Source organism: Pseudomonas fluorescens, from assembly GCF_018614655.1.
GTDB classification, from domain to species: Bacteria; Pseudomonadota; Gammaproteobacteria; order Pseudomonadales; family Pseudomonadaceae; genus Aquipseudomonas; species Aquipseudomonas fluorescens_BX.
The window spans coordinates 1-53426 of the sequence record NZ_JAGGOG010000034.1; the positions used below are offsets into that span (position 1 = coordinate 1).

Below are 53426 nucleotides of genomic sequence, written 5' to 3' on the forward strand. Positions count from 1 at the left end.
CTGCCAGCACAAATGGGCTGGCTTTGCGCAGCCGTCCGTGATGACCTACCACGAGAGGGTTACCGCCCTGGATATGGATATCACTGACGTTCTTCCGTGCGCACCAGACGAAAAACTCGCGTAGCGAGGTGCCGGTCAATCCCTCGTCAAACGGATAAGGCTCAAAGCTCGTGGCCTGGGTCATGGCTGCACCTTCCGTATCACCGGCTGCCATTGGGTCTTATCAGGGATAAACCCGGCGTTTTCCTTGAGTTTGCGCACCCGGTCGCCCGTGGTGAGCTTCTGCCGATCGCCAGTGACAGTCTGCTGTTGGTCCGTGACTACCGGCGCCGTGATGAAGCCTTGGCGCAGGAGCTGCGAGTACAACAACATCCCACGGTAATCACGGGTCAAGCGGTTGAAGTTGGCTTCTAGTGTCTGATCGGCACTCAACCGCCCCTCTCCCCAACCTTGGCGGATCGCCGCCTGCCAAAGCCCCTTCTGCACACTGTTTTCAGGGGTTACCGATAACGAGGCATCAGTGGTGGACGCTCCGAGCCCGGCCATCAACCAGGTGCGCCAGGACGGCGGGTTACTGACAAACCGCTCAGGAAGGACGATTTCGTAAACATGGCTCGCTGTGCGGATTTGCCGTGGCGTGATGTGCGCCACGTCCACCGCCTCATCGATCACGGGCGGTAGCCAGCCCTGGCGACTGATAAGGGTGCGAAAGTCGTAAAGGCTATCGAGGCGCCCTATCTGTCCGTCCAGTGCCTGACGTAACTCCCAGGCACGCTCAGCCTTGCCACCGCGAAAGCCTATGGTGCGCCCTGACTCCTCCAGCAACTGGCGGCGGGACTCGGACACATCCTCTGACGCCGGGCGAGCAGGAACCAAATAGCTCTCAACAGGCGGCGGCGCATCAGGTGTCGTGGCGGGTGGTGTGTGGGCACACCCCTGTAAGCCCTGCAATAGGGCCAGCGTCAGAATGGATTTTTTCACTGACGCCCCCCTGCCTTCTTCTGAGGCTCGGCCTGTGCAAAGGCCAGGTTCAATTGCCCTGGGAGCTGGGTCAGCGTGGCACGCCATGCCGTCTGCATTTCTACCAGGCGCAATAGGTTCTGGTAGGTAATTCCGTTGACGTTGAGGTTAACGGGCAAAGGCAAGCGAACACCGGTCCAGGTGAATTTCTGGCCGCGCTGGAGAGCCAGGTGGGAAAGCAGCTCGACCGCATCCCCGTTCCAGTCAACCGCTACCAGGTCCCCTTGGGTACGGATCGCGTCAGCCGGTAAGGCTGAGCGAGTATTAATAACGCCCTCCATCCACAGCGTTTGTTGCTGGGCTGGGACTTTGGCAAGCACCGCGGGCGGTGCAGGGGGAGGCGCTACAGGTTTCTTTTCGCAAAAAGACTGACAGCCTGCCAGCAGCAAAGCCACCGCAGGCGCAGCAACAAAAGAGAGCTTCATCAAGGGTCTCCTGACACCCTGGACAGGGTGCAGTAATTAACGGATTGCGAGGTTGCCCGGCGTGGCGCCAAGCGCTTTGAGGCGGTTGTAAATCGCCCGGATGCCCTGCGCGTAGCGCAGGCGTTTGTTTTCTTGGCGAGCAGAGGGATGAAAGCCAGCGTTGTACGACCCGAGGCAACGCCAGGTGTTGCCGCACACCCGAAGGTGGCGGGCCAATACCCAGGCGCCTACCTGCACGTTGAAGCAGGCATCGGCCAGCAAGTCTTCCGGGCGCTTGATCAGCCCCAGGCGGACCAGCCGATTAGCGTTATCAGTATTGATTTGCATGACGCCGTAATCAGAACTGACAATTTTGCCGGTGCCGTCCCGGTTATGGTTCACAACCCCCGGCCGCAGGTTGCTCTCCCATATACCAATAGCCTCCAGTAGCAGGGGATCTTGCTGATAACGCTGGCCTGCCTCTTGAAAACAAAACGCCGCTGCCGGCAACGGCATCGATAACGCCAAGATGAGCCATAGCGAACGCATGGCTAACCCCCTGAGCTAGGCGCTGGCCTTATGGGAGGTTTGACGGCAGGCACCTGTACTTTTGTAGGCAGCGGTGCCGGTGCCGTGAGGGGAGCAGTGTTTCGCACAGAGCTGGTCCGGTGTAACCGGGCCTGCGCCTGACTCAGTGAGGTAGCGTTTTGCACAATCTGCTCATCCACCCACTGCCCTGCTGGCACCTGGGCGACCTTTGGTGCAGTGGTGTTGCATCCCGATAGGGATATGAGCAGAACGGTTAGAAGTAGTCGCTTTTGCATAATCGCCTCCTGAAATGACTATTTTTTCGAGTCATCAATCAGCTTTTGAACAGCCACTTCCAAGTAGTTATCGATCAGGTATCGAGCTAACCCGGACGGGGACATTTGCTTAGGGCTGTTGGTTTCGTAGCTGACCTTAGTAGCGGCCTTATTCAGTGCCTCGACCCTGATTGCACGGACGTAGACGCTGGTTGTTGTTGTAGTTGCGGACATCGCTTCATCTTCTGGTAGCTCCATGGGAACTCCTATGGGTTGGGAAAGCGCAAAAACACCGCCAGGCAAGGGCCTGGCGGTGAATAAAAATTAGGTGGGGATAAGAAATGATGAACCCCCGTCTCGCTACTGGCGACAGTCGGGGTTTGTTGCGTCAGCGGTGCTGGCCAGTTACCCGCTGCTGATTGCAGGGCTGGCCGATCGTCTTCGGTGTGGGCTTCGAGCTTCCTACTCACAGCGTCAAACAGCATCTGTTCGCCGTGGATCACAGGTCCTTACAACAATGCACGCTACAGCTCTGAATGCCCTGAGTGATTGGGGCAGGGTGCATGAGGTCCGGCGCTCCTCATAGCCGAGGCTCAGAGCACTAATTCGAATTCAGATAATCAACTACTACAAAGGGTGTACTGCTGAATACACGCGGCCACCTGGGCGACTGGTTAGTCGTTGCAGTGAATCGCCCTGTGCAAGGAGCGCAAAAAAAGCGGCTTTGCGGGCGCCCTCGGAGTGCATATCAATGATGAGGTGTAGGGACTTGGCCAGCTCAGAAGGCAAATTGCGATATTCAACACAGTTGAAGGTGCGATCCGTGCGTAACAGGATCAAATCTCTTAATGCGTCGACCACACTGTCTTGGACAACACAAGCGTCCCCACCGAATCGAACGAACCCATGGGCACCATTCAACGCTGTGATTTCTGTGGTGTGAGTCACATACGGGTCGAAATTTAGCAGCAAATAGCCGGGGAACAACGGAAGCTCACGGCGCACGGATGAAGGCCGATCCGTGCGCTTACGAAGTGTGACCCTGCAAGGCGAATATACCTCAACGTCCAGCCTCTTGATCAACTCTGTAAGTGATTGATGATTCGAGGAATTATGAATTAGAACGTACCAGTTTCGCATATGCAGAACCATCCTAGCAGGCGCCCTTCCGAAATCCCGAACCGTTTGGCGCAGGGGCTGTTGTGATCGGCTTGGGAAATCATTTTCATCCGCCGCCGAGCCACTAAGGCCGGTGGATAGCGGATTGCCAGGTGACAAATTAAATCGTTTAAGAAAAAAAGTAAATAGCTTTATACAATTATTGTATTTTTATACCTTTTTATAAAACTAACCTTATGAAATTATTAAATTTTATTGGTAACCCTGTGGACAATCTACGTCGCGTAATCGGAGTCAAAATCAAAGCTCTCCGAAAAGCCAACGGTATGAGCCAGGCCGATCTGGCTGAGCTTGTGGCTTGCGATGCCCCGGTGATCAGCCGTTACGAGCTGGGGAAAACCCTTCCGAACATTGAACACCTGATTAGAATATCCACGGCCCTCAATGTATCTCCAGCAGAGTTGCTCCCTAGCGGCCAGGACTCTTTAAGAGCGCAGCTGATCGCGCTCCGCCAAGATCTTTATGAAAAGTCTCTTCAAGTGGAATCAGTTGAATATTTAGAGAAACTTATAAAGTTCGCAGATGATTACATTGAGTCTCATACGTCCAAGAAAATATAAGTCTTGTATCTGTATATCCTTACGCAATCCCGTATTTTTCCGACAATTCGCTGATACGACTCAAGCGCTGCTGATGATGCCGGTTCGACAACTGATCAAGCGGTAAAGCGCCGCTGGCAATCACAACGGTGAACTTTTCGTCCAGTCTTACCAACTCTACGAGCTCTTTAAGCTCTTTCTGCATGTCTACGCAATTGTTCATAGTCTGTCCTTTAACGTTATTCTGCTCACTGATTCGTCTTTAGCCTTTTCCTACGGCTACCAGCTACCCAGCAAAAAATCCCTGTCAAGATCTACGATTGACATCTATATTCACACGCTGATCAATCCAATTGACCTTAAAACAACACTAACGGGGGAATTGATGGCCGTCAAAACAAATATTGACATGGTGTCATTGTTGCGCGAGAGCTTGGCTAAAGGGAAAGGCGTGAAGTACAAGCGACTGTCAGACGCCATAGGCAACGGTATTCTTAGCGGTCAATTCGAACCTGGCCGAAAACTTCCACCGCATCGCACGCTATCCGACAAGCTCAAGGTCACGATTGGCACGATTAGTCGTGCTTACGGTGAGTTAGAACGGTTGGGGCTGGTAGTCGCGCGCGTTGGTGATGGCACGTTCGTCCGCAAACGTGGGCTTGATCGTAAGCTTGATGAGGGCTTTCGCAATTTCAGTGAAGATACTCCAACGTTTTTTGATATGAGCCGGAACATGTACATCCCAGGTTCCGAGACCGACTTTCTAACGCAGAGCTTACAAGTACTCGCGGGGAACCCCAGCGCAATTAGGGATATAAGCCAGTACACCCCAGACGTTGGCCTACCACGGTATCGAGCTGCTGGAGCAGAGTGGCTTAAGCAGCCTGATTTCACTCCGACCCCTGAGCAAGTGATCTGTGTTAACGGAGGTCAACATGGCTTGATCTGCTCCATGATGGCGTTGCTGCAGGCGGGTGACACGATAGCCACCGAACAGCTGACATATCCCGGACTGATCACTGCAGCTCGGATGCTCGGGATTAAATTGGTGGGCGTTGAAACAGATGAGGAAGGGCTGTTGCCATCCTCCCTGGATTCGGTTTGTCGCAACCATCGTGTTTCGGCTCTTTTTTGTACACCAACTATTCAGACTCCTACCGCTGCAGTGATGTCGGTAAACCGACGCGAGACTGTTGCGAAGGTATGTCGCGAGCACAATTTGCTTATTCTTGAAGACGACGCCTACGCAATCTTGATGGATGATCGCCCGCCGCCCCTTTGCTGCTTCGCACCAGAAAGAACCACTCTTATCACCAGTTTAAGTAAGACGGTTCCATCCGGGTTTCGAGTAGGTTACCTGCATGCTCCACAAACCTTGATCAGCCGACTATCCGCATCTTTACGCTCAACGTGCTGGATGGCTACGCCTATGGCATTTGAGTTAGTTACTGAGTGGATAGAAAACGGTACTGCCGATCAATTACGGCGACAACAAGTCAAAGAAATTCGTCGACGTAAAATGCTGGTTGAACACCTACTTCACGGGTTGGATTACAAAACTCATGCAAGCAGTTCGCATTTTTGGATAGCCGTTCCCGAACCACGTCGCGCATCTGAAATTGAGTCAGAGCTGAAACAACAAGACTACTTGGTAGCGACAGCAGAAAACTTTGCGGTAGGACACGCAGTCGTACCGCAGTTCATTCGGGCAAGTGTCAGCAATACAACTGGAAATGATCAACTGCTGATTGAGGCATTTACAACTTTAGCTAACTCACTCAGCCAAAACCGAGAACGCTTTAGTTTGTAAAAGGCGCGCACCAAACCTGAGTACTGACCGAAGCACATTAATGCCTAGGTCAGTTTACTCATAGTCTCGGGGATTGATCTGGCCTGACCTCAACCTCATCCACCTGGTCATTGTAATCGGCATGTCGAGGCTGTCCCTGGACTGATTCATCCTCGACTCGGTACTGCCCATAACTCCTTTCAATGGTGTCATAGCGTTCCAACTGATCACGATCTGTCACCTGGAACACATGCCCGTTATCCCGATGGTTGAAGTCGCAGGCGGCTTCAAGCACTCGGTCAACAAATTGATCGTCACCCACAATCTCGACCCTCTCCCCACTTTTGGTACTGACCAGACTGGCGGCCAGTCGGTAATTGGCCGAGTCGTCATAGTCCTCAAAGCCTGGCTTGATTTCGACCCGGCCGCCATGATCAACCACGCCGGCGATACCGTCTCGCAGGTACTCAATGGTGCCGTCACGATAGAGCCTGGAGGAATGCGTGTGCGGACTATAGAACTGCGAGTCATCGGCCCTCGCGGCAAAAATGGTTCTGTCTCGTTGATCCCCACGAACCCGTTGCTTACGCGTTTCTCTATAGGCGAAACCACGCAATTGACTGACGGCCGCAAGATCACCCTTCAAAGCTTCCTGCTCCACCCAGGGACGATAGGCGAGCGGCCGGAGGAGCCCTTTATCAGACCGCACCTGACGCTCCTGGCGAAGTTCGATGCGCAGTTCGGCCATCGCTTTCATCCGCTCAAATTCAGCGACCCGGTACATCAACTTACGCAGCAAAGGATCGCCATACGAACGCTTCACGTCACCTTTCATAGCTTGGTAACGCGCGGCCACGTGCTGGTAACGCCCCTTCACATCCAGATCCGGTTTCTCCCAGGTACTGCGGTACTCCTGGTAGCGCAATTTCAGACCTTCTCGGGCTTCCGCTCGCTCCTCTCGGCGCTCTTGTCGCACGCCTTTATCTCTGGCCTGAAAGGACGGTTGATAAGAGCTGATGATTGCATAAGCCCCCTCATAAGGATCTTCCGACTCAAACGCTGGTGGGCCTTCATACGATCCATAGCCCGCCTCAATTCGATCCTTCGTGAGCGACGGATGAACCGACGAAGCTTTAAGCGCTGGTTCACCCGGGCGTAGGTAATCGTAGATCACCAGGCCCCCACCCTGTTCACGCAATCCAAGGCCGTTCGCGTGCAACAACAGGTGCAGATGTTTCCAATCGGCTTCTTTGTTCTGGATCGCCTCGTTGACCTTCACCCGCACCTTATCAACCGCATAGTGGTAAAGGCTTTCAGTGTTGGAAAATATCTCGCGTTTGGCTGCTCCCTGGGGAGCGCTATGGTAATGAATACCGGGCCTAACCAAATGGTCATCCGCGTTCATCTGCCAAGGGCCATTATCTTGTTTAAAGCCGTAACGACGCTCAAGCACCCGCATGCTTTTCTGCAAGGTATCAACATCGTTCCACATGTTGGCTGCTTTGTACGTCGCGGGGTTAACCCGATTAACCGCGACGTGAGCATGTACGTTATCGGTATCACGATGGATAGCGGTGACGTATTGATGAGCCTCTAAACCAATGGACTTGAGGGCGTATTGGGCAGACTCGAAAACCTGGGAGTCAGTGGGTTTATCACTTTCTGGCCAGGATATGATGAAGTGATAAACAGGGTCTTTAACGTGCCGGTTTTGAGCAGCCACCATGTTCATTTCAGCGGCGGCAGTTTCCCAAAAAAAGCAGTTAGTTTCACAAGCCACTTCACCTGCTTGAACGCGCTGTGTCCCGTCGCTGAACTGTTCCAGGACGCGGACTGGTGCATCATCAGCGTCGCTTCGGTCGATGTAATCCACCAGTCGATCAAACACCGCCTTGCTTGATTCTGAACGCGCCGATTTAGGCTCGTCAGACAGAACGTCCTTTCCTGAAGGTTTGTCTTCGCGTTGGCTGACATAGCTCACCAGCTTCATAAAGCTGGAGCCACCGTCTCGACGCTTAGGGGGAATAATGACGTTCAACGGACCTTAGTTCCTTACCGGGACGACGTTCAGGTCCAGGGCAATGATCGCCTTCTTGACCTCCACCAGGACTTCCGAAAACTGCTTGCTGAGTTCGGTAGTCATGTTGTCTTGCATCTGGTTGAACAGGTGCTTTTGCAGACCCCCGAGGCGTAACAGCTCATTCATCAATCGCAGATCTGTACGTGTCACGATCTTGCGGTTGAGTGCTGAACGGCGAAGCAAATCGGAGGTGCTAATGCCTGCAGCTTTAGCTTTCTCTTTCAGGATATTGGCTTCCTCTTCGGTACACCGAAGATTGATCACCCTGCCCTTCTGACGCGATTCGCTCTTTGACATAACGGCACCTGTGACGCACAACGGGGTATCGGGGCACAGCCCTGATCAGGGTTTTGGATGGATCGACTGCGTGCAGGCGGTACATACAAAACATTTCCTGTCCGGTAGTTTACTTGAAATACCTTCTTTTGTCATCGCGTTGACTGGTCGGCTATTAGAGGCCTGCGTCGGATGGTGCGGGTCTGGGCATCGCGCCCGGTCTGGGGTAGAGTCGTGGACTCACAGTTTTCAACGAGCGGAGGGTTACCGAGCATGGCCAGAACTACCACCTTCACCCAAGCCCAGCTTGAGGCGGCAAAAAGTGCTCTCGATCAGTTGCCTGATCTGAGCCGCGATAAGATCGGCAAATCTCAGTTTCTGGAATCGCTGAGAGACCAGATTGTCACCTTGGCTAGCACCAAGGGGTACAATACTGCGGAGATTAAATCGGCGCTTGAATCTGTCGGGGTTGACGTTTCAATTAAAGCAATATCTGAGCTTTTGAATGCACAGCCAAAGCGACGAACACCGAGAACCAGAACACCCAAAACTGAATAGTTTTGAGTCAGATAAAAAGCCCAGCATCGGCGGGGCTCATAGCAAAAAAGTTTCCGTTATTGTGTGTCGTCGCCATCAAGATCCGACAGGCTACTAGCAAGGTCGATAGTGACCGGTATTAGGTCAGGACCAGTTACGAGAAATACACAAGCGCTGTCAAAATTACCGGCGGCAATTTCCGCTTGAAAATTTTGCTCTGCGGCAATCTGGGCTGCTGCCAGATCGTCGCCATCCGTTTCTATGTCGATAGTCCATGAAACGCTATACGTCTTCATATCGTCTTACCTGATGAGTGGGATCAGCGAGTGTTGAGGCCGGGTGCATTACACACCCGGCCCACCAGTTACGCGACGGTCAAGTGACCGCGCATTTCTTGCGCTAGAACCCACAAGGCGCGATTCAATTTTACATCCTGATCAATCCCACCGACGGCACGGGTGGTCGCTCGACGGCCTACCTTGTTACGACCACGCAAGCCACCTTTAAGCGAATTTTCTTGAATGCGATTGAAGGTAGTCCACAGGTCGTTATCGAAGTCTTCAACGCGGCGGGCACTGAGCAACTGGCGAGCTGTTACCGGTGCTGGTCCATCTTTTGGTTCGTAGCGATATGACAGCGCCGCCGTGGCGAAAGCTTCTTGTTGCTCCGGGCGCAGTTTGATTTGCTTCATGCTCTCACGGTGGTCGTTAACTGAGTCAAACTGATTGAGTACTTCGTAGGCGCCTTCGATCACGTCGCTGATAACGTCACCTTTACCGCTGTGCCGTACTTTCTGATCAATTGAGCAATCACCAATGACCAGACCATTGGCACAGACAAACCGAAACATGCCCGCCATCATCTGATAACTGCTGGTTCCATCATGGCTGTTCAACAGGATGATTTCGTTCGCTTCCTTGTCCATGATGGTGTTGGCATGGCGCAGGCGTAGCATGTGCTTTGTGTGTTCAATCTTGTCGGTATTGCGCACACGGGTTTGGCACGCCATGAAAGGCTCGAAGCCTTCAGCACGCAACGCGTCCAGTACGTCGATGGTTGGGATATACAGGTAACGCTCTGACCGGCTGTCATGCGCTTCTGCTGCGAAGATCGAGGGCGCCACGCGAGCGATATCATCGTTAGAAAGCGGGCGGTCTGAACGCAGCATGTTCGGATTACGGAAACTGCTGGAAAGGTGCATATTATTTCCCCTACAAGGTTCACCTGGAGCGGTAGCCGCCGCTCGTTTCAGGTATCAGCTCCGGAGTGGCGCTGATGTGTTCATTGTATCAAACACAAGTAATAGTGTCACTACTTGTCATGACAATAAATGCACATTCTTCGGCTATTTTCCAAGCAGCCCCACGCGAAGCCAGCTCAAGAAAACCCCGCTCTATTGTTGAAACACGTTCGATAAGACCACCACTCCCGACGCCTGCTTTTTAAAAATGCTTCCTTCACCAGGTGCGCCGTGCTGGATGATTTTTGGATCTCCACGATTCGGAAAGGGATCAGCTCCATCTGACCCCTGCCCTATTCAGTTATGACTTACTGGTGGTCGCCTTAGAACTGCTCTTTGGCTTGGCTGTGCTTTTTTTCTTCGTAGGTTTCGTCTCTTGTGTACGAATCAGCGAAGGTACCCAACCTGTCCCACTGAGGCGGATTTCAGCTTCTGTAGCAAGTGCACCTTTCTTCATATCCAACAAAGCAATCCGATCTGCATCACCTTTTATTTTTCCCGCCTCGGTCAATGCCTCTATGATCAACTCTTTGGATACTCTGCCCAAGTAGTTGCCGACCGTGGGAATAAAATGTTCTTCCATTTTCAAGTCGAGCGATTGAACATACTTCTCTGTAAGTTCTTTCGACTCTACAGACAAACTTACAGACCGAGCGACGGCAAATGCCAACAGGGTATCTAGCTCCGCATCACTTAATGCTGCAAGGGCATCCCACAAGTCACCGTGAGCCGTTGGCAACGCCTCAACCAATTGATCACCGAGTGCAACAAACTCATTTTGTTTAACTTGCCCTGCTTCATCTGTAATCGGGCAACCTGTGCGGGCACCGTAACCGCTGCTGATACCCATGTCCGTTGGTGAACCGCTCCAATCACTGCGCGTGTCAGTTACGAACTTGCAGACAATTAGAATTTTTGCGGACTTTGGATTAGTTGCCGTTACAAACTGCGCAGCTAAATTGCGGTGCCCAAGTAAAGAGCGACGCAGTGCGTCACTGATTGTGCTGCCCTTACGCCCTGCGGGTTCAGTTTCCCGGCCACCCGAAAGGTGTTCCCCTTCTCCCAAGGCGGAAGTGACATTGGCACGATCTGCGGTACGGACCAGCCCCCGGTCAATGCGCAGCGATCCATAGTGCATGCTGATGAGCGCGCCGGCATGTTCCATGACTTCCGGGGCATATCCTTCTCTGGACGCTTGAATTTTCAGTATTTCATCCTCCAGCTCGTCGACGCGCTCATCCAGTGCTTGGGCCTGCTCATCGTCTCCAGCCTCCAAGTAGCCTTCGATGGCGGTCTGTACGTCCTCCAGCTCCTTTTCCAGCGTTTCAAGCTGGCCGGCAGACTCTGCGGACAAATCATTCAGTTTCTTTGGTGCCCGGCCTAGGCGGTCAAACTGGGTGTAATCAAATTTCGGCCACACCTCGACCCATCCCCAACCCTCTGCGCGCACTTGTTCCCCCAGATCCTGTAGCTTTGCCTCGACCAGCACGTCGAGTAGGGCACCGTCAGACAGCAAGGCGCCCTGCCCGTCTGCTGCAAACAGGTCGCGGCGCACACCACCACCTGCCTGCTCGTAGACCTCCACACCACCTATGAACGCAACACGGGCATCTTTGCTGGCATCTACTTCCGTTTCGATAACGGCGCGTCGTAGCGCGGCTGGGTCGTTGTTCCAGTGCTGGTCACGAACACGGTTCCAAACCATTGATTGGCGGTCGTGATCATCAGTCGCGCAAAGGGAAATTAGTTGTTCGGTTGTCAACGCACCAAGGCGGTAATCCTCGATCAAGGCCGGGGCTGCCGCGCGTAGCTTGAGGCGGCGCTCAACAACCAGCGTCGTGACTCCGAAGCTGTCCGCGATGCGGTCGATGGTCCAGCCCTGTTCAGTCAGTTCTTTGAACGCGTCGAACTCATCGGCCGGGTGCATAGCTTCACGACTGAAGTTCTCAGTCAGACTGGCGGCCGTGACGGCATCCGCGCCGATAACCAAGCTGGCCGTGGGGTAATCGACTGGAAACTTGCCTTGTTCGACCAATAGAGTAATCGCGTCAAACCGGCGACCGCCTGCCGCTACATCGAAGAACTCACCGTTGGCATGTACGACCAAATTCTGCAAAAGCCCTTGGCCGGTCTGTTCGTGAGTGCTAAGGATCGATGCTGCAAGGGACACAATTCCCGCCCGGTAGCTGGCGGAATTACGGCCAGTACGGCGGGCGTTTCTCTCGCTGCGGCGCAGACGGTTAAAGGGAATGACCGTGTTGTATGCGTTTGACATGAAATAACCCCTACAAGTTATGCCCGGAGCGGTAGCCGCCGCTCGTTTCGGGCTTCGGCGCCGGTGTGGCGCCGATGGGTTTATTATACATCAAGTATCATTTAATGTCACCACTTGTCACCACAATAAAAACAAATAAATCAGCTCCCCACCCTGCCCCATCACGCGCAACCACCCCTGAAACAACAGGCTCCGCACCCGCGCATTGACGCTGTGCGAGTAGCGCGTTAAGTGGGACAGGACACCACAAATCGCACTCCGACCTCCTCCGACGCGCTTTACTGCTCTTGCCCTTTGCTGTTGCCTTGCTGTGTGATTCATATCGCCTCCCCGGGTTGTGGACGCGGCTTCGCTGACTGCCTGTGCCGTGGCACTTAGGTCGACCTGGTGGATAGATGCGGCAAGGGTGCGAGCGATGCCAGCACCTTACCTGGTCAACCGTCAAGCGCAGGCAAAGGGCTCTCGGAGAGGCCTCAGAGGGCACGACACGAAGTCAGTGCGGGCAGTTCCGGCCGGAGGCCGAAAGCGTTATGTGATTGAAGCCCGAAGGGGCGAGACGGGCCGGCTTCATGGCCTGGCTCGATGCGCAGCACGAAAGCACGGTCCCAAGCGCAGCGCAGGGAAACGCCGGTACCTGGATCTGCAGAACGCCGGTGGAGCTGGAGGCTTGGAATCAGGCGGTTGGCTCAGAGTGTGATGGTAAAGGTATGTGCATCGAGCGGCTTACCTGCAGCATGAAGCTCTTTAAGCGACTCCGAGATATCCCCCAGCTGTTTAGCCACCACGCCAGGGAACCACTCATCGACCTGTACCCAACCTTTAGGTAAAGACTCCATGTGGCCACGTATACGCTTCATCAACACACTGACATTTTGTCGATTCAACCCGACCTCAGCAGCTGCCTCAGAGATTGTGGCCCCCATCACCAATACGAGCCGAGCGGCGGTAATCGATTTTTCGGAGTAAGGCCGTCGCTTATTGTTCGCAGCCAGGACCTTCATCACGCGCTCAAACTCTTCTGCGCTCATTTCCCCAGTGCTGGGCGTGGGGCTGATCAAACGCACCAGTTGGGCAATTTCACCTGGTGAATAGGCTACTTTTATTTGGGCGGCCAGGACCAACAGATCTACTTCGTTGCGGTTTGCAGACATTGTGGTGTTCCAGATCATGGCCAAGGGACAGTCAGTCCTATAGCGTGTGTTATGGCTGGTATGTGATTCACGGCCGTACAGCCGCGAACAAATCAACCATACTCGAAAACGTCACCACTTGTCACGACAAACAATTAAATTTCACCACACCATAGAGTCCTGTGTATTATGGCCTGGCGACTTTCGTTATCCCCTACAAGGGCGAAAGAAGCCCCCAACCGAAAGCCTAGCCGGGCCTACGGTTGAATGAGAGGCCCCCTACTTCGTGTCGGGGGCTTTTTTTTGGAAAAAAAAACCGCTCTGACCGAAGCCAGAGCGGTCCCACCTCTCAGCCTTTACAGGCCTTCAAAGTAGTCTCGCAGCAGTTCGTAAACGTGATGAACACGTACACATACCACCACGAAGTCCCACGCACGTCTTAACTTAGACATACCTGGCCCTCCCGTAGTTGGGCCATACCTCCAGTGTGCTTACCGGAACACGCACACCTTCAGAAACACGCTAATGCTCCCTGTGAGGCGGCTGGGCTGATGGTCCTTCTGCATATATCCGGCACGGGTCTCAAATCCGTGGCAGTCGGTCCAAAATTCGCGCGCTGGCCCGGCCAACCTCAAAGGTGACGAACGCGGAACACTCGCATTCTATGGAAAAAATCGACTTTGTGTTGCGGCGGATGGACGGTATAGAGCGACAGTACGTGGTAAATTGCCTCAAAGCCTTACGGCATAGGCCCTTCAGGGGTAGGATTCTTTTGACGAATAGCAGTTTTGCAGGGTCCGTAGATCGTTTTTATGATTTTTCCTTGTACTTGCTTGCACACCGGCGCTAAAATTCCAGTACACGCTAATGCTCCCTGTGAGAACGCAAGCCCGGCCTCTAACCGATCTTGCACGAAAAGACCGCCCTCTCTAAGGCGGTTTTTTTTCGTCTGCACTTTGTTCGTTACACGGCCCCCCGAGGATTCGTCATGTCGATCACCCTGGACCTTTCCCCGCTTGAGCTGGACGCCCTGGCCAACTTCCGCCGCCTGTACGCCGAGTTTCAGCGCACCACCTCCAGCACGCCCAGTCTGCAGCTGGGCAAGCTGTACAGCGCGCTCAGTACCTCGGCGCAGCTCTTGGCCGAGGCCTTGGACAAAGCAGCTCGCGCCCAGGGCGTGTAATCACAGCTCCAGCTCCAACTGGCGGGCCGTGGCCGCGTTGTCGACAGCCACATACAGCGCCTCGACAGTGGCAGGTGTCAGCGCCCGGGCTGACTCAACGCCTTCCACATAGCCTTCGGCGCGTTCGGTGGCCAGGCTCAGGGTCAATTGGTCTTTAGCTCGGGCCAGACGCACCAGGTGGTTTTCGATATGAGTGCGTATTCCGGCCGGCAGACTGGTGTCGGCCAGGTGATCCAGGGCACTCATCGGCGCACCGTTGGCAGGTCGCCCAGGATTGCCGCAAGTGTGCCCCAAGGGTCCAATTGCTCAGGATCTGCCAAGGTGCAGCCCTCGATATGCTCAAAGGATTTGGCCACGCTATGCCGGCGACCAATCTGGCAGCCCAGGCAATGCACATAGGCACCGCGCAGCGCCCATCGCTCCCCCCAGGCTGTCAGGCGCTCAGTGACAGCATTCACCTCTCGGCTCCGGGCCACGGTGCCCCGGAGGGTTCCAAGCGGATCTGGATCAACGTATCGATAACGAGAAGTCATAGGCCGCTGTCCAAACGCGCCTGAGCCTCGTCCCTGGCCTGATCCGCTTCCGCGTCCAGCTCGCGCTGGGTGTCTTCGTCGATCAGCTTTTCTAAGACCAGCGCCATGATGAAACCCGCCGTCAAAGTCCACTGGAAAAACACCGCCTGCTTATCCTCGGCACAGGCAATACTGCGAATCTGGAAGCGGGCCCGTTCCAGGGTTTGCGGGTTGTTCTGTTCAATCTGGATAATCGGCATGGTGGGGGTTCCTTTCCGTTCGTAAAAATCCCGGTACCGGGGGCTTACTCTTTGCCCTGGGCTGCCGCGATGAGGGCTAAATCAAGATCCGGTTGTGCGATGCGGCTTATCTCATCAGCCAGGCGTAGCGCCGCTGTCACGCGTTCTTCCTGCAGGCTATCGGTGTTCTGTTCCGCGGGGGCATACAGCCAAGCCCGATAGGCTTCCAGGCTGCGCATCAGCGCGGCCTGAGCCTTGGCATCCAAGGTAAGGGTCAACAACGGGGTTTCAGTCGTACTCATGTTGGGGGGCCTTCCAGTCTGTGTTGTGTTGTCGTTTTTTGGTCGCAGCTTCCAGGCTGCAACCTTAACCGGGAAAAACCACCGAGCCGCCATCCGAAGCGCTAGGACCGAATGCACCTTTACATCAGCCATGGCCCGGTCGGCTTCGGCGTTGAACTCCCGCCACGGGTCAGCAGGATCGCCCAGCACCAAGGGCGAACCATCCTCATGGAACACCCGGCCATAGCAGCCAGAACAATAACGGCCCAAGTCAGCCGGGGCAGCCATGCAATAGAGGCAGGTAGCCATTGATGGGTCCTTTCCAGTTAGTTCGTTATAGCGGCAGCTCGTAGTAACCCAACTCGCCGGGCTCCCATTGAATCGGACGGCCGTCGAGGCCTTCGCACTCATCGACAGGACCGGCATTGGTATAATCGGCGCCTTCCCGTTCGTCCACCGCCTCCGGCGGACACGCCCAATTCGCCCCTTCCAGCCGTTTACGCGCCTGCTCCAAGCTTTCCCCTGGCCGGGCATCAGCTCGTACCTGGGCGTCGGTTAGCTGCGGCAGTTTTCCGGGTTCAATCGTACGCATGGATGGTGTTCCTTTCGGCTATTTTGCCCTGAATTTAGGTCATCACGTAAAACCGACCGCCTACAATTGCGCTAGAGGCATTTCCCGGGCCTTGGCATGCTAAGGCCAGCCAACAAAACCTACGTTGCTCCAGGAAGCGCATGCGCGGCAAGAAATGCTGCGTCAGCGCGACACGATCAAATCGTGTCAGCTATTACGTGTCCAGGATGCCTAAAATCTGTAGATGGCACCCTTCCCTGCTTCATAGAGTCATCAGCACTGGTAGCTACTGGCAATGTGTAAGCCTGTACAACCAAAATGAATTCCAAGTGGAATTCTAATTAGAATTCCAAAAGGAACCATAGCTAAAATCATAAAAGAATTCAAATAGAATTCCATATGGATTCAAAATAGTATTCCTCTAGGATTCTTTAAAGAATTCACAAATAGTATCCTTAATGAATTCCATAAGATTCCAATATGGAATTCTTTTTTGAAATCTATAGAATTCTTTAAAGGCTTCATATATGGTCTCTTCATGGAATTCAAAAGGAATTCCAAAAAGAATTCATTTCGAATTTTAAGGGTTACTAACCTATTGAGGGCCAGTGTATGCCAGTCATTGTTTTCGTCTCTCCAAAGGGTGGGGCGGGTAAGACCACTTCCGCTTTGGCACTCGCTGAGCAAATCGCACGGCGCGTACCGGTCACCGTTATTGATGCCGACCCGAATCACCCCATTAAGTCGTGGTCAGAGGGCGGTAACACCCCCAAAAACATGACAATCACCTCGGACGTTACTGACAAGACGATCGGTGAAACGATCGCAGACGCAGCTACAAAGACGCCTTTCGTGATTGTTGACCTGGAGGGCACAGCGGCCACCATCGTTGCGTATGCGATCGCGGAGTCAGACTTTGTGGTCGTACCGACCCAAGGCTCGCAACTGGACGCTGAGCAGGCGAGTAGGGCGTTTGCGCTGATCCGGGCCCACGAACGAGGCATTCAGAAACACAAACCTGATTACAAACTGCCTTTCGCCGTTTTGTTCACACGCACATCTGCAGCGATTCAGACCCGGGATACAAGGCATATCCGCAAGAGCTTCAAAGCTGGGGGAATTCCATTCTTTGAGACTGAACTGAATGAGCGGGCAGCATTCAAGGCAATGTTTTCCTACCGTCAGCCGCTTGAATTGCTGCCCACTGATGAAGTTTCCAATGTGGGTAAGGCCATAGAGAACGCCGAAGCGTTCGCTCGGGAAGTGATATCCAGAATCACCTCAGAGGCCCAACCACAGCAAGAGAAGATCACATCATGAGTCGCGTAGATCCGCTGGATAGCCTGAAAAGTTTTGAGCCTAAACCTGCCACTGAGCAGAAAACAAAGCAAAGCAACGCAGAAGTGGAGGAAATGGCGAACCAACACGGTTTTGTCGGCCGGCAGGCAACCCCTTTAATGGTCCCAGTTGACCGGTCAAAGCGACGTCACAAAACCGGGCGCAATGTTCAGATCAACATCAAAGGCGAGCAGGAAACCAAAGATGAGTTGTACCGCGTTGCTGACGATATCGATCAACCGTTGGGGGAAACACTCAAGCAGGCCTTAGCAGCCTTACGACGTGAGCTAGAGACAGAACCACGTTAAGCGTCGACCATCAGGGAGGGGAGGGCAGTGAAATTGAACGTAGAAAAACTCAACGCTGCGGTGATCAGCCTTTTGAGTAAGCGCAAAGGAGAAATTGGGGCCCGCTGGTCTCGTCCAACTCTTCACCAGGTCTTTCACCAGGGGATGGTTGGCGGGGTTAGACTCGCGCCTTGGATGCCTTTTGGGTTGCTGCTGGTAGGTACCTTAGGTGACTACGAAAACATGCGGCAATATTTGCTGACAGCCACCACCGAACAAATGAGCCGCACGGTCTTGCTCAGCATCGCTGGTGGCTTCATTTTCGGGGCGATAGCGCAAGTGCTGGTCGATATCGCTACACCTAAGTTGCCAAGCAACAGGGACGGAATACTTCAAAGCGATCGTTTACCAGCTGCTGCCTGGTACTGGGATTTACCACACGATGGGCGCGACTTGGCAATCCGAGAGGTGACAACTGCACGTTGCACACCGAATGCGGATACACGCTGGGCGTTGGACGATCTGCTCAAGGAGTTGACACGTGGCGAGAACATGGGTGGTTCAGATCTGTTAGACCACAAGATCGGACGGCTGCTGAGGCTTCAGTCTCAACAGCTAAAACCTACCCAAAAGCTGGACGATGCGATCCAGTTATTGTCGTTACGCTACCGGGGTTTGCAATCCAGTTACGAATGGTCTGTGAAGACCGAAGTGTCCTCACATGGAGTTAAAGCCTTTGTGACCGTGCGTCCAACACCGAAAAACAGTGATATTGAGGCTGCGTCATGGAACCGTTGCTTAGTCGCAGAGGGTCCATCAGAGGCTTTGGCTGTCACCATAGCAGCCATCACCCGCGAGACTTGGGCGTTCACAACCTAATGTCGAGGGTGTGATCCAGAACCCCAGAAAATGCCGTGTTCACTCCTCCGACCAGTGGGTTGCACGCCCGCCGAGGCGCCGTGCCAGGCGCAGGATGTCGTCGATGCCCGCGGAGCGCAATGACGGCTGGCGTTTTCCAACCGCCAAGGCAGCATCGCAAGCGGCATTCCATGCCTTACCACGTGGTGACGCAACGCCCGTAGAGCTTCGATCAGCAACTTCAGCTCGTCGTCGCTTAAGCCTTCGACTGGCGTTGGCTTGGCCACGATTAGGACTCGCTCACATCGCCATCTTCGTAGGACAGGCTTTCTGGGTAGAGGGTTGTCAACTGGGACAAAGTTTCCTGCACCTGCTCCAGCGAGGTCATCAGATGATCAACCTGGTCCTGAAGGTCTACGGCGAACTCAAACAGATCGGCTACTTGGCTGCGCGATCCTTCGTTGAACACCGCCATCGCCAGTTGATGCAGCTTCAACAGATCGGTGCGCAGTTGTGGCGGCCCGCCGTCCTCGCTGTCGCTCAAGTCGCCGCGCAGCATGTCCACGGCATCGACTGCTCGCAGTAAAGCGGCCGTCTCGAAGTTTTCTGGTGACAATTCGTCCCATTCTGCATCGGTGATATTGGTTGTCATACTTGGCCTTTTGTTGTCGTGCGTAGCACCTGCCACTCACAGGCCTATACATCTTACCGAAAATTTCTAGGGTTCCGGTTTACACCCATAGCCAACGGAACGGAAACGTACGCTACGTGATCGTGACGGCGCACCCCGGCGCCAAACTGGTCAGTTGCACAAATTCACACACCTTGATCACGTTTCGAGCAAACAAACTATTCCAGTCACTAAACGACAAAACCCGCCGTATTGCTCGCACCTCTGATAAGTAGTGATAAAATACGTTATCACCACTTTTATAGGCAGAAGGGCGCATGGCACTTTTTGACCCGATTCGACGTTTTTTCCGTGGACGCCACGGAACATCTGTGAGTTCGCGTACGCCACGAATTCACCTGGTCAATCAGCTGACCGAATCGTACCCAGGGCGTTTCGTCTATCCCGGTACCGACTTTGTGGATGACATCGAACTCGATGGCCAGCGTGTCGGATATGTCGACTACGGAATCAACCCGCTGGGCGATCGTCTGTACATCAACATGCTCGACATCGAGCCTGAACATCAGCGGCAGGGCATAGGCCTGGGCGTGCTGTGGAAACTCTGGTCCACCCACCAGGTGCCGATTGTGCCCTTGCATCAATACGCCTCCTCAGACACCTTTTGGGACCTGGCCCGGGAACGCTTTGCGGCAGCCGGCGCGTTGATCGAGGATGAGCTTCGCATAAACCAGCTCGACGCAGCCAAAGAGCGCTGGCAGCACCTGGTGCCGGAGCCGGAACATGAGCGCTTGCAGCGTGAACTCATGGCCTCAGATGAATGGCCAGCGATAAAGGCGAGATGGGAAGCGGAGTACGGTCCATGCCTAAAGGACTAACCCGCATCGAGGACGATGAACGCCGCCTGACCTCGGCCGAGTTCCAGCAGCTGGCCAGCGTGCCGGCAGCGGTCGAATGGTTCGCCAATATCGACAACCCACGCACCCGACGCGCCTATCAAAACGACCTGGAAGACTTCTGCAGCTTCGTTGGGCTCACCGGGGCCGAAGAATTCCGCGCAGTCACCCGTGGCCACGTCCTGGCCTGGCGCGCCCAGCTCGAAACCCGGGGCCTGGCCGGGGCCAGCATACGACGCAAACTGGCGGCGCTGGCCAGCCTGTTTGATCACCTCCTGGAGAACAATGCCGTGGCCGGGGGCAACCCTGTGCATGGGGTCAAGCGGCCAAAGATCGAAACCAACGAGGGCAAGACACCGGCGCTCAGTGATGAGCAGGCTAAATGCCTGCTGGAAGCCCCTGATGCGCAGACACTGAAAGGTCTGCGCGATCGGGCGATTCTGGCGGTGCTGCTGTACCACGGCCTGCGCCGTGAAGAAGCCGCGCAACTGTTGATTAGCGACCTGCAGGAGCGCCGAGGCATCAAGCACCTGCAGGTGAAAGGGAAGGGCGGCAAGCTCCGCTTTTTGCCGCTGCACCCGGTGGCGGCCGAGCGCATCCATGCGTACCTGGAACGCGACAGTGAGCGCGAGCAGGGATCTGGTCCACTGTTTCGCTCAATCCGCGGCCGCACCACCGGCGCAGGCATCAGTGCGAACGGGATCTACACCGTGGTTGCGTACTGGGCCAGTGTCGCCGGCATCGAGGTCACCGGGCTGGGCGTGCACGGGCTCAGAGCGACGGCCGCGACCAATGCCCTGGAGCATAACGCGGACATCGCCAAGGTCCAGGTGTGGTTGGGCCACGCCAATATCAGCACCACCCGCTTGTATGACCGACGTGACCAGCGGCCGGAGGACTCACCGACCTACAAGGTGAAGTATTGAATGGACAAGATCTTGGATTATTTGGGTTTGCGCTTGCGCGTGGGGGTATCGGGGCTGGCTTCCAGCTTGGCCAACCAAAAACAGCCCGCAGCTAAAGGCCCCAGGACGATGATCAGTACGGCCTGGGAGGCCACTGTCGTCCAATATTTAAAGGGTTGGCTCCCCACGGTATACATGTGCCGGGGCCCCCATTTATTGGTGGTCGTCGTTACCCCTGCAAGCAAATCTGTAGCGACCTCGACGCACAGCAAGATCACCACCAACACCAGCAAACAACCCACTCCACGGGTTAACCACGCGCCGATGCGGGAACTAAGCATCAGGTACATCCTCATTGACGTGGCCAAGCCCGATATCGACCCGAAGATCCAGGTAACTGCCGGAGTACCACACCTCACTGCCCTGAACCCTCACGGACCGCTGGCGTAGCCACTCATAGCGCTCGGCATATTGGCGTAGCAAGGCAAGATCCTCACCTGGTTGCAACTCCGCGATCGGCATCGGTCGAATGTTTGGCGGCTTAGTTGTCATCCCTAATGGTTACCCATATAGGACACAAGAGAAAATCGAATTCCATGCCGTGCCGCTGCCCGTATCATCTGATCAATCGACTGGGTGCTTGGTAGGTCAAACCCAGTTCGCGCCTTAACTTGTTTAGCAATCGACTCTTTAAGCTCGCGGGCAACAACATCACCCGTCGCGCCGCTTTGACGTACTGCCATATCGTTCTTTTCCTCTAACCAAGCGCTTGCCAGAACTCGTCCAACATGACGAATGCACGCCCTGGAGTCTTGCCTTTAAAAAAACGGCCCCTCGGCAACCGATCACCACGGTTGAGTTTCTGACGCCATTCTTCAAAAGCAGCTGTCTTCCGGCGATATGCCTCATAACGTTCCATGTCGGGTTTGGTCTGCGTTACTGTCACAGTTCGAACACCATATTTACGTGCTGCTGCGTGTGCCTCAATGTTTAGCATCTGCTGTAAATCAGGATCACCTTTAAAGTCAAAGGGGAACCCGTCTGAACCGACGATTGGTAAACCACCTGGGTAATAGGCCAGCATCGTTTATCTCCTCAGATCATCCATGATCAATTCGTCCGTGGGGAAATGACCTGGAACGCTTTGCCTTTGCTCCAGGTACACGCGATTTTGATCAGCGTCAGGATTTGCGTATCCGTCATACCGGGAGCCAGCTGGATTACCCCTTGGCCTATCGAAAACCGTTCTTCAAGCAGCACATTAAGATCGATGTCAGGTCCTGGCTCAGTGGCTTTGGGGATGTCGGGTGCAATGGCCATCCGCAAACCACATGTTTCGCACAGGTACGTATCGCACCCATTGCCATCTTTTGGCCCGTCCTTCATTCCTTTGACCGTAACTTTGATCCAGCTTTTCGAATAAGGCTGATCATTTTCGGAGGTTTTTTCCTCGCCCTGGTGACCCTTAGGACAAACATAGTGTTGGGAGGTGCGCATGGTCATTATTGTTTTCCTGTCGCTACTCAGTGTTGCGTCGGACGCTAAGGCTTGCTCAGTAACGCGACGATATATGCCTGATCCGCCAGTGTCATGACCCGCACAACCGGGCCAGGCACACCTGGGTCCACAACATCACCAACTGCTACGACGCCACGACCAGAAACCTCCCAAAGCCGATCAGCCAACCAAATTTCTGGATAACCCTCATCATCAACCTTGAACACTGCTGCACCGTCTGTGGCTAGCAATTGAAGGTGAGCGGATGGCTTAAGCAAAACCTCTCCGACTGACACGGGTTCAAGTTTTAATGTACTTGCCGGTTTTGCCATCACAGATTCTCCTTTCAACGATGCAGTCATTTTTCCCTCAACGTTTCGTTGATTGATCTTCACTGCCTGACAGGCGCTTGTCGCACCACAGATCCAGTCCACCGGCACGATGCACAATAGTCCCGTCCTCGATCCGCACCCAATGCTCGCGCAGCACTCGATATCGCTCAGCGTCACGGCGCAGCGCGTCCAGTTCGTTGTCTGCGGCCTCGATCAAGACGGCAGGGCTGTTGGTGTTTGTCATCGTTTTTTCCTCAACACTTGAGCGAGTCGTCATCGCGAAACAGGTGTTCCAACTCAAGAGGCCGGAACAACAACTCTAAATCTACATGACGCTCAATCTCGTCAGCGCAGAAACTCACCCGCATATGGGGTTTTCCAAGTTGCATGTCGAACACAAGGAAATACCCGTTCTGGACCAAAACCTTGACGGCGTCTACCAATGCCGTTGAGGGCTCCTGATACCGCATATCGCCACCCAAGGGGGCATAGCCCTCTTCCCAGCCAATCCAAACGCTTTTGGCTCCCTGTGCCCGAGCTGCCGCGAATTTTGCGGAGACAGCATTGATGATTTCATCAGCGGTCTCAGGGCGTTTACCTGTGAGGGGTAAGGCGGCTTCTCTAGCTGTCAGCATCATCGTCATATTTTTCATTGGTCCAGTCTCTTAATCTTGTTCTTAACCACCCCGTGGAAAAAATGACAAATCCCCGCGATTGCTGCCATCAGCATGATGAGCGGTGCCCAGCCTTCGGCAATGGCTTTTTGGTCAACTGGTTGTTTGGCGGCCAAAGCCAACATAACGATGGCCATCATCGCGAAAACAACTAGCACACCGCAAAAGAATGCAGACCTATAGGCTTTGCGTAACTGCGCCTCGACTTTCAGGAGATGGGCTTTTTCGTTGCTCATGGCTTCATCCTTTTTGGTGTAGTTTCCGCGATCAGTTTTCAGGGTGTGAAGGGGGCAGGCTTGGAGCTTGAAGCGGCTGCACTGGCAGCACCTCATTGATGCTGTCAATCGCGATCCCCATTCCGTGATTAACTCCCGCCTGCCACACGGTGGCTAGAGCTAACCCGGCAAAAAAAACGATCGCATAAATCTGAAATTTGCTGAGTTTTATATTCACAATTTTTCCTATGCTTGGAAGTGGTAACTACCAATCCCTTTTCTTGGCGGCTCTAAGCTCATGCAACCCGACCAACGTTGCCGCTAAACCGAAGCCTCCAACCGGCACCAGAAGCGCGCAGAACTCGCTGCGCAGATCAGGCCCCTCGAATGGATAAACCCATATCGCAAGCGCGCCCGCCAAGGCGATGAGCAGGTTTGCTAGCCCACCCCAGACCCACACCAAGTTTGTGCGCCGAGCAACCCTCTGAAGTTCGGTCATGCTGTTTTCCCTTAACGTTTCTTCTGAGCGCGATGACTCCGCCACGTCGTAACCATCACGATGATCAGAGGAGCAATCAAACACCCCAACATCCCTAGACCGCTAGGTCTTATGCCGAACAGCAGATAGGCCAATAGAAGGCCACCCAAACTGATGTTGACTATGTAGATCCCGTTTCGTAGGAGTGGATTCATCGCTGCTTTTTCCTACGCCGCTGGCTTGGCGAAAGCGCTTACAGCGTTTGCAATACCCATCAGGCCGCACCCGATAAAAGCACCGGCAGCGGCGACGGTCGCGGAGTTCAGAACAGCCAGTGTAAAACCGAGACCAAACAAGGCAGCGGCGCCGTAAACGTAAAAATGTTTTGGAGCGTTCATAACTATTTTTCCTACGTCGATCAAGGTTTGGCGCGGACCACAGATAACTGGAGTCCCTGCCACTGTTCGTCAGCGCTCTGGATGACCTTCAAAAAAGCAGCGTCCTGAACGTCATTCCCATGAACCTGCCAACTGCAATCCTGGCATTCCAACCCACAGCGACCATCGCTCTGCTGGTTATCTCGGACCTCACGCTTGCTGAGCTGGCCGGTGCGGGATACGTGAAAGCTGATGTCCGCATCAATATCGATCCAGACCTTGAGCGGGCCTCTGCACTCGGGGCATTCGATTCTCTGTGCCATTTTCGATTTCCTAGATATCAGCCGCAGTGTCAGTGTTTCCTTCGGTTACCCGCACAGGTTTGCCAACTTCGCGCTCGATTGCGGTCAAATGGACCTTTTGACGATCAACAATGTGAAGCTCAACCAACCGGATCAGCTCGCGCAGCTCGTAAAGGCGATCAAATGGAAAGGAGATTCCGTACTGCAGATGAAGCACAAGCTCCTCTGGAGATTCCGCCTCATGAACTGACACCGTCTCAAACTCGTTTTCGCTATTGTGCGCCACGTAGTTATGGCGCAAATCCATGATGATGCTGTGTTTCTTAAGATAGGCATCCTCAGATTTGAATACCGAAGAAGCTTCAAGCCGAATGCGACCATCCCCAGCTCTCACGAAACATTTCGCATACGAATTGAGCGCGCTTTTGAAGTGTCCTAAAAACTCTAGGATCTGAGGGTAAGAATGCCAGAGGTGAGGATGGCCAAGCTCTTCTGCTCTCCCGATGTAATAGCTGGCTTCGTGAATCTGCCGCATCAAATGAATGTGGCCCTTGTAGCTGCTCAGTGCACTCATAGCGCCCCCTTTTTCCGTGAAGTTGGTGGGTTACTCGGCGACAGCCCAGTCGCTGGGCTCGCCCAGTTCAAGACTGATCATGGATTCGAGCAGGCGGCCCAAGCGCGCCTCCGCCTCATCATGGGCCTTGCTCAGCGTCTCCCAGCCGGGCCCACCCGGCGCGTGGGCGAACATCGCATGCTTGGCCTGGCGCAACTCGTTCAACGCCTCCAAGTAGGTGCCCTGCAGCGTCACGGTCAGCGGATCGGTGAGCAACGCCGGGGGCTCGGCGCGGATGTACTTACGCGGGGCTGTGGCGGTCATGGGTGGGGCTCCTTGCGAATCTTGAAGGGGGTGGGTTCTACTGCATAAATTTACATCTAAGAAATGGTCATGCTGACTGCCTCGGCCCAGCGCATGGCTGGGCTTGAGCTTTAATGTACCTGGTCGAATTCCTAGCTGCGGGCAGGGTAAGCGTATAGATCGGCGGCGGAACCACCCGGCAGAGGAACCACCAGATCGACGGGTGTTTTTTCAACATCACCGAGACAAACCTTGCGGTTAATCTTGATGGACAGATCAGCGCCCGATGCGGGAACAACCTTCCCGTAGAAGCGGCAATCCCCAATCAATTCTTGGAGTGCGATACGATCCCCGACCGATGGGTTGAGGTTATCGTTAAGCATCCGCAAGGCCATACCGTCAGCACATTGAGCGACATTCGCGGCCATCAAGAGCGCTGCTGCGACGATGATTTTTTTCATAGTGACTTCCATTTCCTGAGTTCTCAGTGATTCGTTTCAATTAGAAAATATTAGCCTATAGGCTAATTATTTACAATTTTTATTTGCCTATAGCCTAACTATTATGTTCTGGAAGCCCCCTAACAGCGTCGTCCCAATGCGCAGGGCGCTCAGGATCATTAACGATTTTGCTCAAGGAAACAGGGTGTTTTCCCCAGTGCGCCGCGAGGTCTTTCCCGCTCCAGCCCCGGCGCCGGTATTCCGCCTTGAATTCTTCCGGGGTCAAACGCTGAACCAACATCAAATAATTCTCCGAACTATATCGCCCAACCGCGCAGGATCACCCGCGCAGAGCTTTTTGACTGCCTCTAGGCTCTCGATGCCCAAAATCTCGCTGATGTGTCTCAAGTCGATGCCGCGCCGCTTGAGCTTGACCGCAAGCGTCCGCCGCCCTGACTGCGCACTGGCACCCTCGATCCCGGCAAGGCCGAACAACCGCGTGTACAACCGACTTAGCTGGTTCGCGCTGTAGTAAATCTTGCCGTCTCGACGCTGCGCGCTGATTTTCAATCCTTCGCCAGTTCGACCAGAGACAAACAACGGCGAGTCAGGATCAAGACTACGAAAGGCCATCGCCCTGGTTGAAACGCCATGACCGCGTGCAAGGCGTTCTGCCAGGTGCGCATCTATGGCGTTGGTCAGTTTCTTGCTGGTCCAGCACAGCGGCCTGGAGCGATGGTTGTAAGCAATATCTGCGCGTACCTGGGAGTCGATCAACACAGCCCCCGATTCCGTCAGGTAGTCGCTCACACGCAAGCGGCAAATCTCTGTCACGGTCATGCCGGTGCCAAAGCAGGTAAGCAGCAGAGCAGCGTCCCGGCCACCGTTCTCCGGGCTGCTCACTTTCGCAACCCGAACAGCATGCTCAAGCTGCTCGTCTTCAATAACAATCGCTTTGGGCATTATTCACTCTAGATGCTGATTAACCTTCAATCCTGACAGTGTATGGCAAGAAAAAGGCCGAGGATAGCCCCGGCCTTATGGCGTTTCTGCTGTTCACGGAAAATTAGATGGGCAGGCCATCCACACGGTCGTACTGCACAGCGCCGTCGTCGTGAACGGCAAGATTGAACGTCCGGTTCAGCAGCACCTCATCTCTGGTGCCCATGCAGCTCTCGACCACCACGACAGCCAGTGCAAACTCGATCACAGCCTTATCGATCTGATCTTCTGTGCCGCGCTCTTTGACCATCTTGACCAACTCGCCGCCGAAAAAGGGAATGGCCCCCTGGGCGAATTCCAGGCCCTTCTCCATAACAGCGGGTTTACGCGCTGCCGCCAGTTTGAGAATGTACTCGCCTGGCAGCTCTCTGGTACCGGTGAACCATGCCTTTCGATCCTTATCCAGCAGCTCGATGTTGCAGTGCATAAATTGCTCCTGTGGTTTAAATCCAACGTCCGTTCGAACAATGAGTGACCGGTTACGGCCTAATAGTTACTGCGCCTCCACGTCCAGTACGCAAGCGCATAGCCGCCTATAAGCAATACAGCAATTCCTCCCCAGTGCATGTAACCGGTAGCCCACCATTCAACGTCTTGCTGCTCGATCGGCAACCCAGGGAAATAAAGCGACTTCACCCCCCAATACTGCATCGCGGGCCACATCCCGCTCCACAGAGTGGCTAAGGCCGGCGGTAGCAGCGCCCTGAACCCAAACAGGCCGTCAGTCAGTTCACTCCATACCGCATAACCGATGAGTCCTAGGCACAACACGATACTGAATAGCAGCCGTCCACCCGCTGTAACATCCACACCTACCTGGTCGGCAAACGCTTCGGCCGCCATATAGCCAATCAACGCAACAGCAACGGCAAACGCAAGAACTTCAGCAACACGATTTTGATTACGATCCATGAGATATCCTCGTTGACGACATAGGCGCCGCCCCGGTTAGGCTTTGGCCTGCAGTTCTTTTTCAATGTCGGCCAGGTCTTGTGCGAAAGCCTGATCGAGCAGGCTGGGCTTCTTTTTCCACGGTTTTTGTTCAGGTTCCGGTTCTGCAGCATAAAGCGTTATTGCATCGGGATTAGCCTGCAGATGCTGCTCAAACTGCTCCTGCAGCTGGTGTCGCAGTTCTTCTTTGGTCATTCAACCGCTCTCGTTTTCACCAATTCAGGCCATGTTGTGTGGTGGCCAGGACTACATTGCGACTGCCATGCGGTCGGCTGGGTACTGACGCATGAACTCCATGCTATCGCTGGCCGAGGCTTTCAACCAATCGGCATACAGCCCCTTGGGCAGGATAACCACCATGCGCTTTTCATCTTCGGGTTTATGGTAGTTGCGCATGAAAAGATGGTCATCGGCATTGATCGTGAGCATAGTGAAACTGTGCAGGATCATATCGGTACCAGGTTCGTGCCACTTCTCCCACAGGCCCGCGATTCCCATCAATTCTCCATCAGACCTAACTATACGCGTGGGAATGGATTTTCCCGTTCGCCAGTCAGGCTCATAGATCGCTGCTGCAGGAATAATGCAATGGTGGGACTGACGCCAAGCGGTGCGAAAAGACGGCTTAGCACTCGCGGTCTCCGATCGGCAATTGTAGGTTTTCCGTGCGATTTTGGTGTCTTTGCTCCAGGAAGGGACCAGGCCGAACGAACCAGCCAGTACTTCATACGGCGCCGGCGACTCTGCCTCGACGTCGCCGTGTTCCGCGCTGCGGATGAAGGGCCCGATGTAGCCTGGCCACAGATCCAGCTTGCCCTGTTCATAAGGTTCAACGCCGAAGGTGTCAGCTACCCGCTGCGGCGCCGGTGCTTCGTAATGACTGCACATTTTGAAACTCCCTCAATTCTGACGCCTCAATTGGCATTCACCGTCCAGAGCTGATCGAGCCTGGTGGTGTAGTTCGGGCTCATCAACTCACGACGCATCGCCCAGGCCGGCGCCGCCGGCACCGCTGCCGCGCGCAGCGTTCCACGGCCCCACCGGCTGTTGATTTCGTCGAGAACGTTCATCACCTTGTCCGCTGCAGCTGGTTGCGTGTGCGCGAACAGGTCGTCGGTGAATTCACCTGGTTGACGAAGGTCCATCAACAAAACCTCAGCCTTGCTGTATCGGAACCCAGGACGGAACAGGCGTTCCACCGCCTGCGTCGCGGCCTTGGTGATCAATCGCACGTCATTGGTGGGGTAAGGCAGTTCAACCAACACGCCGTTAGCGTAACGGGCTTCGTCGGGGTTAAACATGCCGGTGCGAATGCTGACGCGGATCTTCTTGCACAGCGAATGCTGGGCCCTGAGCTTTTCCGACGCACGCTGCGCGTAGGTGGCCACCGCCTCTTTGATCGGCTCGATCGTCTCCAGGCGCATGCCGAACATTCTGCTGCAGCAGATCTCCTGCTTGGCCGGTGCCGCCTCTTCCAGGGCCAGGCACGAAGTGCCGGCGAGCTCGCGCACGGTTTTCTCCAGGACGACGCTGAATTTGCGACCGAGCAAGAGCGGATCCGCCTTGGCCAAGTCCATGGCCGTGCGGATGCCCAAGGCCTGCATGTGCGATGTCATGCGTCGACCGATGCCCCACACCTCTTCCACGGCGGTATTGCGCAACACCCAGTCGCGCTTGAACGGATCGCACAGATCCACGACACCGCCGGTTTGCGCCTGCAGGCGTTTTGCCGTGTGGTTGGCCAGTTTTGCCAGGGTTTTGGTGTGGGCAATGCCTATGCCTACCGGGATACCGGTGTGTTTTAGGACTTTGGCACGGATCTTTCGGCCAAAATCTGTAAGGTCGCCGGGCATGCCGTAGAGGTCACAAAATATTTCGTCGATGGAATAAACTTCACTTTCGCAAACCATTGATTCTATTAGTGTCATGACTCTTTCGGACATTTGCCCGTACAGCGCGTAGTTGCTGCTGAAGGCCACGATGCCGTGCCGGCGCAGCGTGTCTTTGATCTGGAAATAGGGCGCGCCCATTTTGACGAAAGGTTTGGCGTCATAACTGCGGGCAATCACGCATCCGTCGTTGTTGCTCAACACCACGATCGGCGTGCTGGCCAGGTCCGGACGGAAGACACGCTCGCAACTGGCGTAGAAACTGTTGCAATCGGCCAGCGCGAAAACGGGTAAGCCGGGTGCAAGGCCGGATCTAGCGTTCATGGTCACGAACGCTGTATTTGACCACGCCCCATATCACCAGCTCGTCGCCCTCCATCACGTACCTGGGCGGGTACTTAGGATTCTCGGCCATCAAGACCACTTGGTCGCCCTGGATGGATAGTCGCTTGCACACTGATTCCGTGTTGAGCGCCGCAATGACGATATCGCCATGACGCGCTGTTTTGCTTCGATCGACAATCACCAGGTCGCCGCTGAAAATGCCGGCACCTTGCATGCTGTCGCCTTGGATCTTGGCCAAGTACATGTGCGGGGCTCGGATTTCGAACAGCTCATCTAGCGAAATCAATTTTTCAAGGTGATCGGCTGCCGGCGATGGAAAACCAGCAGACACCTGGGAGGAATACAGCGGGAGTGATACACCACCGCTGGCAATGGGACCAAGAAGGGTCACGCTCATAAACCTGGCCTGAACAAATAACTGTATGGATAGACAGTTAACGATGCCGCTGAATGCACGTCAATTTAAGCCGACCAAGTGTCATTTCACCAGGTGGCCATGGGGAGCAACCAAGCACACCACGCGCAGCGAAAGCACGCGCTCTACATTGAAATCTGGAGATTCCGCTGGGGGTCACATCACAAGATTTCATCAGGAAACGCCTTTCAAAGAGAGGAAATTCTCATCCGTACGCAAAACAACAATCAGCAGCGTCAGTGAGAACAAAGCACTCGCACTCACCACTCCCCAGCACTATGAAGAATCCTCATTTTCAGAGCCTTTAACGGCAAGATCAACAGCGGCCCGTGGCCGGGCAGTTACCTGATGTACACCATTCTTAACACTAAGAGATCTGTTGCTCGGGGCCTGCGGCTGATTGCATTCGGTGCCTCGAGCGCCGGCGCCGGCGACCGTGTTTGATTTGATCTTGGGATGGCTCGCGACTCCAAGGACAGCGATAGTCTGCGGCCGGGAGACTTCTTCCAGGACGTGGCCATAGTTGGCCACCGTCTGCCGTGAAACCCCTGCAAGGGAGGCTATCGTGGCTTGGGTCAGCTTTTCACCGCGCTCCTGGAGCCCGCGGCACGCAGCGCGGATCTTTGATTCGGTAGCTTTGTGACGCAGCTCGTGGGTTCGCTTGGCCGCCAAACTCTGACGTTCCTGCAGCGGTAGGGACTTGTCGAGCCCCATGGCCCCACGGCAACACCTGGTGCTGCCAACGTAACGTGTCCAAGTCCAGCGGGCGACGGATCTAACTGTGGCCCTTATCGAAGACAGCATTAAATCCTGGCTAAAGCCGTTTCGAGCAAACTTGTTGTGGTTGTGCGCGAAGGCTTCTAGTAGCTGTGTGAAAGACGCCAACGTCCCGCGTTCGCGCTCTCGGTTGACGATGCTGTACGCGTAATAGCGCAGCTGCTCAAACAGGATGCAATGTCTTGAATGCGGAAGGTCTTCAAGCTTGGGGCCTGTCTTCCAGGGAGATACCTGCAGCTCAACATAATCGGCCAACTCGCCCAGTTCGTAGACGTGGCTATGAAGTTCTGAGGTAGACCACCAAGAGTGACCAGGCGTCTTGGCAACCGGTCCGCTGTTGTAGTCCGTATCGGCGTTAATACGAAGCGCGAAGGCCGTGTAGATGGCCTTCATGTACTGAATAGGCTTGTCGCGGGCGTTCTCGGTCGTACAGACCGGGGGTATGGCATAGAAAAGGTGGGAGTGTCCATTGTTCCTGTTGCGCACGATCAGATTAGGCGGTGGTAGCCCTTCATCGTCCCAGGAGAGCGAATTGGAGTGATCGAGGTCGAAGATCAACCACGACACCATCCCGCGGCGGTTGATCTGCATGTACGGGTAACGGATCGCGTAATCACGTGGCCGGACAAGGGTTGCAGTCTTGTTATCGCTACAACGCGCAAGATACGGGGCCTCGCTGACAACGCGGCTTAGTGCCGTACCTTCTTCAAAGAATCGCCCTGATGGCGAGTATGTCCCTGCTGTGTGCTGGACGTGGCCAACACTTGTGGAAGCTAATTCCATGCTCGACGCCTATTGGCGGCGAGCTAATTATTGGGTTTTCTCGGCTTGCAAAAGCCCGAGGTGCCCGCCATAATTGGCTCACCGTTTGTTGTTGTTGAGCAGGTCGCCACTCTCTAAAGTTAGGACCTGTTCTGAATTTTCCTAAAAGCCCGGTTACCAGCCGGGCTTTTTGGTTTCTGCGATTCCGTTATGCCACTTGCATTGCCTCCACATGAGTCGTCACTTCCGCAAACCCTACACGTGCTGCATCTGCATGCACCGACTCAAGGCTCTTATAGATTTTTCGTCGATCTGATCGGGCGATGGTCATGTAATCCAGCTTCCCGTCCATGTGAACAACAATAAGCTCCCACCCGCTTTGCATAGCAGCAGGGGCAACAATGGCGGTTTTCAGGCCACCTTTATTGAACAACTTGCGCATCGCTGAAAGATCCACGGCCATCACGCCCCTCGAATCGTTGTGGTAATAACGAGACAAGACTAAGCGTCGCTGCATGAAAAAGCAAATTCATGCAGTTTCAGAGACGCCAAAAGGCATTTTTGAGCGCAATTTTGTGCAGGTTTCGGCTTTTTTGTGTTCAGACGTTATGGTCTACGGGAGCCTCTAGAAGAACCCAATCGCCACTAAAACGGAATCGACTCATCGTAATCGTCCGGATCAAAATCCGGCTCCGCTTGGTCTGCAGGATGGGCTTCTGTCCTCGGTACCGACTGCTGCGGCCGGGGGGACTGATTTGGCGTGTTACCTCCCAGGCCCTCTTGCGAAGCTTGCCGATCGCCCTGCGGACGTCCACCCAAAAGCTGCATCGTCCCGCGCATGTCCACATGTATCTCCGTGGAGTAGCGTTTGATCCCGTCCTTTTCCCACTCTCGGGTCTGCAGCTTGCCTTCGATATAAACCTGAGTGCCTTTGCGAACGTACTGCCCGGCGATTTCCGCCACCTTTTCAAACAGCACCACGCGGTGCCATTCGGTCTTTTCAACCTTCTGCCCGGTCTGCTTGTCGGTCCATTGTTCGCTGGTGGCCAGGCTAAGATTGATTACCGCCTTACCGGTGGGGGTGTACCGCAACTCCGGGTCTTGCCCGCATGTGCCAACCAAAATCACTTTATTTACGCCGCGTGCCATGGTGTTTCTCCTCGTTACTTGGGTTTGAACATCAAGGTGCAAATTTTTCTCTGTGCCACTAGATGTGGTGCCCTGATCAGCTGCCGGTGACACAACATGTAGTGTCGTGGCCCGCTCAAAGCCCACTCGATGACGCCCGTTAATTCATTTCGTCTTCATAGATCGGGGGTTGCAGGTCGTTTCTCTGTGGCCTCGGCGCTGCAGCTCTAGGCGCAGCAGCTTGGGCATTCGGGATATTGGCTGGTCGGATGTGCTGCGCCTGGTAGTCCTCCAGACGCTTGCTGCCCACCGTTAACGCCTGTGCGGTGCGCGACTGCGCCTGATAACCACGTCCGCGCTTGGGGATATGCTGCAATGCGGTGTTCCATAACAACGAGCTGCGCACCGCTGCCCCTGGCCGCCGGCGCCAAATGGCCTGCCATTCCTCGTCCAGGTCATTCAAAGCAACTAGCAACGGGTCAGTCAGCACCAGGCTTTCCAAGTCGCAGCGGCCTGGCTTCACCGCCACATGGTGCAAAATCTGCTGCACTCGATCCGCACGCGGATAACTGCGCCGGACCCTGGCGGGCGCACCGGCCAACAAGGTCTCCAGCCCCGGCGGGGCGACCTCGATAAAGCGGTTGATATGGATGGCTTCTTTGGAAAGCTTGTCGACATCATCGACGTACATGGAACTGCCGCGAATCACATTCCCTTTGTAGAGGGTGATGTTTTCACCCTCCTGCAGCTGCTGGACTTCCTCGACACTGACCTTTTTGTCCTTGCTCATAGTCAAGGTGTCAGAGTCTTCCCAGTTTGAACTCAACATGCCCGGTTGACGCACCAAGCCGGACATTTGGGGCACATACTCGTCACCCGCCATCAACTGCAGGATCTCCAGCGTGTCTTTGGGGTCCATGATTTTCCCGGTGATCCGGGTGCCCATGTTGGCAATCAACGTCCAGACTTTATCGCCGGCAGCGGATTTGAGGCGCTGTGCTTCCTGGCTCGCCAACAGCAAGCAAATACCAATGGACCGCACTTGCGTGGCTAACTCGCCTATTTTGTCGGTGTAGTAGGCCCCTACCTCATCCAAGATCCACAAGAACGGGAAGCGGTCCTTGTACTTGCGAATCACCAGAATATCTTCGGGCTTACCCTCCAGCTTCTCACCCAAATCCTGGCTCAGGATCATGGCCGCCTGCGACACGTACAAACGGCCAAGGGTCGCCGCCTCGGTCGAGGAAATTTCCAGCGCCGGAATCAATACCTGCAGGATGCGGTCGTTATGCACCACGTCCTTGAGGTCGATATCGCCGGCGTCAAGGGCAAACACATGGCCGTAGGTGTCGTTGAACAAGGCCAGCATGCGAGTGAATTGCTGGATCAAATACCCGTGCTGATTCAGTGCCTCCGGCGCCCATTCAGAAGGGGAGTCCACCTTGGCCAAGTCAAACCCGGCCAGAGTACCCAGGTAGTTTTCCAGCGGTAACCGGGCCTCTTCATGCCATTGTTGCTCCACTGCCTGGATATAGAGCTTGGCGATCGCGCGCAGCGGTAAATGCGCCTGAATCGTGCGCTGAGACATGACCGTCCCTTCACGCCGGCACTTGTACACCAAGCCAAACACCAGGGCCTGGATCATGGCCCGGGCTTTTTCTTGCCAGCCACCATCGTTGCCGGCCGGGGGTAACATCGAGTCCATCAGGTTGATGATGTAGGTTTCCTGGGCGATACCAAACGCATTGATGGTGTTGGTCTGCCCTCGGCTTTTATTGCCTTCAAGCAGATCCTGTGCCCGGGATTTACCACCCGTGATGAAACTCATTGTCCGAACGTCATCCTCCCGGCCATAGCGCCGTGCCAGAGAGGTAATGGCGGCGGATACATCGTTTTGGGCCTTGCCGTCAGAATAAATTAGCCCTTTCCCGTAGCTGAGCTGGCCAACGACATACCCCAAAAGTGCCTCAGTTTTGCCGGCGCCGGTCGTGCCGAACATCAAAATATGGCGCGTCATGTCATCCATGGAGAGCCACAGCTCACGCCCGGCATCCCGGGCCCGCAAATACCCCATATACAAGATGCCAGCAGCCTTGCTCATGGTGGTGCGCATGACGGTCACCGGCAAAAAACCCAGTAGCTTGCCCGGTACCTGACGTTGCGTCGAAGGATCGAAGCGGTCCATGTCCGAAGGCATGCGCATAGGCATCTGCCAGGGTTCGAGCAACATGGAAGGCGCCCAAAAAATCAGGATGGGCAAACTCAACCACAAGCTGGCCGGATACACGATGCCACCCACCACGGACCCGATCAGTCCCAACGCGAGACTACCGGGCCCCATCATCCACTCGCCCAATGCCGAGTGGTAAATCCGGCGGTTTAGGCGCGTACGTTCGACGGCGTAGTCATTGGCTCGCATCCGATACCTCCTGACCCTTCTGCGCCGGTTGTTCGTCCAGGAAGGCTTGCAGTTTCAGCGGGTCGCGCAAAAGCGCCTGCGACACGTAACGGCCATCGTCGCTAATCACCCAAGGCGTGCCAGGAATGAGATAGGCCTGATAGGCCACCTGATTGATTCCCAGAGCTTTAAGGGCTACATCGCATTCGCCAGGTTGCGCCGCTTTTGAATCCGCCCCTTCCGACGCCTGCTTTTCCGATTGTTTGCCCAAGTTCAGCCCATCAGGTGCCAGATCAAACAACGCGTCCCAGGCCGCTTTGCGCTGTTCAGGAGGCAGACAGAGCACCGGCGTAATGGCCGCAATCGACTTTTCCTTACCGATCACAGGTACCGGAAACACCACCACGTTGAAGGCGTCAGAAATGGCATTCAGTGCAGGTTCCAGGCGCTTGCAGTTGGGGCAACTGGGATCAGCAAAGACATACAACGTCCGGTCGTGGCCGCTGGAGTAGTCCACGGTAAATAGTTTGCGCTCTGCAGCGTTGTGCAGCTTGTTCGGGAGCGTGGCCCGAATCGCCTGTGGCAAAGCCCAGCCGTCATCTGGCACCTCACTTGAGGCTGTCGGACTTGGAGTTGGCTCTACGGGCCGTACCGCTGCGCTTGGAGCACTTGGGACCGGGAGGCGAGCCATGGGTTTAGGTGCGCTGAGTACCGGACTGGTGGCTGTCATGCCCGTCGGCGCTAAGAAGGATGGTGTAAGCCAAAAAAAACCGACCGTGAAGACCACAACAGCTATCACCAGACCGATCAATCTACGCATGAACTTCAGTTGGGCGTGGTGTAACTGCGCGATTGCCAATTTGCTGAGTAGGTCCAGCGCCTCATCGTTGTTGAGAGTTTCGAGTGAGAATTCAAACCCCTGGGCATCACGGCAAACCACATTGCCATTTTTCAAATAAAAGGAGCGCTTTTGACGTAGGTCCAAGGTACAGAGCGTGCGGTTGACGCTATCTACTGTCTGAGTAATGACAAGGTAATTAGCTTTGATAAGCACCGAAAACGGTGCGTGCAGGGATGCCGAGGTCATGGAATTTCCTCTAATAGAAAGAAGTAGGGATGGAGCGTCAGAACAGTGCGGGGACGTGCAGAGACAACTAAGCGTTTATCAGGCCGGTTCGTCGGCCACGGTGTCCTGCACGGCATAAATCGCCGTCATAACGGGAATATCAGAAGCCTCTCGACGTTTGGCCATGATGACTTCGCGCGGGTAAACCAGGCCGATGCTTTCCAGCTCGATCTGCAAACCTTCGATGGCTTGCGTGATCATTAACCCGGGACGTGGCAAACCTTTCTTATTGGCATGAACCTCTGCCCTGGCTTGAGCCTGTACACCCGCGCCCTCAACAAACACCTTGGCGGTGTCCGCGCTATGCAGGGCGTACCACAAGGTGCGGTCGACGCCTTTGAGCCAGCGGAAACGCGCAGGCGGCAAGCGAAGATCACGCCCGTACAAGCCGACTAATGCGGTTCGCACCGACACATGGCTTTCCAGCCACTCACTGACGCCAGGTGCCTGCTTTAGACGCTCAAAACCTTGATCAGCAAGTCGGTAGAGAGGTGTCACCGAGTAGCGTTTGCGGACAAATAAGCCCTTGACCATGCAAGAGCGGTTCAGGTCATCAAGCAATCGGGTTGCGGCTTTGCGATCATCGAGAAACACCTGCTGACCAAACACGGCCAACAAGGCCCGCTCATAGGGTGTCCAGTCCGAAAGACCGTTATGAACACCGCCGATCTGAGCTTCAAACGCCGCACGCGATGCCTCCAGATCCAGCACTTTGCGCTGCACCAGGTTGTACCGATCGGCAAACTCTTCAGGCTTGAGTGCCCAGGCATTAGCGGGAGACGTGTCATTCATCAAACCATCAGGCCCTGATGCGGCCAATACCGGTATCACTGAGGGGGCAAACGCACTCACCAGTCCCGGCAGGGTACGGATGTTCACCAGCCGTTTGCTGCGAAACGGCAGTGCTGGATGTTGCGCCAGCCCCATTGCACTCATCACCACAAGCGGCACCAGGAACAACATGAAGATCCCGCTGGTTTGGTTCATTACATCGATCCATTCGCTCAACGTAATGTCCTTGGCGTTATTGGCCACCTCAGCCAAAAGGTTGATCTTGCCCCCGGCCCAGGTATGCAGTGGTCCGAAGTCCACCATTTTCCACAACCAATAAAGCGTCCAGGTAGTCCAGTACACGAACGTATCGAAAAACAGCCAGCACAGCAGTACAGCGGCACAAAGCGCAAGAAACACATACGCTTGTTCGCCTTCCCATGCACTTTGTTGAGGTCGATTTTGCATTGGAATGTCCCTCCAAAGTTAAACCCACTGAAGCTAGTGGGAGGCAACGAGGCTCACTGATGTGAGCCTCTGTCTGGCATGTGTATCTATCAGAAGAGTTGTAGTAATAGTTACAACTCAATAGAGCGAAGCAACAAATATTCGGGCGCGCGATTATGTGCTTCAAGGGGAACCAACTGACAGCCACAACAAGATATCCCAAGGAACGGAACAACTTATTGCCCTTTGATTTATTGCTGTGCTTCTCCTTAATAAAAACCAATACCGTAGTAAAAGTGTTTTATTTGGAGTCAGTCGAGAAGCGGATGGGTTCTTAATGACCCACAAACAATCACACCGCCCGGATGGGCAGTGTGAGAGGGTAAAGCGCGTCAGGGTAAAACGTAGAAAGGGAGTCTTGCTTCACGCCATGCGTGGAATCTGAACGTTGTGTTCACGCTCCAGCGCTTCAAGACGGTCACGTACGTACTGCGCGAAGGACTGTGGTGTGTTGTAGCTCTTAAACTCCATAGCACCCAGGGTATCAAACCAGTGTTGCGCCCAAGGAGTGGCAATTTCGATACGTGGCAACTCCAGGAGTTTCGTATACAACCGCAGTTTTACGCCTTCCACCTCTCGGTTTATCCAATGATCCATAGTCAGGCCCACTACATCCACCTGGCCCTCACGAATCCTATGCACATATAAAATCGTACCGTTTTTGGTATCAATACCCAAATACTTCCCTTCTACTCTGTTGTATACCTCGAAAGATTCTCCTGGGTTAAAGTATTCTGGATCGCGCAAACTATTAGTAATGCTTTTCAGGAAGCGATGACGATTGCTGGTTCCACGAATACGTTTAACAACTGGAACCAATATCAGAGCCCAGACAAAAGCTGAAAACAACCACAGTCCTGGACCGCCCCCCCGAGATAACGACATTGACATTATAATTGTGGCGACACCTATGGCTACCAAAAATGGAAATCCAACCACATATACAATCTCAAAAAACCGAAAGCGTCTTTCTGTACCCGTTTCTAGACGTTCTACCATGACCTTATCCTCCAGGATTAAGGAAGTTTCATGCAGTTGGATCGGCTAAACACTCAAGCGCAAACTGAACCCGATAATCGGCAATCCGATATAGAGGCTCAGACTCATCACGCAAATAGTTGTTAAACCCATTTCGCGACATCCCGAGCAAGCGAGCCGCTTTGCTGCGACTAATCCCAGCTTGCTCCAGCAACCCTCGCAGATACTGTGGGTCAGGATTGTGGTGGTCCGCATCAGGCTTCATCGAACGGGACTCCTTCTGTGATAGCGCTACTGGCCATACGTACAGAGTACCTGCCAACAGCATTGGCAGGAATACCACTGATCGAATAACAGGTCAGCTAGGATTCTTTTTACTGAATTCCATCCCCACCGCCACCACCTGGTTGACGCCTCGGCTGGTTCCTAACGCCTGGTACACGCTGCGCCCCACCTCCGGCAGCCCCAAACATGCCCTTCATGTTATCGACCATGCCGCCCATCAGGTTCGCTCCTTCACGACCACCCAGGAACGAAATGACATAATCAGCCAAGGATGCTTGCAGCCCAAAAATCCGGGTGACACCAAAGGTTGCAAGGCGTGCATAGATCATCAACCAACCAATCATCTTGAACAGCCCGACAATCGAGTCAGCATTGGCATTGGCCAGGGCCGACGCGAACATCAGGTTGAGAATTGTCCCTCCGGCCGCTGCAGTCACTGCGGCGAAGAAAAAGCCCAGAACCATCAATGGAGGCCGCAGCTGCATGTCGATCAAGAAGATGTAGCCATAAGCACTGCGGCTGCCCTTATCCTCTTCAGCCCCCAAGTGCGTTGCAGCCCACATCGGTCCAGCGGCACACCCCACCAACACACTAACCAACCAGTTAAACACTCCAGTCATCCAGAATAAAAAGGGTACGGCCGGCAGAAAGATTGCCAACGAAAAACCGATGGCCATCAACGCAAACATGATGAAGTAGAACATCGGTGCCAAAGCACCCATCACGTCTTTAAATACCGCCCCTACATCCACTGCAAATATTTTGGAGCCCCAGCCAAGCGGTGAGTTACTGGCCGATGATGCTGCCGCCCAAGTCACTGCATATCCGGCCATCAGGGCCTCAGTGGCTCCCAGCGTAACGTCACCGACTTCCTGCATCTTGATAAGCGGATTTACTTGGTTGGAAAAATCCGCCTCTGTGCCAAACTTTGCAGTAGCAAACGTACTAGTTAGCCTCTGCATTGGGGACTTGAAAACACCAACAAACACCGCGTTCGGATCAGCCGCAGTGGCAGCGGCACCATCATCCTTAGCCATCTGTGTTCCTAGAGGCGCAGTGTAGGTACTGTTTTGTACCTGTGCCTTGTAGGCCCCGAAAACCTGGTTGTACAGGTCGCCAGTGCCATGCTCACCCAACCCACTCATCCCAGTCACAATTGGTGTAGCCGTGGCGACATCGTTGGTCTTGCTATTGGCTGTGGCGAAGGTGTGATACCAACTGCCCAAGGCGACCCAGCCACTGCTTTTGATCTGACTCGATAGCTGGCTTTGCAGCGTGTCCTTGAAGTCGATCTTGGTCAGCGCCTGGTTGACCGTGTTTTCATATTCAGCGGCCGCGTTCTGTATCTGCGTCTCGACGTCCTGGAAACTGCCCACGTCCTGGTCACGTTTGCTCAGGTAGGTATCCACAAATGCCCGTGCGGCCTGATCCAATGTGCCCTGCATCGTGTCCAGAGCTTGGCGTTGTGCTGTGATGACGCCATTCGTGTCCACTTCACTGTCGAACAGTAGATTCCAGGTACCAGTACGCCCAGTGTTGGGCGTTTTAGCCGACCCACACACGGCGCTGCCATTACCAGTGTCGTATTGGCCGTTACCACCCTTAGTGGTCATCAACGGTGTGTCGGCCTCCCCATCAGCGTACATCGATTGCAATTCACGGTTAATTGCGTACTTGCACAGGTTCATCTCAAAGATGCCCCGGGCAGATGAACGAGTAACCGGTGCTGTGGGTTGCGTCACCATCGAATAGCCACTGCTCATCATATCGACGGCTTTATCGGTCAATAGATTCGCACTGCCGATCCCCATCACAGAGGTGGCCCACAGCATGACAAGCTGGGCAAGCGACCAACCCGATGCTGTGGGTAGCAGGGTAATGAACCCCGCGAACGTCATAATCGGATAAAGCGCTGAGCGGCCCCCGTTAAAGACTTGCCCCTGATGCCCGGCCTTCACAACAGTTTTCACCGTAATAGTCAGAAACCAGAACAAGGCCAAGACACTCAAAACCCCATTGATAATGGCAAATAACGAGCCGATTAAAGTAGGTTTTGAAGGGGCGAACGGGCTAAGCACCACGTCACCAAAAATCATCACTAACGCCTGACGTGACAGGTCGTTGGTCTTTTGGGCCGCAGCCGCGATAGTCTGATAATCCACTGTGTCGGCCAGGGCCGGCAGGGAAAAGACCAGCAACAGTCCGACCCACCAAAGTTTATTGGTAAGTTTCATAGAGTTTTCCGTGAGATATGCCGGACCGCGAAAGGGACCGTAGAGGTGAAACAGAAGAAAGGCCGCAAGCCAAAAAGCACGCCGACAAGAAGCAATAAAGAGGTGTTCCCCCTTATCTGTGGTGAGGAGTCACCTCGCAGCTCCCAATGTCAGTACTTGCCGCCCCCAGTGGTTTTCGGTCAGGAAATCCTTGAAGGTGCCCCCCTCGCTCTCGCTGACGCGCCTCTCCTGCAGTTGCCATAAGCGGTAAGTGGTAATCAGCGTTTTCACAAACCCCAGTGCGCCGGCTCCCGTCAGTACCAGAATAGTAATCACGACGCGCAACAGCGTGCTGGAGGGCAGTTCGTGCGCGAGCAGTACTAGGCCCGACAGCACCAATGCCAATCCCCCCCCAATCACCATCAAGCACCACCAGGCGAACCGAATACGCGTGAAGGTGGTGTTTAGCTGCTCAATGGTTCTGCCGCTGCGTGCCACTGCCTGAGCCCAATCCAGCGATTCAGACGGGATGGACTGGTGGTTCAGAAGAGCCCAAGCCTCACGCAGCCGGCCCATAGTCGGTTGCACACCCTGACGATAAATCACGCCCAGGTCCGAGAACGGGTTGATAATCGACAACCCCACGTGCCCGACGCGCTGTAATGGCGTGCTGGGCTTCTTGTCGGTGTCCTGCGTTTTTTCATCGGTGTTACGAGGATCAGTTTTCATGTGCTGTCACTCCGGAACTCATTTTTGAACCCAGCTCTTGAAGCTGCGGAACGTACTTGGCATCTGCCGCCAGGGCTAATTGCTGGCCAGCAATGATGTTGGCCTGACGCTGATCATTTTTAAGGCCCAATTGCAGCCAATTGCCCAAGCTCTGTACTCGCACCAACTCCCGCGTCAGGTTTTCACCGCTCATGGCCTGCAAGTCAGTCTCATAAGCCGTGTTGGCATAACGTCTGCCCACCTCAAAGGCCTCAAACTCGCGCTCGCTCATCACGCCATTTCGTTGCGCTTCCTGACTGCCGGTAGTGGCGAAATATTCAGCCGCTGACGGGCTTTGCAAGGCTTCTTGCAGTGCATCCCTGGTGGCCGGATTGGCCTGACTGGCGGCAATCATGTCCAGTTGAGGTTGCGTGGCCGCGCTCTGAATCGCCTTGTACTGGGTCATCAGCCCCTGATACTCACGCCCTGTGGCTGACTGGATTTCGCCTTTGCCCGGTACCCGGCCACCGTCATGACGTGCGGAATTCTTCATGTAGGCCATCCCCGCATCTATCTGGTCCTGGTTAAAGGTCAGATCAGGCGACTTGCCCACAGCCCCAGCACCATCGAGCAGCGAGCGCATTTCAATGTCTCCACCTGGCAGGCTGGACACGCCCGGGCACAAGTCCGTACCGCCATACTGCGCGGCCTCGCTTTCAGTGCAGTACGCGGCATGCATCGCGGCGCTTCGATATCCACCCTGGCGAGGCGCGACAGGCAACGAGGCAATGGTTTTGCGCACCACCGCACTGCTGACGCCTGATCCCGTAGCCAGAGTAGACGCACCAGAGCGACTCACTTTCCCCACCGTTGCCGCCATTCCGGAAGCGGACTCACTGCAAATACTGTCCGCGACCGTGTACTGCTCTCGGGCACGCTCCAAACGCTCGGTCTGACGCCCGAAAATGTCGGCTTCGCGTTGAGCGCGTGCCGACTCAGTGATGACAGCGACCTGCTTGTCGCTGGCCTGCACAATGGCAGTACCGATTTGCATATCAGTGGTCAGGATTTCAGCCAAGGTGGCTTGAAGCCCTCTCATCGCAGGCATCACCTCTAGAGTGATCGGTATACTGCCATCGACTGTTACCGGCACTACTGCGAACACCTGCTGGCTCACCAGAGCGACAGCCATTGCCGACACTACATAATTTAATTTCATCGTCATTTCCCCTCAAAGGTTATAACCGCGCCGGGTGATCAGTTCATTGGCCAGGGTGCGGATCACGTTGGTTTCGTCCGCCTCACCGGCCTGTTTCTGACGCAACGCTATGAGCTTTTCCGCCGTGCCTTGCGGGAAGTTTTCAGCCAACATGGCACGCGCCGTAGCACCGCCAACGGCCTCGTATAGCAGACGGCGCAAGGCGCTGTCAGTCGGCGATGAGTTCAATGCCCAGAGCTCCAGCGGGCCCAAAGCGTTTTTCAGAATCCGCGCCAAGGTGCCGCCGCCCTTGATCCGAAATACACCCAAAAACGGTACGCCACTGCCATCAGAGGCCGGACCTGAACCGGTGCGCTGAAACGTACGAATCGTCACCTTCGGCACCTTGAAACGGTCGATCAGTAAATGTTCGTCGTCAGGGTCCACTTCCATCATGAAGAGCGAGTTGGCCGAGCGAAGAATGGCGTCGGGGAAGTCGCGCACGTATTGCGAAGACAACACCGTACGCACCCCGAACTTGCGTTGCTCTCGGTCCTGGGTTTCCAACATAGGGAAGATGAAGGGCACCTTAGCGGCGTTGTGCAGTTCGTCGTAGACCTTCGTTTTGACTTCCTGGTCAAGCTGCTCTAATCGGTCTTTATGCAAGGGGTGATAAAGCTTGGGCACCGCCTCCAACAAGGCTTCCTTGTATTGAGGTAGCACAAAGTCACCACCTGCTACCTGACCCGCGAACAAGAACATGATCCCGGTTTTCAAGTGCCCGGACTTGCTGTCATCGCCCATCACATTGTTGAGGTCGATGGCAATCACCCGCGTGCGCGGACTGATCACAAATTGCGTGCGTCCGGCCAGCATCTTGAATTCGTTGGTGGCGTCGGTCATGCATCGGTGCAGGTACTCCAACAGGATTTCCTGACTCTCATCGCGTTGCACGCGACCAAATGCCCCCTGTACGTCTTCATGGTTCAAAAAGCTGGTCATGTCCGCCAGTTCCGGAACCGCCTGAAACTGGGCGCGCTGCGCTTCCTGTACAAACCCTGCCTCAAACAACAAGTCGCGGACCTCATACCAGGTAGTGCTTTCCCACCACTGGGCCGGGTAACGGTCTATCAAACCGCTTTTGTCCAGGGCTGCGTCAACTACAGGTACAACCCCTCGCGTCCAGGCCCGGGGACTGGTTTCAGCATTGGCGGTGTAGGCCATGCTGATGATGCGCTCCAAGATCTGCCGCGTATCACGCTCGTTCGGCGGGTTGCCTGTCGAGGGATCAATGCACATGGCTGTGAGCATGCTGATGATCCAGTTACGCTCATGGGGAATGGGGAAGCGTGCGCCCAACTGAATATCAAACAGGTTGCGGCAGTGTTTGGTGCTGTTTTGCAGCACGATCCCTACGACTTCATCCTTGCGCTCTGGTGGCAGACTATCGCGCAGCAAGGCCACCTGACCCTGCATCGAAAAGCCCTTATCCACGCCGGCGATGAACGGTAACTGCCGCTGGGCGCTGGATACCATTGTGTTCCCCAGGGCATTCAGCAACACCGACTTGCCCAGCCCCGGAGAGCCAACAATCACGTTAGTGAGCTTGTTCTGCTTGCTGGTGGCCAGCCCAACTGGGTACAGCTTGCCATCCAGTGTTGGGAACAAGGCGTTACCGTCATCTTCCCAAGCCGAGGCTGGACGGGTGATCGGCAACAGGTTCAGCGCCTCTGACAGCGGCGGATACAACAGGTGTGGGCCACTGCCTTTGTTGGAAGCAACTAAGGTCGACGCCCAGGCCCGTACCGGGTTACCGAAGGTTTGCGTCACCTCACAAACACCCCAGGACTGAAAGGCCTGGGTAAGCAGCGTCAGATTGCGTGTCACCGTCGCCTTACTATCACCCCAGGTGGACGCCATGATGGTCATCACGCATACCGGTTCTTCCTGCTCGATCCGCGTCAGGGTTTCTATGGAGTTCCACACCGGACGCAGTGCCGGCACAAACGCCATAAAGTCGAGGGTTGATTTCTTAGCCCCCAGCGACTTCAAGCCTCCCGGCATCATGTCCATGCGTACACGCCACGGCACACCACGCGGCACCAATGCTTTCAAGTGGGCAAAGGTCTGCGGGGCCTGCGGCCCGAGGGCCACTGACAAGGTGCCATGCCAGGTGCCATTGATGCACAGCTTGTTGCCGTGGGTTTCCATGTCCTGGTTCATCAGCTGAAAGTTCAGATGCGGTGCCAGGAAAGGTGTGTGGTCACCCCCTTTGCGCACACCGTGCGGGGTGATTGGGTCATCAGGTAACAGGGGTTGCCAGGTGTCACTGGTGCCGTCGCGGTCCACCTGTGAGCGCAAGGCGTGGCCCACGGCGTGTGCATCGAGCAATTCCAGCAACACGCCCTGTCCGTTATCACTGAATGTGCTTTCTATAGCACTCAAAAAGCCATCGTGACGAATTTTCAACCCGGCCATTTCAGCCAACACTGGGTTCTGCCCAAACTTCGCATCCGGGCTCTGGCCGATCAGCTCCTTAAGGCGCTTGTTTTCGTCGACCAGCTCATGCGCCGAGAGTGCTTTGCGCCCCGTGTAACACACCATGTAGCAACGCTCACGCGATATCCATGGGGCCAGCTTCTCAACGTGTTCATCTAAAATAGGTGTCATGTCGATGCCGGTACGCTTCACGGAAACGTATTGGGGAGCCAACAAGCGTTGGACTTCCTTACGGCCCTGCTCGGGGTCATCTTCAAACACCAGACTGATCTTATGCCCGTGCCGGCGATAGTGAGCCGTTAGCGCCTGAGTCATACGCTCAATCCGACCACTCCAGGAATAGGGTTCGCTGATCGCAGCAGCTTCGTCGGTATCACAAAAGCTTCCGGCCACTGCATACACCGTGCAGTAATCACCATCATCGTTGACCATGATGTACGGAGCTTTAAGGCCCGGATGACGGGTCCGGTCATCCTCGGTCAGACGCACAATCGTTTGCTGATCGCAATAATCTGGCAGATCCCGCGATACAGCAAACCGTGAGGTTTCAGTAATCAGGTTTTCAACCCAACGTATCAGGCTCGACATACAAATCACTCCGGGTATAGGTGTCCCAGCTTCGGGAGGTGAGTGCGGCCCCAGCGGTTTTCCCGGTGGGCAGTAACAACGTCAGATCATCAAACATGTCTGGTGGCAAAATCAGGGCACAGCCCGTCAGTCGGGTTTGCAGGGTTAAGCGCTTATGAGGGGGCAGACGTTGTAAGGCCATGGCGTACTCGCCTGCTCGCGCCGTGCCCCATGCCTGCTCAACTTCGCGGCCATGGCGGGCAAGCCAAAGCCATATTCTTTGGCCCTCACGACGCTGGATTTTGTTTCCCGCACGGATGGCTATCAGGGCGCGACGCTGCAGGTGGTGCACGTCGCTCATCGCCATCCCGGGTAAAAAGGCCAGTAGCCCATGGGCCGCCGTTGGGCTGTCCAGGTGTCCGGCCAGGTAACAGAGGGTGCAAACGGCGTGGGAATCGGTGAATCCGGCCCTGGCGCCCTGCCACAGTTTTTCAGTCCACAGCCCACAACAGGTACATCGATCACCGGTGATGGCCACCGGCACCGGCAACTCAGGGTCGCCGCTGATATCAAGCATCAGGGGGGCCAGCGGGGGATGTTCATATTGGATATCGACATCCATAAGCGCTCCTTCTGGATCACTTCAGAATTCGGAAAAGTCGTAGTTTTTTGGCTTGCACGGCTAACCGCCGTCGGTTTGCGTCAGAAATACAACGGCTGAACCGTTGTAGTGCACTTGGTCTGGGCTAAACGACAGAAAGCCCAGGAAGGTTTAAGCTGATGGGTATCTATATTGGAGGTCTCTATGAGCGCCCAACTTTCTCCCATCGTTTCCGAGTTCGAAACGCAGGAACAAGCAGACAGCTACGACCTTTGGTTTCGCGCCAAAGTACAAGAGGCGCTTGATGATCCTCGGCCTAGCATTCCTCATGATGAAGCCATGGCTCTCGTCGAGCAGCGCCTAGCAGCCAAGAGAAAAGCCCGTGCTGGCAGTTAACTGGAAAGTCGTCGCCCTTGACGACCTCGACGAAATCATTGATTACATCGACCAGAGAAACCCAGTAGCAGCCACAGATCTGCACAACATCATCAAGAAGGCCACGGAAGGTCTTTCAGAAACGGCTTATCACTTCAGGTACGGGCGTATTCAAGGAACGCGAGAATGCGTCGTACATCCCAACTACGTTGTGGTCTATCAGGTCAAATCAGGCAGTGTTGATGTTTTACGCGTCTTACATGCCCGCCAGAAATACCCCTAAACCGTAGTCCTGCGATGACTTTGGTCATCGCAGGGTGGTTTCCTTAGCCCACGTCCACCGGCGACAAGCCCACCTGAGCCTGCCCACGCTTGATGATCTGTGGGATCACCACCAGACACACCCCAAACAGGATGGCCCCCACGATGTGACCGGTCTTGATGTGGGGATTGTCTTTCTTGTTCCAGGCTGCAATTACCCCGCCAATCACAGCGAGTACGCCAACAAATTGAGCCCCCGTCAGCGCCGATTTTTGCAACGACTTGGCGCCCTCAGCCGCCGAATCGCCCATACCGGCAAAATCGTCACCTGCAAAAGCCAGTACGGGATTGGCGGCCGCTACGGCCAATAACCCCTTCATCACCCGCTGTCGCAGCCCATCTTTAAAAATGGTGACGCGCACAGCAGCCCACAGCAACCTGTCTTTGGACATGGCCAACTCCTTATTGATTGATCAGTTCGATGTAACGATTAAAGGTGCGCTTAAGCGCGTTAGATTCCCGGCCGGCTTAGAGCATGCCGAGAGACTTTTGCAGGGCGCTCAGCAGATACGGACTGCATACGCAAAAAACGCCCAGGACAAACTTGAGGGTACCGCTGGACACATCCTGACTGGCCGTAAGCCCCGAATGCCCATCCTTGAGCGAGCGCTTCCAGGCGAGCATGCCTTGCAAGGCAAAAAATACGCCCAGCATCCGCACCAGACTCAACACTGCGTTGGCCGCGTCCGCAGCAACACCAAAGGTGCCCACGTCCACGTAGCTGATCGCATCGAAGGTCGCGCCTTGCCAGCCAAACTGGCGAGCCGCAGCGCCGATCATCTGATCGAGGCCTGCCAATCCACCACACAGCAACAACACGGCAATCACCTTGCCGGCGCTCTGCGACTGGCCGGGGGCTTTACGGGCGGCACTGGCATTGGCAGCCAGGTAGGTCAGCGCACCCGTGACGGCAAAAAAACCACCCAGCGTGAACGCCAGATTGACGAAAGACCCCAGCAGGTTGTGGGACAGGTTAACCAACATTTGAATCGCATCATTTCCACCACCCATGGCTCACCTCACCTAAGTGTGCCGGCGCTGGTGTGCACTTCACGGGTTTGAGCATCGATACCGGTCACGGTCACGGTCCCCACTTGATCCCCTGCTTTCACCGCCCAGGTTCTGTCCTGCCAATACACCCAGGCCATGCCGTTTTGCACCGCTTCCACGCGCATACCGCTCAGCGGCGATCGGACACGAGCTGCAGGTTTGGCTGCACGTTGTGTGGATGCCTGTGCAGCGGGTCGCCCCTCCAGGGAAGACAAGCGGGCCGATAGCACACTGAGTTGCGCTTGAGCCTCGGTCAGTTGCTGCTGTTGGAACGTCATTCCCGCCCCTTGAGACTTGACCGTTTCCGACAAGCGTCCGATGGCAGTTCGGTTGGTTTCCGCGTAACTGCGAACACCACCGATCATGGCCGCCACCTCATCTTTAAACTGGCTCCCTCCTGCATTAGAGGTGGTCAGTAACTGGGGTTTCGTTCCAGTCCCTTCGGTGGTAATGGGCTGCTCGTCGTGATCTTCCCGAAAAGCCAACTGATTCACCGAGGGGGTGCTGTCGGGGGCAAACAAGTACCAGCCGGCACCCATCACGATCAGCACAACCCCGATCAGCAAGGGCAATGAAAGCCCCACGATAATCGGACGTCGCCAAACACCATGACCGGCTGATGGGGAAGAAGGTTCCGACACAACCGGCGACACCCTGTCTTCTGCTGTAGCACTAAACTCGCTCATTATTGATTCTCCTGTAGCCTGCGTTGCGCCTCGATCCGCGCCTGCGTCTGCGCACGCCATTGATCCGCAGACTGAGGCTGGGTTGGGGCCTGGGGTTGAGGTTGTGTCGCCATTACTGCCTGAGCCGGAACAGCAGATTGCACCGATTCCCCGTTCCGCCCTGGAGCAATTGCATCGCCGGCATACACGCCGCGCATGAACTGGATTGCTACCACCTGGCCCTTGAACACGTTCACTTGGGTAGCTGGGGTACGGGCGGCATCCGCCGTCAGCACTCTGGCCGCTTGACTCGCGGCGCCGCCAAGAATGGCGCCTGCCACCGCTGTTCCATCCGGCGTTTCAGGTCGTGCAACCTGCGTACTGAACCCATTACTCACCACCTGAGTGTTGGCTTGGGTGTACATGTCGCTGATATTGCCGATACCACCCAGTATTGCCGGCAAGACAATGCGCGACATGTAACGGTGGTTCACCTCGGAGGCCACGTTGGCCAATAGGGTGTCGTCTTGAAGTGCATAGGCATCCACTTTGTAGTTGATACCCTTGAAGGCCATTTCAGTGAAGTGGATGACCACCCCATCGCCCTGCAATCTGGATCCGTCAGGTGCCTTTAACACCGCACCGGCATAGGGCCCGGACAACTTGCCAAGAACCGGCGTGGTGCTGTTGTCGGAATCCACACCGATATCAATAACCCCTGCTCCCCGCCAATACGGTGGCACGACCTCAACGGCGGAGTAAGGCGCATCAGCACCGGACTTCATGGCGGCTGTTTGTAGCCTGGCGCCACCTGGAAGACTTTCACTCCAGCGGGCATAGCTGCTTGTAGCAACCGCCATCGTGCCGCCAGAACCGCTTCCACCGCTCGCCCCCCCGATCACCTCGGCCACCTGCAGGCCGCTGGATCGCTTTTCTTCCTTTACCGTCGGATTGATGCGAGCCAGCAACTTGTTCAATGCCTTCTGACGTGGATCGTCCTTTTGGTCCCCGCTTTTTGAGGTCTGCTGTTGGCTGTTGCTATTGCGTCGGGACGTGGTTTCCTTCTGGGTGGCGGGCTTGGCGACCGATACAGGCGTTGCCACCGCCTGTTGCTCCATCGGGATACTGGCAATAAAGCTGTTGTTTTGGCTTTTAGCCGCTGCGGCCCCGTTCTGGTTGAACTGGTCTAACAACGCACGGTAAGCCGGGCTTTCAGTGCTGTTGGTGCGTGAAGCCACCGACACCCGAGTGAGGTCAAGCCGTGATTGTTCCGGTGGAGGACTGGCGAGCCAGGTCCATAGGAAATAGCTGCCCCCCGCGACAGCTACCACCGACATAGTAATCAGCCCCACAGTAAGTTTTAGGTCACGTTTTGCATCGTTTTCGTTTGCCATGATGATCCGTTACTCCAAGGCCACGTTGAGCGCAGCTGTTTGGCCCATTACCGAGAACGATACGTAGGGCGTTACTGGCAATTTCCATAGGTGAGTGCCGTCTGCCGACGACAACGTTGCCTCGAACTCATCTCGGATATCGGCCCGCGTGCGGATATACAGGTCATCGCCTAATTGCCAGACAGCTGTGTCTGGTACTGTGCCAGTCGTTTTCAGACGCCGGGCTTCCTTGGGGGGAATGCCATCCAGGAAGGCTTGCAATAGGCGGTCATGCAGGCCGATACGGATTTCCGGCGCGGCACCCGGTAGAGCAGCAGGCCCCCGGCCGGGGACGCGCATGTCCAGGCGGCTATCCACTGTCCAGGTGCCCGCTTTGGTATCGGGCTCCCCGCTGGTGACGTTAAGCACAATTGGCACGGCCAGCCCTTCCAGGTAGACAGTGACGTTGCCACTGCTGAAGGGCTTGTTGGCCAGCACTATCATCACAGGACTGTTGGGTATCCAATACGCGGTAAAGTCAGGATTGCCGCTAATAGGCGCTGCACCCAGCTTCCAAGGTGCGCCGGTACTGTCCATCCAGCTCAACGAACTGGGGTAGTTCACGGCAGTGCGTATCAACGGCAAGCTGGCTCCAGGTGACAAATTCACGGTCAGTGCGCTGATCCTTGGCACCACAGTGACCTGCGGTGCGTCGATCGCCTGGTTGATATCCTGGACCTGCCCCCGTAACTGCCGAATCTCTTGCGGGGTCAGGGGTGAGATTGTCTCCCGTGCTTGCTGAAACAGTGCAGACGGCACCGGCGGCGGTAACGGATCGTTGCCCGAAGGCGCCGGGGCTGCTGCGGTTCTGCCTGGATCTGGAGCTGCTGCTGCCGGATTGGGAACGTTGACTGCCGGCGCAGCGGGGGTCAGTGAAACACCCGATACCCAGCCCGAAGGCGCCGCCGTACTGAGCTGAGGCGCAGCTGTGGGTGCAGTTGCCGTAGTTTGCGGTACTGGAGCTGCTGCGGATGCTGTCGGTGCCGCCTGCGGGCTGGCGGTTTCATCCGCCCAGGCGTATCCGCCTGCTGCCAGCCATAAGGCGAGCGCAATAGTGGTTTTCATGGGATTTCCTCGTGACACCGAAGACCGAGCGGTCAACGTGTGTAAAGCATGTCAGTGGCCTGAGCGTTTAATTTTACGGGAACATTACGCTGGGATTAGGCAGGCTAGGACTCACTCGATGGCTATGTTCGAGTTGAGAGTCCCACGCCCTTGTCTGAGAAACCCCCTCGCCTGTGCATAGTTGTCTTGATCGAGCGCCTTCATGACATGCGCCAAACCACTGGCCGCGCGGAGTTTATCTATACGGCCAGCCTTGTAGTCATCGAGAACATGACCGATGAAGGCCATCATGTTTTCACAATCACCAGGGGTCAGCTCTGCGTCTTTTACCATTGCGATGCCTCCTATCAATGCACTTGAGTCACAGGGTTATTTAATCTGTCCCTGCCGGGCAGCCTGCTGCTTTTGCAGTGCAATCGACTCAGCCTGGTTGGCCTGTATCCGCACCAAGGACGCATTGATGGACGCAAGCTGGCGAGTTTGTTGTTCAGTCTGCGAAGGGGATACGCAGCCACCCAGAATCAGCAGCGTCATGGCTGACACCGCAAGAGAGATAGTGATTTTCATGATTGAGTCTTCCGAAATGAGTGTTGAAGAGCCTGAGAATTAGTGGTTGGCTTTTTCAGTCCGATTACGGACCTTTTCGGTCAACGACGCCTGTATTGTCATGCGTTGACGATACAGCGCCACGCCGGTAGCCAATGCAATGACAATCGCGACGAGCCCCACGTCAACGTAACCGCTCAGCTTGCACGCAAACCCCACAACGGTCGCTATAACAAAAACCACTGTTTTTATTGGGGCGACTTCAATGAGAGCGGCATTTAGATCAGGTAGTGTTGGTTTATCAGCATCAACTGGCATGTTATTTCCCCTAGATTTTTATCAATATTTGCTGAGTAGTAAGTGTTGTTGGCTATTCAATTTCCTTTTCATTGAGGTCATTGATAACACCCGTGAATGCAGCGTCAGCACGATCTCGGAACACCACACGCCAAAACATCTGCCATGGATTTATGCCAACGACCGTGAAGGTAAGGACCGTTGAAAGGACTCCTGTGATGGGAGCGGCTCCGCCTCGGCGAAATGCAATCTCGCAGACACAAAAAAGACACGCGGTTTTTATCATTGCGCCCATCACGCTCGCTCCTTGAGCACCCCATACCTTTGGATCATGCAGCGAACGCTTGAACTCCGCCTTTTGTGCTGCTCGTGCTAAGTCCCACCGACGCTGTATTTCTTCCTCGCTTCGC

General features: G+C 55.0%; 73 protein-coding genes and 1 pseudogene (1 of these 74 running past the window's edge). 12 read left to right on the plus strand and 62 right to left on the minus strand.

Features of this window, described 5'->3' with window-relative positions:
• The 6 genes and pseudogenes from J7E41_RS26185 to J7E41_RS26210 all read right to left on the minus strand — a co-directional run.
• Positions 1–184, minus strand: a pseudogene (locus J7E41_RS26185) (plasmid transfer ATPase TraJ); the annotation flags it as partial.
• Positions 181–846, minus strand: a complete 666-nt coding sequence (locus J7E41_RS26190; protein WP_353049433.1) for a type IV secretion system DotC family protein — start codon at positions 844–846, stop codon at positions 181–183. The gene J7E41_RS26190 and the pseudogene J7E41_RS26185, both read right to left, overlap by 4 nt.
• A gap of 131 nt (positions 847–977) precedes the next feature.
• A complete protein-coding gene (locus J7E41_RS26195; RefSeq protein WP_214997155.1) occupies positions 978–1445 on the minus strand; it encodes a DotD/TraH family lipoprotein in 468 nt (155 codons plus the stop codon).
• A 36-nt stretch (positions 1446–1481) separates the two neighbouring features.
• Positions 1482–1973 (minus strand): lytic transglycosylase domain-containing protein, encoded by a 492-nt coding sequence (locus J7E41_RS26200; protein ID WP_214997156.1) that lies wholly within the window; start codon positions 1971–1973, stop codon positions 1482–1484.
• Positions 1974–2266: 293 nt separating this feature from the next.
• The gene (locus J7E41_RS26205) at positions 2267–2485 is read right to left on the minus strand and encodes a hypothetical protein (RefSeq protein ID WP_198831271.1); all 219 of its coding nucleotides are present in this window, start codon (positions 2483–2485) and stop codon (positions 2267–2269) included.
• A 369-nt stretch (positions 2486–2854) separates the two neighbouring features.
• Positions 2855–3379, minus strand: coding sequence for a transcription termination/antitermination NusG family protein (locus J7E41_RS26210; RefSeq protein ID WP_435304143.1), 525 nt, complete (start codon positions 3377–3379; stop codon positions 2855–2857).
• Between the two features lie 203 nt (positions 3380–3582).
• Between J7E41_RS26210 and J7E41_RS26215 the strand changes: the two genes are divergently transcribed.
• Positions 3583–3966: a helix-turn-helix domain-containing protein gene (locus tag J7E41_RS26215; RefSeq protein ID WP_214997158.1), complete on the plus strand. Its 384-nt coding sequence runs from the start codon at positions 3583–3585 to the stop codon at positions 3964–3966.
• A 19-nt stretch (positions 3967–3985) separates the two neighbouring features.
• On the opposite strand, the gene J7E41_RS26220 is transcribed toward J7E41_RS26215, so the two are convergent.
• Complete coding sequence (locus J7E41_RS26220; protein WP_214997159.1) at positions 3986–4168, minus strand: hypothetical protein; 183 nt, start codon at positions 4166–4168, stop codon at positions 3986–3988.
• 162 nt (positions 4169–4330) lie between these two features.
• Between J7E41_RS26220 and J7E41_RS26225 the strand changes: the two genes are divergently transcribed.
• Positions 4331–5755, plus strand: a complete 1425-nt coding sequence (locus J7E41_RS26225) for a PLP-dependent aminotransferase family protein (RefSeq protein ID WP_214997160.1) — start codon at positions 4331–4333, stop codon at positions 5753–5755.
• Between the two features lie 58 nt (positions 5756–5813).
• Here J7E41_RS26225 and traI read toward each other — a convergent pair whose 3' ends face one another.
• Positions 5814–7772 (minus strand): TraI/MobA(P) family conjugative relaxase, encoded by a 1959-nt coding sequence (traI, locus tag J7E41_RS26230; RefSeq protein ID WP_214997161.1) that lies wholly within the window; start codon positions 7770–7772, stop codon positions 5814–5816.
• Positions 7773–7778: 6 nt separating this feature from the next.
• Positions 7779–8111, minus strand: a complete 333-nt coding sequence (mobA, locus tag J7E41_RS26235) for a plasmid mobilization protein MobA (RefSeq protein WP_198818298.1) — start codon at positions 8109–8111, stop codon at positions 7779–7781.
• Positions 8112–8363: 252 nt separating this feature from the next.
• Between mobA and J7E41_RS26240 the strand changes: the two genes are divergently transcribed.
• Positions 8364–8648, plus strand: a complete 285-nt coding sequence (locus J7E41_RS26240; protein WP_214997162.1) for a mobilization protein — start codon at positions 8364–8366, stop codon at positions 8646–8648.
• Positions 8649–8704: 56 nt separating this feature from the next.
• Here J7E41_RS26240 and J7E41_RS26245 read toward each other — a convergent pair whose 3' ends face one another.
• The 4 genes from J7E41_RS26245 to J7E41_RS26260 all read right to left on the minus strand — a co-directional run bounded on the left by J7E41_RS26245 (position 8705) and on the right by J7E41_RS26260 (position 13293).
• Positions 8705–8923 carry a hypothetical protein gene (locus J7E41_RS26245; protein ID WP_214997163.1) on the minus strand — a complete coding sequence of 73 codons (219 nt, stop codon included), beginning with the start codon at positions 8921–8923 and terminating at the stop codon, positions 8705–8707.
• 68 nt (positions 8924–8991) lie between these two features.
• Positions 8992–9828: a DUF932 domain-containing protein gene (locus tag J7E41_RS26250; RefSeq protein ID WP_214997164.1), complete on the minus strand. Its 837-nt coding sequence runs from the start codon at positions 9826–9828 to the stop codon at positions 8992–8994.
• A 340-nt stretch (positions 9829–10168) separates the two neighbouring features.
• Positions 10169–12142, minus strand: coding sequence for a ParB/RepB/Spo0J family partition protein (locus J7E41_RS26255; RefSeq protein ID WP_214997165.1), 1974 nt, complete (start codon positions 12140–12142; stop codon positions 10169–10171).
• A 686-nt stretch (positions 12143–12828) separates the two neighbouring features.
• On the minus strand, positions 12829–13293 hold the full coding sequence (locus tag J7E41_RS26260; protein WP_214997166.1) for a TrfB-related DNA-binding protein: 465 nt from the start codon (positions 13291–13293) through the stop codon (positions 12829–12831).
• A 967-nt stretch (positions 13294–14260) separates the two neighbouring features.
• Between J7E41_RS26260 and J7E41_RS26265 the strand changes: the two genes are divergently transcribed.
• On the plus strand, positions 14261–14455 hold the full coding sequence (locus tag J7E41_RS26265; protein ID WP_214997167.1) for a hypothetical protein: 195 nt from the start codon (positions 14261–14263) through the stop codon (positions 14453–14455).
• On the opposite strand, the gene J7E41_RS26270 is transcribed toward J7E41_RS26265, so the two are convergent.
• The 5 genes from J7E41_RS26270 to J7E41_RS26290 form a co-directional block, all read right to left on the minus strand.
• Positions 14456–14701 (minus strand): hypothetical protein, encoded by a 246-nt coding sequence (locus J7E41_RS26270; protein WP_214997168.1) that lies wholly within the window; start codon positions 14699–14701, stop codon positions 14456–14458.
• Positions 14698–14913 (minus strand): hypothetical protein, encoded by a 216-nt coding sequence (locus J7E41_RS26275; RefSeq protein ID WP_214997169.1) that lies wholly within the window; start codon positions 14911–14913, stop codon positions 14698–14700. Before J7E41_RS26275 ends, J7E41_RS26270 begins: the two co-directional genes overlap by 4 nt.
• 71 nt (positions 14914–14984) lie before the next feature.
• The gene (locus J7E41_RS26280; protein WP_214997170.1) at positions 14985–15227 is read right to left on the minus strand and encodes a hypothetical protein; all 243 of its coding nucleotides are present in this window, start codon (positions 15225–15227) and stop codon (positions 14985–14987) included.
• A gap of 44 nt (positions 15228–15271) precedes the next feature.
• Complete coding sequence (locus J7E41_RS26285; RefSeq protein WP_214997171.1) at positions 15272–15796, minus strand: hypothetical protein; 525 nt, start codon at positions 15794–15796, stop codon at positions 15272–15274.
• A 25-nt stretch (positions 15797–15821) separates the two neighbouring features.
• Complete coding sequence (locus tag J7E41_RS26290) at positions 15822–16079, minus strand: hypothetical protein (protein WP_214997172.1); 258 nt, start codon at positions 16077–16079, stop codon at positions 15822–15824.
• A 591-nt stretch (positions 16080–16670) separates the two neighbouring features.
• Between J7E41_RS26290 and J7E41_RS26295 the strand changes: the two genes are divergently transcribed.
• The 3 genes from J7E41_RS26295 to J7E41_RS26305 are packed head-to-tail and all read left to right on the plus strand — an operon-like array spanning position 16671 to position 18562.
• Positions 16671–17378, plus strand: a complete 708-nt coding sequence (locus tag J7E41_RS26295; protein WP_214997173.1) for a ParA family protein — start codon at positions 16671–16673, stop codon at positions 17376–17378.
• Positions 17375–17704 (plus strand): stability/partitioning determinant, encoded by a 330-nt coding sequence (locus tag J7E41_RS26300; protein ID WP_214997174.1) that lies wholly within the window; start codon positions 17375–17377, stop codon positions 17702–17704. The genes J7E41_RS26295 and J7E41_RS26300 overlap by 4 nt, the downstream gene beginning before the upstream one ends.
• Before the next feature lie 27 nt (positions 17705–17731).
• Complete coding sequence (locus J7E41_RS26305; protein WP_214997175.1) at positions 17732–18562, plus strand: hypothetical protein; 831 nt, start codon at positions 17732–17734, stop codon at positions 18560–18562.
• A gap of 268 nt (positions 18563–18830) precedes the next feature.
• On the opposite strand, the gene J7E41_RS26310 is transcribed toward J7E41_RS26305, so the two are convergent.
• Positions 18831–19193, minus strand: coding sequence for a transposase (locus J7E41_RS26310; protein ID WP_214997176.1), 363 nt, complete (start codon positions 19191–19193; stop codon positions 18831–18833).
• 296 nt (positions 19194–19489) lie between these two features.
• Here J7E41_RS26310 and J7E41_RS26315 point away from each other — a divergent pair, with 296 nt between their 5' ends.
• The 3 genes from J7E41_RS26315 to J7E41_RS26325 are packed head-to-tail and all read left to right on the plus strand — an operon-like array spanning position 19490 to position 21423.
• Positions 19490–20050 carry a GNAT family N-acetyltransferase gene (locus J7E41_RS26315; protein WP_214997177.1) on the plus strand — a complete coding sequence of 187 codons (561 nt, stop codon included), beginning with the start codon at positions 19490–19492 and terminating at the stop codon, positions 20048–20050.
• Positions 20035–20994, plus strand: a complete 960-nt coding sequence (locus J7E41_RS26320) for a tyrosine-type recombinase/integrase (protein ID WP_214997178.1) — start codon at positions 20035–20037, stop codon at positions 20992–20994. The genes J7E41_RS26315 and J7E41_RS26320 overlap by 16 nt, the downstream gene beginning before the upstream one ends.
• Positions 20995–21423, plus strand: coding sequence for a hypothetical protein (locus J7E41_RS26325; protein ID WP_214997179.1), 429 nt, complete (start codon positions 20995–20997; stop codon positions 21421–21423). It abuts the gene before it with no gap.
• Positions 21424–21527: 104 nt separating this feature from the next.
• On the opposite strand, the gene J7E41_RS26330 is transcribed toward J7E41_RS26325, so the two are convergent.
• The 34 genes from J7E41_RS26330 to J7E41_RS26495 all read right to left on the minus strand — a co-directional run bounded on the left by J7E41_RS26330 (position 21528) and on the right by J7E41_RS26495 (position 47285).
• Complete coding sequence (locus tag J7E41_RS26330; RefSeq protein WP_214997180.1) at positions 21528–21716, minus strand: hypothetical protein; 189 nt, start codon at positions 21714–21716, stop codon at positions 21528–21530.
• 14 nt (positions 21717–21730) lie between these two features.
• On the minus strand, positions 21731–22057 hold the full coding sequence (locus J7E41_RS26335; RefSeq protein ID WP_214997181.1) for a hypothetical protein: 327 nt from the start codon (positions 22055–22057) through the stop codon (positions 21731–21733).
• A gap of 26 nt (positions 22058–22083) precedes the next feature.
• Positions 22084–22476 carry a hypothetical protein gene (locus J7E41_RS26340; RefSeq protein WP_214997182.1) on the minus strand — a complete coding sequence of 131 codons (393 nt, stop codon included), beginning with the start codon at positions 22474–22476 and terminating at the stop codon, positions 22084–22086.
• A gap of 38 nt (positions 22477–22514) precedes the next feature.
• The gene (locus J7E41_RS26345; RefSeq protein WP_214997183.1) at positions 22515–22832 is read right to left on the minus strand and encodes a hypothetical protein; all 318 of its coding nucleotides are present in this window, start codon (positions 22830–22832) and stop codon (positions 22515–22517) included.
• A gap of 7 nt (positions 22833–22839) precedes the next feature.
• Positions 22840–23046, minus strand: a complete 207-nt coding sequence (locus J7E41_RS26350) for a hypothetical protein (RefSeq protein WP_251029701.1) — start codon at positions 23044–23046, stop codon at positions 22840–22842.
• A gap of 10 nt (positions 23047–23056) precedes the next feature.
• Positions 23057–23455, minus strand: coding sequence for a hypothetical protein (locus J7E41_RS26355; protein ID WP_214997184.1), 399 nt, complete (start codon positions 23453–23455; stop codon positions 23057–23059).
• Positions 23452–23712, minus strand: a complete 261-nt coding sequence (locus J7E41_RS26360; RefSeq protein ID WP_214997185.1) for a hypothetical protein — start codon at positions 23710–23712, stop codon at positions 23452–23454. Before J7E41_RS26360 ends, J7E41_RS26355 begins: the two co-directional genes overlap by 4 nt.
• Positions 23713–23743: 31 nt before the next feature.
• Positions 23744–23929 carry a hypothetical protein gene (locus J7E41_RS26365; RefSeq protein ID WP_214997186.1) on the minus strand — a complete coding sequence of 62 codons (186 nt, stop codon included), beginning with the start codon at positions 23927–23929 and terminating at the stop codon, positions 23744–23746.
• A 27-nt stretch (positions 23930–23956) separates the two neighbouring features.
• Positions 23957–24190, minus strand: coding sequence for a hypothetical protein (locus J7E41_RS26370; protein WP_214997187.1), 234 nt, complete (start codon positions 24188–24190; stop codon positions 23957–23959).
• Positions 24191–24396: 206 nt separating this feature from the next.
• Positions 24397–24567, minus strand: coding sequence for a hypothetical protein (locus tag J7E41_RS26375; protein WP_214997188.1), 171 nt, complete (start codon positions 24565–24567; stop codon positions 24397–24399).
• 20 nt (positions 24568–24587) lie between these two features.
• On the minus strand, positions 24588–24869 hold the full coding sequence (locus J7E41_RS26380) for a hypothetical protein (protein WP_214997189.1): 282 nt from the start codon (positions 24867–24869) through the stop codon (positions 24588–24590).
• 10 nt (positions 24870–24879) lie between these two features.
• Positions 24880–25422: a hypothetical protein gene (locus tag J7E41_RS26385; protein ID WP_214997190.1), complete on the minus strand. Its 543-nt coding sequence runs from the start codon at positions 25420–25422 to the stop codon at positions 24880–24882.
• A gap of 30 nt (positions 25423–25452) precedes the next feature.
• Positions 25453–25725 (minus strand): hypothetical protein, encoded by a 273-nt coding sequence (locus J7E41_RS26390; protein ID WP_214997191.1) that lies wholly within the window; start codon positions 25723–25725, stop codon positions 25453–25455.
• Between the two features lie 131 nt (positions 25726–25856).
• Positions 25857–26165 carry a hypothetical protein gene (locus J7E41_RS26395; protein WP_214997192.1) on the minus strand — a complete coding sequence of 103 codons (309 nt, stop codon included), beginning with the start codon at positions 26163–26165 and terminating at the stop codon, positions 25857–25859.
• Positions 26166–26444: 279 nt separating this feature from the next.
• On the minus strand, positions 26445–27107 hold the full coding sequence (locus tag J7E41_RS26400) for a tyrosine-type recombinase/integrase (RefSeq protein ID WP_214997193.1): 663 nt from the start codon (positions 27105–27107) through the stop codon (positions 26445–26447).
• Positions 27108–27210: 103 nt separating this feature from the next.
• The gene (locus J7E41_RS26405) at positions 27211–27573 is read right to left on the minus strand and encodes a hypothetical protein (RefSeq protein ID WP_214997194.1); all 363 of its coding nucleotides are present in this window, start codon (positions 27571–27573) and stop codon (positions 27211–27213) included.
• A gap of 59 nt (positions 27574–27632) precedes the next feature.
• Entirely contained in the window at positions 27633–28058 is a 426-nt protein-coding gene (locus J7E41_RS26410) for a hypothetical protein (RefSeq protein ID WP_251029702.1), read from the minus strand.
• Positions 28059–28094: 36 nt separating this feature from the next.
• Positions 28095–28292, minus strand: coding sequence for a hypothetical protein (locus J7E41_RS26415; RefSeq protein ID WP_214997195.1), 198 nt, complete (start codon positions 28290–28292; stop codon positions 28095–28097).
• Positions 28293–28343: 51 nt separating this feature from the next.
• Positions 28344–28985: an SOS response-associated peptidase gene (locus J7E41_RS26420; RefSeq protein ID WP_214997196.1), complete on the minus strand. Its 642-nt coding sequence runs from the start codon at positions 28983–28985 to the stop codon at positions 28344–28346.
• 26 nt (positions 28986–29011) lie between these two features.
• Entirely contained in the window at positions 29012–30310 is a 1299-nt protein-coding gene (gene umuC, locus J7E41_RS26425; RefSeq protein WP_214997224.1) for a translesion error-prone DNA polymerase V subunit UmuC, read from the minus strand.
• A complete protein-coding gene (locus J7E41_RS26430; RefSeq protein ID WP_214997197.1) occupies positions 30300–30728 on the minus strand; it encodes a LexA family protein in 429 nt (142 codons plus the stop codon). The genes umuC and J7E41_RS26430 overlap by 11 nt, the downstream gene beginning before the upstream one ends.
• A 294-nt stretch (positions 30729–31022) precedes the next feature.
• Positions 31023–32306 (minus strand): replication initiation protein, encoded by a 1284-nt coding sequence (locus J7E41_RS26435; protein WP_214997198.1) that lies wholly within the window; start codon positions 32304–32306, stop codon positions 31023–31025.
• Between the two features lie 187 nt (positions 32307–32493).
• Positions 32494–32727, minus strand: a complete 234-nt coding sequence (locus J7E41_RS26440; protein ID WP_233098416.1) for a plasmid replication protein RepB — start codon at positions 32725–32727, stop codon at positions 32494–32496.
• Positions 32728–32930: 203 nt separating this feature from the next.
• Complete coding sequence (locus J7E41_RS26445; protein ID WP_214997199.1) at positions 32931–33434, minus strand: single-stranded DNA-binding protein; 504 nt, start codon at positions 33432–33434, stop codon at positions 32931–32933.
• Positions 33435–33573: 139 nt separating this feature from the next.
• Positions 33574–35832, minus strand: coding sequence for an F-type conjugative transfer protein TrbC (gene trbC / locus J7E41_RS26450; protein WP_214997200.1), 2259 nt, complete (start codon positions 35830–35832; stop codon positions 33574–33576).
• Positions 35819–36898: a thioredoxin fold domain-containing protein gene (locus tag J7E41_RS26455; RefSeq protein ID WP_214997201.1), complete on the minus strand. Its 1080-nt coding sequence runs from the start codon at positions 36896–36898 to the stop codon at positions 35819–35821. The genes trbC and J7E41_RS26455 overlap by 14 nt, the downstream gene beginning before the upstream one ends.
• Positions 36899–36976: 78 nt before the next feature.
• Entirely contained in the window at positions 36977–38176 is a 1200-nt protein-coding gene (locus J7E41_RS26460; protein ID WP_214997202.1) for a secretion/conjugation apparatus DotM-related subunit, read from the minus strand.
• Positions 38177–38578: 402 nt separating this feature from the next.
• Complete coding sequence (gene excA, locus J7E41_RS26465) at positions 38579–39214, minus strand: plasmid IncI1-type surface exclusion protein ExcA (RefSeq protein WP_214997203.1); 636 nt, start codon at positions 39212–39214, stop codon at positions 38579–38581.
• A 28-nt stretch (positions 39215–39242) separates the two neighbouring features.
• Positions 39243–39458, minus strand: a complete 216-nt coding sequence (locus J7E41_RS26470) for a helix-turn-helix domain-containing protein (protein ID WP_214997204.1) — start codon at positions 39456–39458, stop codon at positions 39243–39245.
• Positions 39459–39567: 109 nt separating this feature from the next.
• Entirely contained in the window at positions 39568–41712 is a 2145-nt protein-coding gene (locus J7E41_RS26475; RefSeq protein ID WP_214997205.1) for a DotA/TraY family protein, read from the minus strand.
• A 129-nt stretch (positions 41713–41841) separates the two neighbouring features.
• The gene (gene traX / locus J7E41_RS26480; protein WP_214997206.1) at positions 41842–42420 is read right to left on the minus strand and encodes a conjugal transfer protein TraX; all 579 of its coding nucleotides are present in this window, start codon (positions 42418–42420) and stop codon (positions 41842–41844) included.
• Positions 42410–43618 carry a conjugal transfer protein TraW gene (gene traW / locus J7E41_RS26485; protein ID WP_214997207.1) on the minus strand — a complete coding sequence of 403 codons (1209 nt, stop codon included), beginning with the start codon at positions 43616–43618 and terminating at the stop codon, positions 42410–42412. Before traW ends, traX begins: the two co-directional genes overlap by 11 nt.
• Before the next feature lie 12 nt (positions 43619–43630).
• Entirely contained in the window at positions 43631–46684 is a 3054-nt protein-coding gene (locus J7E41_RS26490) for an ATP-binding protein (protein ID WP_214997208.1), read from the minus strand.
• The gene (locus J7E41_RS26495; RefSeq protein ID WP_214997209.1) at positions 46659–47285 is read right to left on the minus strand and encodes a conjugal transfer protein TraT; all 627 of its coding nucleotides are present in this window, start codon (positions 47283–47285) and stop codon (positions 46659–46661) included. Before J7E41_RS26495 ends, J7E41_RS26490 begins: the two co-directional genes overlap by 26 nt.
• A 183-nt stretch (positions 47286–47468) precedes the next feature.
• On the opposite strand from J7E41_RS26495, the gene relB reads away from it, so the two are divergent.
• Complete coding sequence (gene relB / locus J7E41_RS26500; protein ID WP_048402787.1) at positions 47469–47660, plus strand: type II toxin-antitoxin system RelB family antitoxin; 192 nt, start codon at positions 47469–47471, stop codon at positions 47658–47660.
• Positions 47647–47922, plus strand: coding sequence for a type II toxin-antitoxin system RelE/ParE family toxin (locus J7E41_RS26505; protein ID WP_198831286.1), 276 nt, complete (start codon positions 47647–47649; stop codon positions 47920–47922). The genes relB and J7E41_RS26505 overlap by 14 nt, the downstream gene beginning before the upstream one ends.
• 43 nt (positions 47923–47965) lie before the next feature.
• Here the strand turns inward: J7E41_RS26505 and J7E41_RS26510 are convergent, their stop codons facing one another.
• The 9 genes from J7E41_RS26510 to J7E41_RS26550 form a co-directional block, all read right to left on the minus strand.
• The gene (locus tag J7E41_RS26510) at positions 47966–48352 is read right to left on the minus strand and encodes a DUF6750 family protein (protein ID WP_214997210.1); all 387 of its coding nucleotides are present in this window, start codon (positions 48350–48352) and stop codon (positions 47966–47968) included.
• Between the two features lie 76 nt (positions 48353–48428).
• The gene (gene traQ, locus J7E41_RS26515; RefSeq protein WP_214997211.1) at positions 48429–48971 is read right to left on the minus strand and encodes a conjugal transfer protein TraQ; all 543 of its coding nucleotides are present in this window, start codon (positions 48969–48971) and stop codon (positions 48429–48431) included.
• 8 nt (positions 48972–48979) lie between these two features.
• Positions 48980–49696, minus strand: a complete 717-nt coding sequence (gene traP, locus J7E41_RS26520) for a conjugal transfer protein TraP (RefSeq protein ID WP_214997212.1) — start codon at positions 49694–49696, stop codon at positions 48980–48982.
• Positions 49696–51069 carry a conjugal transfer protein TraO gene (traO, locus tag J7E41_RS26525; RefSeq protein WP_214997213.1) on the minus strand — a complete coding sequence of 458 codons (1374 nt, stop codon included), beginning with the start codon at positions 51067–51069 and terminating at the stop codon, positions 49696–49698. Before traO ends, traP begins: the two co-directional genes overlap by 1 nt.
• 9 nt (positions 51070–51078) lie before the next feature.
• The gene (locus J7E41_RS26530) at positions 51079–52173 is read right to left on the minus strand and encodes a DotH/IcmK family type IV secretion protein (protein ID WP_214997214.1); all 1095 of its coding nucleotides are present in this window, start codon (positions 52171–52173) and stop codon (positions 51079–51081) included.
• Between the two features lie 111 nt (positions 52174–52284).
• On the minus strand, positions 52285–52506 hold the full coding sequence (locus tag J7E41_RS26535; RefSeq protein WP_214997215.1) for a hypothetical protein: 222 nt from the start codon (positions 52504–52506) through the stop codon (positions 52285–52287).
• A 36-nt stretch (positions 52507–52542) separates the two neighbouring features.
• Entirely contained in the window at positions 52543–52740 is a 198-nt protein-coding gene (locus J7E41_RS26540) for a hypothetical protein (protein WP_214997216.1), read from the minus strand.
• A gap of 39 nt (positions 52741–52779) precedes the next feature.
• Positions 52780–53037, minus strand: coding sequence for a hypothetical protein (locus J7E41_RS26545; RefSeq protein ID WP_214997217.1), 258 nt, complete (start codon positions 53035–53037; stop codon positions 52780–52782).
• Between the two features lie 52 nt (positions 53038–53089).
• On the minus strand, positions 53090–53426 hold the 3' portion of the coding sequence (locus J7E41_RS26550; RefSeq protein ID WP_214997218.1) for a hypothetical protein. The gene runs 20 nt beyond the window's last position; 337 of the gene's 357 nt are visible here — the last part of the coding sequence; the start codon falls outside the window, past its right edge; the stop codon is at positions 53090–53092.

Excerpts from the sequence above, each read along its gene's own strand:
- J7E41_RS26195 (WP_214997155.1), bottom strand. The coding sequence starts at position 1,445 with ATGAAGCTCTCTTTTGTTGCTGCGCCTGCGGTGGCTTTGCTGCTGGCA.
- J7E41_RS26200 (WP_214997156.1), bottom strand. The coding sequence starts at position 1,973 with ATGCGTTCGCTATGGCTCATCTTGGCGTTATCGATGCCGTTGCCGGCA.
- J7E41_RS26205 (WP_198831271.1), bottom strand. The coding sequence starts at position 2,485 with ATGGAGCTACCAGAAGATGAAGCGATGTCCGCAACTACAACAACAACC.
- J7E41_RS26210 (WP_435304143.1), bottom strand. The coding sequence starts at position 3,379 with ATGGTTCTGCATATGCGAAACTGGTACGTTCTAATTCATAATTCCTCG.
- J7E41_RS26215 (WP_214997158.1), top strand. The coding sequence starts at position 3,583 with ATGAAATTATTAAATTTTATTGGTAACCCTGTGGACAATCTACGTCGC.
- J7E41_RS26220 (WP_214997159.1), bottom strand. The coding sequence starts at position 4,168 with ATGAACAATTGCGTAGACATGCAGAAAGAGCTTAAAGAGCTCGTAGAG.
- J7E41_RS26225 (WP_214997160.1), top strand. The coding sequence starts at position 4,331 with ATGGCCGTCAAAACAAATATTGACATGGTGTCATTGTTGCGCGAGAGC.
- mobA (WP_198818298.1), bottom strand. The coding sequence starts at position 8,111 with ATGTCAAAGAGCGAATCGCGTCAGAAGGGCAGGGTGATCAATCTTCGG.
- J7E41_RS26240 (WP_214997162.1), top strand. The coding sequence starts at position 8,364 with ATGGCCAGAACTACCACCTTCACCCAAGCCCAGCTTGAGGCGGCAAAA.
- J7E41_RS26245 (WP_214997163.1), bottom strand. The coding sequence starts at position 8,923 with ATGAAGACGTATAGCGTTTCATGGACTATCGACATAGAAACGGATGGC.
- J7E41_RS26250 (WP_214997164.1), bottom strand. The coding sequence starts at position 9,828 with ATGCACCTTTCCAGCAGTTTCCGTAATCCGAACATGCTGCGTTCAGAC.
- J7E41_RS26255 (WP_214997165.1), bottom strand. The coding sequence starts at position 12,142 with ATGTCAAACGCATACAACACGGTCATTCCCTTTAACCGTCTGCGCCGC.
- J7E41_RS26260 (WP_214997166.1), bottom strand. The coding sequence starts at position 13,293 with ATGTCTGCAAACCGCAACGAAGTAGATCTGTTGGTCCTGGCCGCCCAA.
- J7E41_RS26265 (WP_214997167.1), top strand. The coding sequence starts at position 14,261 with ATGTCGATCACCCTGGACCTTTCCCCGCTTGAGCTGGACGCCCTGGCC.
- J7E41_RS26270 (WP_214997168.1), bottom strand. The coding sequence starts at position 14,701 with ATGAGTGCCCTGGATCACCTGGCCGACACCAGTCTGCCGGCCGGAATA.
- J7E41_RS26280 (WP_214997170.1), bottom strand. The coding sequence starts at position 15,227 with ATGCCGATTATCCAGATTGAACAGAACAACCCGCAAACCCTGGAACGG.
- J7E41_RS26285 (WP_214997171.1), bottom strand. The coding sequence starts at position 15,796 with ATGGCTACCTGCCTCTATTGCATGGCTGCCCCGGCTGACTTGGGCCGT.
- J7E41_RS26290 (WP_214997172.1), bottom strand. The coding sequence starts at position 16,079 with ATGCGTACGATTGAACCCGGAAAACTGCCGCAGCTAACCGACGCCCAG.
- J7E41_RS26295 (WP_214997173.1), top strand. The coding sequence starts at position 16,671 with ATGCCAGTCATTGTTTTCGTCTCTCCAAAGGGTGGGGCGGGTAAGACC.
- J7E41_RS26300 (WP_214997174.1), top strand. The coding sequence starts at position 17,375 with ATGAGTCGCGTAGATCCGCTGGATAGCCTGAAAAGTTTTGAGCCTAAA.
- J7E41_RS26310 (WP_214997176.1), bottom strand. The coding sequence starts at position 19,193 with ATGACAACCAATATCACCGATGCAGAATGGGACGAATTGTCACCAGAA.
- J7E41_RS26315 (WP_214997177.1), top strand. The coding sequence starts at position 19,490 with ATGGCACTTTTTGACCCGATTCGACGTTTTTTCCGTGGACGCCACGGA.
- J7E41_RS26320 (WP_214997178.1), top strand. The coding sequence starts at position 20,035 with ATGCCTAAAGGACTAACCCGCATCGAGGACGATGAACGCCGCCTGACC.
- J7E41_RS26325 (WP_214997179.1), top strand. The coding sequence starts at position 20,995 with ATGGACAAGATCTTGGATTATTTGGGTTTGCGCTTGCGCGTGGGGGTA.
- J7E41_RS26330 (WP_214997180.1), bottom strand. The coding sequence starts at position 21,716 with ATGGCAGTACGTCAAAGCGGCGCGACGGGTGATGTTGTTGCCCGCGAG.
- J7E41_RS26335 (WP_214997181.1), bottom strand. The coding sequence starts at position 22,057 with ATGCTGGCCTATTACCCAGGTGGTTTACCAATCGTCGGTTCAGACGGG.
- J7E41_RS26340 (WP_214997182.1), bottom strand. The coding sequence starts at position 22,476 with ATGACCATGCGCACCTCCCAACACTATGTTTGTCCTAAGGGTCACCAG.
- J7E41_RS26345 (WP_214997183.1), bottom strand. The coding sequence starts at position 22,832 with ATGACTGCATCGTTGAAAGGAGAATCTGTGATGGCAAAACCGGCAAGT.
- J7E41_RS26350 (WP_251029701.1), bottom strand. The coding sequence starts at position 23,046 with ATGACAAACACCAACAGCCCTGCCGTCTTGATCGAGGCCGCAGACAAC.
- J7E41_RS26355 (WP_214997184.1), bottom strand. The coding sequence starts at position 23,455 with ATGAAAAATATGACGATGATGCTGACAGCTAGAGAAGCCGCCTTACCC.
- J7E41_RS26360 (WP_214997185.1), bottom strand. The coding sequence starts at position 23,712 with ATGAGCAACGAAAAAGCCCATCTCCTGAAAGTCGAGGCGCAGTTACGC.
- J7E41_RS26370 (WP_214997187.1), bottom strand. The coding sequence starts at position 24,190 with ATGACCGAACTTCAGAGGGTTGCTCGGCGCACAAACTTGGTGTGGGTC.
- J7E41_RS26375 (WP_214997188.1), bottom strand. The coding sequence starts at position 24,567 with ATGAACGCTCCAAAACATTTTTACGTTTACGGCGCCGCTGCCTTGTTT.
- J7E41_RS26380 (WP_214997189.1), bottom strand. The coding sequence starts at position 24,869 with ATGGCACAGAGAATCGAATGCCCCGAGTGCAGAGGCCCGCTCAAGGTC.
- J7E41_RS26385 (WP_214997190.1), bottom strand. The coding sequence starts at position 25,422 with ATGAGTGCACTGAGCAGCTACAAGGGCCACATTCATTTGATGCGGCAG.
- J7E41_RS26390 (WP_214997191.1), bottom strand. The coding sequence starts at position 25,725 with ATGACCGCCACAGCCCCGCGTAAGTACATCCGCGCCGAGCCCCCGGCG.
- J7E41_RS26395 (WP_214997192.1), bottom strand. The coding sequence starts at position 26,165 with ATGAAAAAAATCATCGTCGCAGCAGCGCTCTTGATGGCCGCGAATGTC.
- J7E41_RS26400 (WP_214997193.1), bottom strand. The coding sequence starts at position 27,107 with ATGCCCAAAGCGATTGTTATTGAAGACGAGCAGCTTGAGCATGCTGTT.
- J7E41_RS26405 (WP_214997194.1), bottom strand. The coding sequence starts at position 27,573 with ATGCACTGCAACATCGAGCTGCTGGATAAGGATCGAAAGGCATGGTTC.
- J7E41_RS26410 (WP_251029702.1), bottom strand. The coding sequence starts at position 28,058 with ATGGATCGTAATCAAAATCGTGTTGCTGAAGTTCTTGCGTTTGCCGTT.
- J7E41_RS26415 (WP_214997195.1), bottom strand. The coding sequence starts at position 28,292 with ATGACCAAAGAAGAACTGCGACACCAGCTGCAGGAGCAGTTTGAGCAG.
- J7E41_RS26420 (WP_214997196.1), bottom strand. The coding sequence starts at position 28,985 with ATGTGCAGTCATTACGAAGCACCGGCGCCGCAGCGGGTAGCTGACACC.
- umuC (WP_214997224.1), bottom strand. The coding sequence starts at position 30,310 with ATGAACGCTAGATCCGGCCTTGCACCCGGCTTACCCGTTTTCGCGCTG.
- J7E41_RS26430 (WP_214997197.1), bottom strand. The coding sequence starts at position 30,728 with ATGAGCGTGACCCTTCTTGGTCCCATTGCCAGCGGTGGTGTATCACTC.
- J7E41_RS26435 (WP_214997198.1), bottom strand. The coding sequence starts at position 32,306 with ATGGAATTAGCTTCCACAAGTGTTGGCCACGTCCAGCACACAGCAGGG.
- J7E41_RS26440 (WP_233098416.1), bottom strand. The coding sequence starts at position 32,727 with ATGCGCAAGTTGTTCAATAAAGGTGGCCTGAAAACCGCCATTGTTGCC.
- J7E41_RS26445 (WP_214997199.1), bottom strand. The coding sequence starts at position 33,434 with ATGGCACGCGGCGTAAATAAAGTGATTTTGGTTGGCACATGCGGGCAA.
- trbC (WP_214997200.1), bottom strand. The coding sequence starts at position 35,832 with ATGCGAGCCAATGACTACGCCGTCGAACGTACGCGCCTAAACCGCCGG.
- J7E41_RS26455 (WP_214997201.1), bottom strand. The coding sequence starts at position 36,898 with ATGACCTCGGCATCCCTGCACGCACCGTTTTCGGTGCTTATCAAAGCT.
- J7E41_RS26460 (WP_214997202.1), bottom strand. The coding sequence starts at position 38,176 with ATGCAAAATCGACCTCAACAAAGTGCATGGGAAGGCGAACAAGCGTAT.
- excA (WP_214997203.1), bottom strand. The coding sequence starts at position 39,214 with ATGGTAGAACGTCTAGAAACGGGTACAGAAAGACGCTTTCGGTTTTTT.
- J7E41_RS26470 (WP_214997204.1), bottom strand. The coding sequence starts at position 39,458 with ATGAAGCCTGATGCGGACCACCACAATCCTGACCCACAGTATCTGCGA.
- J7E41_RS26475 (WP_214997205.1), bottom strand. The coding sequence starts at position 41,712 with ATGAAACTTACCAATAAACTTTGGTGGGTCGGACTGTTGCTGGTCTTT.
- traX (WP_214997206.1), bottom strand. The coding sequence starts at position 42,420 with ATGAAAACTGATCCTCGTAACACCGATGAAAAAACGCAGGACACCGAC.
- traW (WP_214997207.1), bottom strand. The coding sequence starts at position 43,618 with ATGAAATTAAATTATGTAGTGTCGGCAATGGCTGTCGCTCTGGTGAGC.
- J7E41_RS26490 (WP_214997208.1), bottom strand. The coding sequence starts at position 46,684 with ATGTCGAGCCTGATACGTTGGGTTGAAAACCTGATTACTGAAACCTCA.
- J7E41_RS26495 (WP_214997209.1), bottom strand. The coding sequence starts at position 47,285 with ATGGATGTCGATATCCAATATGAACATCCCCCGCTGGCCCCCCTGATG.
- relB (WP_048402787.1), top strand. The coding sequence starts at position 47,469 with ATGAGCGCCCAACTTTCTCCCATCGTTTCCGAGTTCGAAACGCAGGAA.
- J7E41_RS26510 (WP_214997210.1), bottom strand. The coding sequence starts at position 48,352 with ATGTCCAAAGACAGGTTGCTGTGGGCTGCTGTGCGCGTCACCATTTTT.
- traQ (WP_214997211.1), bottom strand. The coding sequence starts at position 48,971 with ATGGGTGGTGGAAATGATGCGATTCAAATGTTGGTTAACCTGTCCCAC.
- traP (WP_214997212.1), bottom strand. The coding sequence starts at position 49,696 with ATGAGCGAGTTTAGTGCTACAGCAGAAGACAGGGTGTCGCCGGTTGTG.
- traO (WP_214997213.1), bottom strand. The coding sequence starts at position 51,069 with ATGGCAAACGAAAACGATGCAAAACGTGACCTAAAACTTACTGTGGGG.
- J7E41_RS26530 (WP_214997214.1), bottom strand. The coding sequence starts at position 52,173 with ATGAAAACCACTATTGCGCTCGCCTTATGGCTGGCAGCAGGCGGATAC.
- J7E41_RS26535 (WP_214997215.1), bottom strand. The coding sequence starts at position 52,506 with ATGGTAAAAGACGCAGAGCTGACCCCTGGTGATTGTGAAAACATGATG.
- J7E41_RS26540 (WP_214997216.1), bottom strand. The coding sequence starts at position 52,740 with ATGAAAATCACTATCTCTCTTGCGGTGTCAGCCATGACGCTGCTGATT.
- J7E41_RS26545 (WP_214997217.1), bottom strand. The coding sequence starts at position 53,037 with ATGCCAGTTGATGCTGATAAACCAACACTACCTGATCTAAATGCCGCT.